The 57369-nt window shown below is 72.5% G+C and carries 52 protein-coding genes and 1 tRNA gene (1 of these 53 only partly in view); 32 read left to right on the top strand and 21 right to left on the bottom strand.

Annotated features, from left to right (window positions below; translation table 11 throughout):
• Both KZQ38_RS17045 and KZQ38_RS17040 read left to right on the top strand, forming a co-directional pair.
• Positions 1-249, top strand: partial view of a 6-phospho-beta-glucosidase gene (locus KZQ38_RS17045; protein ID WP_219443083.1) — the end only. Its footprint begins 1026 nt before the window's first position; only the last 249 of its 1275 coding nucleotides appear in the window; the start codon falls outside the window, past its left edge; it ends in the stop codon at positions 247-249.
• On the top strand, positions 249-1244 hold the full coding sequence (locus KZQ38_RS17040; RefSeq protein ID WP_219443082.1) for an N-acetylglucosamine kinase: 996 nt from the start codon (positions 249-251) through the stop codon (positions 1242-1244). Before KZQ38_RS17045 ends, KZQ38_RS17040 begins: the two co-directional genes overlap by 1 nt.
• Positions 1245-1363: 119 nt before the next feature.
• Here the strand turns inward: KZQ38_RS17040 and KZQ38_RS17035 are convergent, their stop codons facing one another.
• A complete protein-coding gene (locus KZQ38_RS17035; RefSeq protein WP_219443081.1) occupies positions 1364-1645 on the bottom strand; it encodes a calcium-binding protein in 282 nt (93 codons plus the stop codon).
• A gap of 1232 nt (positions 1646-2877) precedes the next feature.
• On the opposite strand from KZQ38_RS17035, the gene KZQ38_RS17030 reads away from it, so the two are divergent.
• Positions 2878-3648, top strand: coding sequence for an SGNH/GDSL hydrolase family protein (locus KZQ38_RS17030; protein ID WP_219443080.1), 771 nt, complete (start codon positions 2878-2880; stop codon positions 3646-3648).
• 176 nt (positions 3649-3824) lie between these two features.
• Here the strand turns inward: KZQ38_RS17030 and KZQ38_RS17025 are convergent, their stop codons facing one another.
• Complete coding sequence (locus tag KZQ38_RS17025) at positions 3825-6650, bottom strand: AfsR/SARP family transcriptional regulator (protein ID WP_219443079.1); 2826 nt, start codon at positions 6648-6650, stop codon at positions 3825-3827.
• A gap of 211 nt (positions 6651-6861) precedes the next feature.
• On the opposite strand from KZQ38_RS17025, the gene KZQ38_RS17020 reads away from it, so the two are divergent.
• From KZQ38_RS17020 to KZQ38_RS16985, 8 genes are all read left to right on the top strand, one after another.
• Positions 6862-7887 (top strand): ADP-ribosylglycohydrolase family protein, encoded by a 1026-nt coding sequence (locus KZQ38_RS17020; protein ID WP_257901633.1) that lies wholly within the window; start codon positions 6862-6864, stop codon positions 7885-7887.
• A 207-nt stretch (positions 7888-8094) separates the two neighbouring features.
• Positions 8095-8808, top strand: a complete 714-nt coding sequence (locus tag KZQ38_RS17015) for an NsdA family TPR-like regulatory protein (RefSeq protein ID WP_219443077.1) — start codon at positions 8095-8097, stop codon at positions 8806-8808.
• Between the two features lie 410 nt (positions 8809-9218).
• Complete coding sequence (locus tag KZQ38_RS17010; RefSeq protein ID WP_219443076.1) at positions 9219-9917, top strand: response regulator transcription factor; 699 nt, start codon at positions 9219-9221, stop codon at positions 9915-9917.
• A complete protein-coding gene (locus KZQ38_RS17005) occupies positions 9914-11320 on the top strand; it encodes a sensor histidine kinase (protein ID WP_219443075.1) in 1407 nt (468 codons plus the stop codon). Before KZQ38_RS17010 ends, KZQ38_RS17005 begins: the two co-directional genes overlap by 4 nt.
• Before the next feature lie 306 nt (positions 11321-11626).
• Positions 11627-13252, top strand: a complete 1626-nt coding sequence (locus KZQ38_RS17000; RefSeq protein WP_219443074.1) for a vWA domain-containing protein — start codon at positions 11627-11629, stop codon at positions 13250-13252.
• Positions 13253-13317: 65 nt separating this feature from the next.
• Entirely contained in the window at positions 13318-14136 is an 819-nt protein-coding gene (locus KZQ38_RS16995; RefSeq protein ID WP_219443073.1) for a DUF3592 domain-containing protein, read from the top strand.
• A gap of 219 nt (positions 14137-14355) precedes the next feature.
• A complete protein-coding gene (locus tag KZQ38_RS16990) occupies positions 14356-15276 on the top strand; it encodes a DNA-processing protein DprA (protein WP_308258445.1) in 921 nt (306 codons plus the stop codon).
• A gap of 152 nt (positions 15277-15428) precedes the next feature.
• The gene (locus KZQ38_RS16985) at positions 15429-16088 is read left to right on the top strand and encodes a phosphoribosyltransferase (protein WP_219443072.1); all 660 of its coding nucleotides are present in this window, start codon (positions 15429-15431) and stop codon (positions 16086-16088) included.
• 266 nt (positions 16089-16354) lie between these two features.
• Here the strand turns inward: KZQ38_RS16985 and KZQ38_RS16980 are convergent.
• A tRNA-Thr gene (locus KZQ38_RS16980) sits at positions 16355-16430 on the bottom strand.
• A 275-nt stretch (positions 16431-16705) separates the two neighbouring features.
• Here KZQ38_RS16980 and KZQ38_RS16975 point away from each other — a divergent pair.
• The 3 genes from KZQ38_RS16975 to otsB all read left to right on the top strand — a co-directional run bounded on the left by KZQ38_RS16975 (position 16706) and on the right by otsB (position 22276).
• Positions 16706-18106 (top strand): threonine/serine exporter family protein, encoded by a 1401-nt coding sequence (locus KZQ38_RS16975; RefSeq protein WP_257901632.1) that lies wholly within the window; start codon positions 16706-16708, stop codon positions 18104-18106.
• 134 nt (positions 18107-18240) lie between these two features.
• The gene (locus tag KZQ38_RS16970; protein ID WP_219443071.1) at positions 18241-19677 is read left to right on the top strand and encodes an alpha,alpha-trehalose-phosphate synthase (UDP-forming); all 1437 of its coding nucleotides are present in this window, start codon (positions 18241-18243) and stop codon (positions 19675-19677) included.
• Between the two features lie 67 nt (positions 19678-19744).
• The gene (otsB, locus tag KZQ38_RS16965) at positions 19745-22276 is read left to right on the top strand and encodes a trehalose-phosphatase (RefSeq protein ID WP_219443070.1); all 2532 of its coding nucleotides are present in this window, start codon (positions 19745-19747) and stop codon (positions 22274-22276) included.
• A 33-nt stretch (positions 22277-22309) separates the two neighbouring features.
• On the opposite strand, the gene radA is transcribed toward otsB, so the two are convergent.
• The gene (radA, locus tag KZQ38_RS16960; protein WP_219443069.1) at positions 22310-23680 is read right to left on the bottom strand and encodes a DNA repair protein RadA; all 1371 of its coding nucleotides are present in this window, start codon (positions 23678-23680) and stop codon (positions 22310-22312) included.
• 168 nt (positions 23681-23848) lie between these two features.
• Positions 23849-24547: a copper chaperone PCu(A)C domain-containing protein gene (locus KZQ38_RS16955; RefSeq protein ID WP_219443068.1), complete on the bottom strand. Its 699-nt coding sequence runs from the start codon at positions 24545-24547 to the stop codon at positions 23849-23851.
• Positions 24548-24885: 338 nt separating this feature from the next.
• Between KZQ38_RS16955 and KZQ38_RS16950 the strand changes: the two genes are divergently transcribed.
• From KZQ38_RS16950 to KZQ38_RS16905, 10 genes are all read left to right on the top strand, one after another.
• Positions 24886-25374, top strand: a complete 489-nt coding sequence (locus KZQ38_RS16950) for a CarD family transcriptional regulator (protein ID WP_065915127.1) — start codon at positions 24886-24888, stop codon at positions 25372-25374.
• Positions 25375-25401: 27 nt separating this feature from the next.
• Positions 25402-26094, top strand: coding sequence for a 2-C-methyl-D-erythritol 4-phosphate cytidylyltransferase (gene ispD / locus KZQ38_RS16945; RefSeq protein WP_219443067.1), 693 nt, complete (start codon positions 25402-25404; stop codon positions 26092-26094).
• Positions 26091-26558 carry a 2-C-methyl-D-erythritol 2,4-cyclodiphosphate synthase gene (gene ispF, locus KZQ38_RS16940; protein ID WP_219443066.1) on the top strand — a complete coding sequence of 156 codons (468 nt, stop codon included), beginning with the start codon at positions 26091-26093 and terminating at the stop codon, positions 26556-26558. Before ispD ends, ispF begins: the two co-directional genes overlap by 4 nt.
• Before the next feature lie 22 nt (positions 26559-26580).
• Positions 26581-26976 carry a PPOX class F420-dependent oxidoreductase gene (locus tag KZQ38_RS16935; protein WP_219443065.1) on the top strand — a complete coding sequence of 132 codons (396 nt, stop codon included), beginning with the start codon at positions 26581-26583 and terminating at the stop codon, positions 26974-26976.
• A 177-nt stretch (positions 26977-27153) separates the two neighbouring features.
• Positions 27154-27768, top strand: a complete 615-nt coding sequence (locus KZQ38_RS16930) for an HAD family hydrolase (RefSeq protein WP_219443064.1) — start codon at positions 27154-27156, stop codon at positions 27766-27768.
• Positions 27769-27839: 71 nt separating this feature from the next.
• Complete coding sequence (gene cysS, locus KZQ38_RS16925) at positions 27840-29228, top strand: cysteine--tRNA ligase (RefSeq protein ID WP_219443063.1); 1389 nt, start codon at positions 27840-27842, stop codon at positions 29226-29228.
• A 2-nt stretch (positions 29229-29230) separates the two neighbouring features.
• On the top strand, positions 29231-30193 hold the full coding sequence (gene rlmB / locus KZQ38_RS16920) for a 23S rRNA (guanosine(2251)-2'-O)-methyltransferase RlmB (protein ID WP_219443062.1): 963 nt from the start codon (positions 29231-29233) through the stop codon (positions 30191-30193).
• An 83-nt stretch (positions 30194-30276) separates the two neighbouring features.
• Positions 30277-31698: an MBOAT family O-acyltransferase gene (locus KZQ38_RS16915; RefSeq protein WP_219443061.1), complete on the top strand. Its 1422-nt coding sequence runs from the start codon at positions 30277-30279 to the stop codon at positions 31696-31698.
• A 359-nt stretch (positions 31699-32057) separates the two neighbouring features.
• Positions 32058-33284, top strand: a complete 1227-nt coding sequence (locus KZQ38_RS16910; RefSeq protein ID WP_219443060.1) for an MFS transporter — start codon at positions 32058-32060, stop codon at positions 33282-33284.
• A 355-nt stretch (positions 33285-33639) separates the two neighbouring features.
• On the top strand, positions 33640-34977 hold the full coding sequence (locus KZQ38_RS16905; protein WP_257901631.1) for a sensor domain-containing diguanylate cyclase: 1338 nt from the start codon (positions 33640-33642) through the stop codon (positions 34975-34977).
• A gap of 40 nt (positions 34978-35017) precedes the next feature.
• Here KZQ38_RS16905 and KZQ38_RS16900 read toward each other — a convergent pair whose 3' ends face one another.
• From KZQ38_RS16900 to KZQ38_RS16840, 13 genes are all read right to left on the bottom strand, one after another.
• Positions 35018-37645, bottom strand: coding sequence for a fumarate reductase/succinate dehydrogenase flavoprotein subunit (locus KZQ38_RS16900; protein ID WP_219443058.1), 2628 nt, complete (start codon positions 37643-37645; stop codon positions 35018-35020).
• Positions 37645-38310: an ABC transporter ATP-binding protein gene (locus KZQ38_RS16895; RefSeq protein ID WP_219443057.1), complete on the bottom strand. Its 666-nt coding sequence runs from the start codon at positions 38308-38310 to the stop codon at positions 37645-37647. Before KZQ38_RS16895 ends, KZQ38_RS16900 begins: the two co-directional genes overlap by 1 nt.
• Complete coding sequence (locus tag KZQ38_RS16890; RefSeq protein WP_257901630.1) at positions 38307-39077, bottom strand: ABC transporter permease; 771 nt, start codon at positions 39075-39077, stop codon at positions 38307-38309. The genes KZQ38_RS16895 and KZQ38_RS16890 overlap by 4 nt, the downstream gene beginning before the upstream one ends.
• The gene (locus KZQ38_RS16885; protein WP_219443055.1) at positions 39077-40408 is read right to left on the bottom strand and encodes an ABC transporter substrate-binding protein; all 1332 of its coding nucleotides are present in this window, start codon (positions 40406-40408) and stop codon (positions 39077-39079) included. Before KZQ38_RS16885 ends, KZQ38_RS16890 begins: the two co-directional genes overlap by 1 nt.
• A 14-nt stretch (positions 40409-40422) precedes the next feature.
• On the bottom strand, positions 40423-40650 hold the full coding sequence (locus KZQ38_RS16880) for a 4Fe-4S dicluster domain-containing protein (protein ID WP_219443054.1): 228 nt from the start codon (positions 40648-40650) through the stop codon (positions 40423-40425).
• A gap of 91 nt (positions 40651-40741) precedes the next feature.
• Entirely contained in the window at positions 40742-41479 is a 738-nt protein-coding gene (locus tag KZQ38_RS16875) for a GntR family transcriptional regulator (RefSeq protein WP_219443053.1), read from the bottom strand.
• 154 nt (positions 41480-41633) lie between these two features.
• Positions 41634-42473: a metal ABC transporter permease gene (locus tag KZQ38_RS16870; protein WP_219443052.1), complete on the bottom strand. Its 840-nt coding sequence runs from the start codon at positions 42471-42473 to the stop codon at positions 41634-41636.
• On the bottom strand, positions 42473-43291 hold the full coding sequence (locus KZQ38_RS16865) for a metal ABC transporter ATP-binding protein (protein WP_219443051.1): 819 nt from the start codon (positions 43289-43291) through the stop codon (positions 42473-42475). Before KZQ38_RS16865 ends, KZQ38_RS16870 begins: the two co-directional genes overlap by 1 nt.
• Positions 43288-44226 carry a metal ABC transporter solute-binding protein, Zn/Mn family gene (locus KZQ38_RS16860; RefSeq protein WP_219443050.1) on the bottom strand — a complete coding sequence of 313 codons (939 nt, stop codon included), beginning with the start codon at positions 44224-44226 and terminating at the stop codon, positions 43288-43290. Before KZQ38_RS16860 ends, KZQ38_RS16865 begins: the two co-directional genes overlap by 4 nt.
• A gap of 159 nt (positions 44227-44385) precedes the next feature.
• Positions 44386-45486 carry an ABC transporter ATP-binding protein gene (locus KZQ38_RS16855; protein WP_219443049.1) on the bottom strand — a complete coding sequence of 367 codons (1101 nt, stop codon included), beginning with the start codon at positions 45484-45486 and terminating at the stop codon, positions 44386-44388.
• A gap of 89 nt (positions 45487-45575) precedes the next feature.
• Complete coding sequence (locus tag KZQ38_RS16850) at positions 45576-46418, bottom strand: sugar ABC transporter permease (protein WP_219443048.1); 843 nt, start codon at positions 46416-46418, stop codon at positions 45576-45578.
• Positions 46418-47293, bottom strand: a complete 876-nt coding sequence (locus tag KZQ38_RS16845; RefSeq protein ID WP_219443528.1) for a carbohydrate ABC transporter permease — start codon at positions 47291-47293, stop codon at positions 46418-46420. The genes KZQ38_RS16850 and KZQ38_RS16845 overlap by 1 nt, the downstream gene beginning before the upstream one ends.
• Positions 47294-47342: 49 nt before the next feature.
• A complete protein-coding gene (locus tag KZQ38_RS16840) occupies positions 47343-48593 on the bottom strand; it encodes an extracellular solute-binding protein (RefSeq protein WP_308258444.1) in 1251 nt (416 codons plus the stop codon).
• A 232-nt stretch (positions 48594-48825) separates the two neighbouring features.
• Here KZQ38_RS16840 and KZQ38_RS16835 point away from each other — a divergent pair, with 232 nt between their 5' ends.
• Together KZQ38_RS16835 and KZQ38_RS16830 are read left to right on the top strand one after the other, a co-directional pair.
• Entirely contained in the window at positions 48826-49875 is a 1050-nt protein-coding gene (locus KZQ38_RS16835; protein ID WP_219443046.1) for a LacI family DNA-binding transcriptional regulator, read from the top strand.
• 116 nt (positions 49876-49991) lie between these two features.
• Positions 49992-51095, top strand: a complete 1104-nt coding sequence (locus KZQ38_RS16830) for a LacI family DNA-binding transcriptional regulator (protein WP_219443045.1) — start codon at positions 49992-49994, stop codon at positions 51093-51095.
• Positions 51096-51115: 20 nt separating this feature from the next.
• Here KZQ38_RS16830 and KZQ38_RS16825 read toward each other — a convergent pair whose 3' ends face one another.
• Positions 51116-51796, bottom strand: coding sequence for a hypothetical protein (locus tag KZQ38_RS16825; RefSeq protein ID WP_308258443.1), 681 nt, complete (start codon positions 51794-51796; stop codon positions 51116-51118).
• A 136-nt stretch (positions 51797-51932) separates the two neighbouring features.
• On the opposite strand from KZQ38_RS16825, the gene KZQ38_RS16820 reads away from it, so the two are divergent.
• The 3 genes from KZQ38_RS16820 to KZQ38_RS16810 all read left to right on the top strand — a co-directional run bounded on the left by KZQ38_RS16820 (position 51933) and on the right by KZQ38_RS16810 (position 53871).
• Positions 51933-52424, top strand: coding sequence for a beta-class carbonic anhydrase (locus KZQ38_RS16820; protein ID WP_219443043.1), 492 nt, complete (start codon positions 51933-51935; stop codon positions 52422-52424).
• Between the two features lie 68 nt (positions 52425-52492).
• Positions 52493-53362 (top strand): HhH-GPD family protein, encoded by an 870-nt coding sequence (locus KZQ38_RS16815; RefSeq protein WP_219443042.1) that lies wholly within the window; start codon positions 52493-52495, stop codon positions 53360-53362.
• Positions 53362-53871 carry a 2'-5' RNA ligase family protein gene (locus KZQ38_RS16810; protein ID WP_219443041.1) on the top strand — a complete coding sequence of 170 codons (510 nt, stop codon included), beginning with the start codon at positions 53362-53364 and terminating at the stop codon, positions 53869-53871. Before KZQ38_RS16815 ends, KZQ38_RS16810 begins: the two co-directional genes overlap by 1 nt.
• Here the strand turns inward: KZQ38_RS16810 and KZQ38_RS16805 are convergent.
• Positions 53820-54563 (bottom strand): alpha/beta fold hydrolase, encoded by a 744-nt coding sequence (locus KZQ38_RS16805; protein WP_219443040.1) that lies wholly within the window; start codon positions 54561-54563, stop codon positions 53820-53822. The genes KZQ38_RS16810 and KZQ38_RS16805 overlap by 52 nt on opposite strands.
• A gap of 17 nt (positions 54564-54580) precedes the next feature.
• Here KZQ38_RS16805 and KZQ38_RS16800 point away from each other — a divergent pair, with 17 nt between their 5' ends.
• From KZQ38_RS16800 to pcp, 3 genes are all read left to right on the top strand, one after another.
• Entirely contained in the window at positions 54581-56053 is a 1473-nt protein-coding gene (locus KZQ38_RS16800; protein ID WP_219443039.1) for a M1 family metallopeptidase, read from the top strand.
• Positions 56054-56073: 20 nt separating this feature from the next.
• The gene (locus KZQ38_RS16795; RefSeq protein WP_219443038.1) at positions 56074-56385 is read left to right on the top strand and encodes an antibiotic biosynthesis monooxygenase family protein; all 312 of its coding nucleotides are present in this window, start codon (positions 56074-56076) and stop codon (positions 56383-56385) included.
• A gap of 104 nt (positions 56386-56489) precedes the next feature.
• Positions 56490-57119 carry a pyroglutamyl-peptidase I gene (gene pcp / locus KZQ38_RS16790; protein WP_219443037.1) on the top strand — a complete coding sequence of 210 codons (630 nt, stop codon included), beginning with the start codon at positions 56490-56492 and terminating at the stop codon, positions 57117-57119.
• 60 nt (positions 57120-57179) lie between these two features.
• Here pcp and KZQ38_RS16785 read toward each other — a convergent pair.
• Positions 57180-57369: hypothetical protein (locus tag KZQ38_RS16785; RefSeq protein WP_219443036.1), on the bottom strand; the 190-nt coding region annotated here is incomplete at its 5' end.

Below are 57369 nucleotides of genomic sequence, written 5' to 3'. Positions count from 1 at the left end.
ACCCCGCAGGGTGCGCGCGCGTTGCCGGTCGAGCCGGTGGGTCCCGCGATCTCCGGGCTGATCTCGCACGTCACGGCGTACGAGCACCTGGCGCTGGACGCGGCGGTGCGCGGTGGCCGCGACCGCGTCGCGGACGCGTTGCTCGCGCACCCGCTGGTGGGTCAGCACGCCGTTGCCGAGAAGCTCGCCGACGAGCTGGTGTCGCGCAACCGCGACTTCCTGCCGTGGGCGACGGGCCGGGGTGCTTGATGGCGGACCGCGTGCTCGCCATCGACGGCGGCAACAGCAAGACCGCCGTGGCGCTGGTCGACGTGGAGGGGCGCGTGCTCGCCCAGGTCCGCGGGCCGGGCGCGTCACCGCAGAACGTCGGCCTGGCGCGCAGCCTGGAGGTGTTCGAGGAACTGGCCCGCGCGGCGGCCGGGCAGGCCGGGCTGGCCGCCGACGAGCCGATCGCCACGCACACCGCCGCGTACCTGGCGGGCGCGGACCTGCCCAAGGAGGAGGAGGACCTGCGTGCCGCGATCGAGCGGCACGGGTGGTCGAGGACGACCGTCGTCGGCAACGACACGTTCGCCCTGCTCCGCGCGGGCACGTCGGACGGCGTCGGGGTGGCCGTGGTGTGCGGTGCGGGCATCAACTGCGTCGCCGTGGCGCGGGACGGGCGGACCCACCGGTTCCCCGCGCTCGGCCGGATCTCCGGTGACTGGGGCGGCGGCGGGCACATCGGCAGCGAGGCCCTGTGGCTCGCGGTGCGGGCCGAGGACGGGCGCGGGCCGGCGACGGCGCTGCTGCCCGCGCTGGTCGAGCACTACGGCACGCGCACCCTCGCCGAGGCCGTGGAGCGGCTGCACTTCGAGGAGGTGGAGTTCGACCCGCACGTGCTGTGCCCCCTGCTGTTCCGGGTCGCCGCGGCGGGCGACGCCGTGGCGGGCGAGGTGGTGGCGCGGCTGGTCGAGGAGGTGACGCTGCTCGCGTCCGTGTCGTTGCGGCGGCTCGCGCTGCTGGACGAGGAGGTGGACGTGGTCCTCGGCGGCGGCGTGCTGACCAACACCGGCGGTGTCGTGGTGGACGCCGTGCGCGACCGGTTGAGCGACATCGCGCCGCACGCGCGGGTGCGCGTGGTCGACGTGCCGCCGGTCGTCGGCGCGGCGCTGCTCGGGCTGGACGCCCTCGGCGCCGCCCCGGCCGCGGAGCTGCGGCTGCGCACCGCGTACGAACCCCTGGACGTGGCTGCCGGGGGTTAGCGAGACCCCCGCTGCCCGGGGGATGTTCGGCGGCGGCTCCGCCGGGCAGCGGGCCCTGACCCCCGCGGCGACGTCATGCGCCCGACGTCGCCGCGGGGCCCTTCGCCGGCACGGGACCGTCAGCAGCCGGTGGTGGTGTCGCCGGCGTCAACGGTGCAGGTGTCGGTGCCGAGGCCGCCATGGGCGGTGTCGTTGCCGACGCCGCCGGTCAGCGTGTCGGTGCCGTCGTGGTCGATGAGGGTGTCGTTGCTGCCCAGGGCGCAGATCACGTCGTCGCCGTTGGTGCCGGTGATGGTCTCGCCCGCGTTGGTGCCGACGATGGTGCAGCCCAGGGCGTTGTCCACCGCGGGGCCGGCGTTGGCCACGGTGGCGGTGTAGGCGCAGCCACCGCCCAGCGACACCGGGTCAGGGAAGTCGGCGACCGACACGTCCGCCCCGGCCGGTCCGGTGACCCGGTCGCCGTTTGGTGGCGGGCCCGGTGTGGATCGAGGTCCGGCCGGCGCCTTCGGCGTTCACCACCACGAGGCCGGTGCTGTTCCCGAACCCGACCACCGTGCCGCCCGAGAACCGCCCGGAACTTTCAGGCAGGCTCCCTGAAAGTTTCCGAGGAGCGAGGGCTCGGCAGGGAACAGGCCGATGCCGTGTCACCGGAGCTGGTGCCGGAGAGGTTGGCCTGGCCGGTGCCGCCGGCGTCGATGACCGTGAGCGTGAGTCCGGGCTGTAGACGAGCCGGCCAGGGAACCCCGCGGGTGACAGGTCGACGCGGCACCCGGGACGCCTGATCGCCGCACGACCGCGGTCCTCGGCTCGTGGGAGTGGTGGTCGAGGCAACCTCGTTTCGACCGGGCGGGGCATCGGGTGCTCCCGTCGCCGCGGGTCGCGTCTCCCGTCGGGGACCACGGGCAGGGCGGGTCGGACGCCCGGGGCCGCCTGCACCTTCACGGCCGATCACTGGGGGCCCGGCACCGACCGGCCCTCATGCCCGCCCCGAAAGGACGCCGCAATGGGCCGGAACGCCCATACCGCCGGGAGGGCGCTCCGTCACAGATCCGACCGGCCCAGTGGCGAACGTCGGGGCGCGCCCGGGCCAAGCCGCTCAGGGACGGAAGCCCGGCCGCGACACCTCGACCGCGGGAATGCCCACGGTCGGTGTCGGGTCGGGTGCGGAGCGTGGGACCGGCACCGGTGGTGTGGGCGTGATTTGCACCGTATCCACCCGTGTCGGAACGGTAGCCGGGGTCGGGGTCGTCGCCTGGCTCGACACCGGGTCGGTCGGGGGCTCTCCCCCGCCGCGGTCCATCGGCGGGCCGTCGCCGGCGGGGGCGGGGGTCGAGCCCGGGACCGTGCCGACGCCCTGCTCGGGGCGTGGTTCCGGGCCACCGCCGAGCGGGGTGACGCCCGCGACCACGCCCGCCAGCATCGCCAGCGCGCCGAACGTCAGCAGCGAGAGGGGTACACGCGACACGGCTCGCCACGTTACGGCGGGTGAGGGAACGAAACGCCCTAAGCCGACACCACTCCCCACCATCGGGTGACGCACCGGACCCACCGGCGCTGGCGCGGGACGGACCTCGGGAGGCATCCTGATGGGCGCGGTCACGGGGGTGCCGCGAGTACGGAGGGGAGCAGTCGCATGGACGGCTTGGACAGTTACGTCGCACTGGGGGACAGCTTCACCGAGGGGATGGACGACCCCGGCCCGAACGGCACGTACCTCGGGTGGGCCGACCGCCTGGCGGCGATGATCTCCGCGCGCCAGCGGGGTTTCCGCTACGCGAACTTCGCGGTGCGCGGCAAGATGCTCCAGGAGATCGTGGACGAGCAGCTGCCGCTGGCGGTGGAGCTGAAGCCGCGGCTCGCCACGTTCTGCGGCGGCGGCAACGACCTGCTGGTGCCCGGTTCCGACCCGGACGCGCTGGCCGAGGTGTACGAGATCGCGGTGGCCGACCTGCGGGCCGCCGGGTCCGAGGTGGTCATCTTCACCGGGTTCGACCCGAAGCACACGCCGTTCCTGCGGTCGCTGCGCGGGAAGATCGCGATCTACAACAGCCACCTGTGGTCGGTGGCCGAGCGCTACCACTGCCGCGTGGTCGACCTGTGGTCCATGACGGTGCTGCACGACCGTCGCGCGTGGAGCGAGGACCGGCTGCACCTGTCGCCGGACGGCCACCGCCGGGTCGCGCTGCGCGCGGCCCAGGTGCTGGGCTTCCAGCCCGAGGAGGACTGGAGCACGCCGTGGCCGCCGCTGCACAGCGAGGACTGGATGACGCAGCGCCGCCACGACCTGAAGTGGGCCCGTGAGCACGTGGTGCCGTGGATCGCACGCCAGCTGCGTGGCGAGTCGATGGGTGACGGGGTGGCGCCGAAGCGGCCGGAGCTGCTGCCGGTGACCGCCGAGAACTGAGCCGGGACGGGCCGGCCGGCCGGCACTCTCCCCCGAATGCCGGCCGGCCGGCGGTCGGGTGGCTTCCCCCCTGGATTCCCCCCTCCAAGAGCCACCCTGCGCGCCGATCCGCAAGAGCGTTGATCAGCGCACGTCACCAAGTTCCCACGAACCGCCGATAACGTGCTAAACGTCCGCTAAACCCCGGTGGTCAACGCTTCAAGGGCCGTTCGGACCAACATCGCCCGCGGCGAGCCGAGCCGTTCGAACAACCGCAGCGATTCCGCCAGCTCCGCTTGCGCCGCAACGGTTTCTCCGCGCTTGGCGAGCACCGAGCCGAGCACGTGCCTGCCGCACGCCTCCTCCACCTGGAGCGATCCACCCCGCGCCAGCTCGACGCCCTGCCGCGCGTTCTCCTCCGCCTCGGCGAGCAACCCGAGTTCGGCGTACAGCTCGGCGAGGTTGTTCAACGCCAGCACGTACGCCCGCTCGTGCCCGTGCCGGTGGTGGATCTCCATGGCCTGGAACTGGTGCTGCACCGCCGTTTCCAGGTGCCCCACGCGTTGCTCCACCTGCGCCATGTTGTTCAGCACGGTCGCCTCGCCGAGCGCGTCGCCCTCGCGCCGCGCGATCTCCAGCGCCTCCCGGTAGCGGGCCAGGGCCTCCTCGTGGCGGTCCTCCGCCGACAACACGCACGCCACCTGGTCCAGCGTCATCACCAGGTACCTCGGGTCGCCCAGCGCCACGGCGATCCCGTGCGCCCGCTCGGCTTCCGGCAGCTTGCCGCGCACGTCGCCGACCCACAGGTCGATGGCGTGCATCGCGTGCAGCACCAGCATCTCACCGCGCCGGTCGCCGATCACGCGTGCCGACGCGAGGCCGAACTCGGCGGCGGCCTGCCACTCCCGCCCGACCAGCCGCACCACGCAGTACGGGTACACCAACCGGACCAACTGCCAGACCTGCTGGTGCAGACCGGCTTCCGCGCCCGCGTGCACCAGGGCGATCAGGTTCGGCCACTCCTTGTCGAACCAGGACAACGCCTGGCCGGGTGTCGCGGGGCGGGGCGCGGTGCTGTGCTCGGCGTGCTTGACGGAGGTGAAGTCCAACGCGTCGTCGGTCGGCCGGAGCAGCCGGCGGGCGTGGTCGCACGCCGCCAGGTAGTGGTCCATCAGGCGGCGCAGCGCGGCGGTGCGGCGTTCCGGCCGCTCCGCGCCCAGCACCTCCCGCGCGTACAGCCGGACCAGGTCGTGCAGCACGAACCCGCCACGCCACTGCTCCACCAGCAGGTGGGCGTCGGCGAGGTCGGCCAGGCGGCCGGCGGCGGTGCCGAGGTCGGTGCGGCACAGCGCGGCGACCGCGTGCGGGCTCACCCACCGGCCGGGCACCAGCCCGGCGGCGCGGAACGCCTCCGCCAGCTCCGGCGGCAGGTTGCGGTAGGACACCGCGAGCGCCCGCGCCACGCCCACCCCGCTGTCGGCGAGGTCCAGCGCGCGCAGCCGGGCGTCGTCGTCGGAGAGCTGCGCCACCAGCGCCTCGACCGTCCACTCGGGACTGAACACCAGCTTGGCCGCGGCGATCCGCAACGCCAGCGGCAGGTTGCCGCACAGCTCGGCGAGCATCCGGGTGGCCACCGGTTCCTGTTCGGACAGCGGTTTGCCGACCACCTCGTCCACCAGCCGCACCGACTCGTCCTCGTGCAGCGTGTCCAGCGTCAGCATCCGCGCGCCGTTGCTGACCACCAGCGACTCCAGCTTGCGGCGGCTGGTCACCAGCACCACCGAGCCCGCGCCCGGCGGCAGCAGCAACCGGACCTGCTCGGGGTCGCGCGCGTCGTCCAGCACCACCAGCACCCGCCGCTTCGCGAGCACCGACCGGTACAGGCCGACCCGGTCGTCCAGGTCGCGCGGCACGCCGTCGGCGGGCACGCCCAGCGCCAGCAGGAACCGCGCCAGCACCTCGGCGGGCCGCACCGGCTCCCGGTCGGGCGCGAACCCGTGCAGCGCCGCGAACAGCAGGCCGTCCGGGAACTGCTCGGCCCGGCGGTGCCCCCAGGTCACCGCCAGCTCCGACTTCCCGATGCCGGGCGCGCCGTTGACGACGGCGACGGTCGTGGTGGTCGGGTCGCGCCCGTCGCACAGGCGGTCCAGCCAGGCCAGCTCCTCGTCCCGCCCGATGAACCCGCTGGCCGCGGCGGGCAGCTGCGCGGGCACCACGACGCCGGGTCGCGGCGGCACCGGCACGGCGGGCTCCGCCAGGCCGGGCGAGCTGAGCGCCGGGTCGTCCCGCAGCACCTGCTCGTGCAGCACGCGCAGCTCGGGGCCGGGGTCGATGCCGAGTTCGTCCACGACCAGGCGGTGGAACCGCTGGTACGCCTCCAACGCGTCGGCCCGCTGCCCGGACCGGTACAGCGCGCGCATGATGTGGCCGACCAGCCGCTCCCGGAACGGGTGCTCGCCGACGAGCTGCCGCAGCTCGCCGACGAGTTCCAGGTGCCTGCCCAGCTCCAGCTCGGCCTCGATGCGCTCCTCCAGCGCGGCGAGCCGCAGCTCCTCCAGGTCGGTGGTGATGGGGTCGCCGGGCACGTCGGACAGCACCTGGCCGCGCCACAGGCCGAGCGACTCGCGCAGCAGCTGCGCCCGGATCGGCGCGGGTTTGCCGCGTGCGGACGACACCAGCCGGCGGGCCCGGTGGAAGTCCAGCCGCCACGGGTCGACGGCGAGCTGGTAGCCGGGTGGCGTGGTGAGGATGCGGGCGGAACCCGCCGGGTCGGCCTGGTCCAGCATCCGCCGCAGGCGCGACACGTAGCCGTGCACGATGGTCCGCGCGGTGGCGGGCGGGTCGTCGGCCCACAGGCTGTCCACGATCTCGTCGATGGGCACGACCCGGTTCGCGGCCAGCACCAGCATCGCGAGCAGGCCGCGCATCCCCTTGCGGCCGATGACGAGCCGGCGGCCGTCGGCGAGCACCTGCAACGGCCCGAGGACGCCGAACTCCAGTCCGTTCCTGCCCCGCTCGGCCATGCCCCTCCCCCGCTCCGGTACGTGCCCGCTCGGTCGCGTCCGGTCCACCGCGTCCGGCACTGGATCAGGTGCGCCGGGTGCACCCTGAGATACCTGCGAGTAGATGTTGCTTCCTCAACTAGGCGTGCTCCCATGACCGGACGGGCCCGCGACGGCTAGGGTTTTGGCCCCCGGACGACGCAGTGCAGGAGGGCAAGTGCCGCGCGAGCCGATGAGCGTGGTCGACCGTGGCGCCGCCTGCCTGCTGGGCGGCGCACTGGGCGATGCCCTTGGCGCGCCCGTCCAGTACCTGGGTTGGACCGATATCCAACGAGACCACGGCCCGGAAGGTGTGCTGGAACCGCCGCGACCCGCCCTGGTGACCGACGACACCCAGCTCACCCTGTTCACCGCCGAGGGCTACCTGCGGGCGTGGGTGCGTGGGCGCAACACCGGCGAGTGGGCGCCCGTGGAGACCGTGTGGCACAGCTACCGCCAGTGGCTGATGACGCAGCAGTTCGCGGCACCGGAGCCCGGCACGACCGGTCTGGCGGGTGACGAGCGCCTGTACTCCAGCCGCTCACCCGGCCTGACCTGCCTGCGCGCGCTGGCGTCGGACACCGCGCCGACCCCGGAGGCGCCGCAGAACGAGTCGTCCGGCTGCAACGGCGTGACCAGGACCGCGCCCGCGGGCTTCGCGCCGAGCGCCGAGATCGCCTACGACCTCGGGTGCCGGTTCGCGGCGCTCACCCACGGCGGCACCGGGGGTTGGGTGTCCGGTGGCGCGTTCGCCCTGCTCATCCACCTGCTCGCGGTGCGCGGCCGACCGCTGCGGGAAGCCGTGGACCAGGTGATCGGGCGGGTGCTGCGGGACGACCCGTACACGGCGAACACGCTGAACCGGGCCGTGGTGTTCGCCGAGGAGCACCGGGCGCTGGGCTTCGAGTCGGTGCGCGTGGACCGGCTGGGCAGCGGCTGGACGGGGCCGGAGGCGCTGGCGATCGCCGTGCACACCGTGCTGGTGCACCCGCGGCGTGCCGAGTTCGTGGACGCGGTGCGTGCCGCCGCCAACCACTCCGGCGGCAGTGACGCCACGGCCGCGCTCACCGGCAACATCCTGGGCGCGTTGCACGGCACGGCCGCGTTGCCCCGGGACTGGTTGGCCGGGCTGGAGCTGGTGGACCTGCTGACCCGGCTCGGCAGCGACCTGGGGCACTCCGTGGTGGGTGCGGAGTTCGACTACGCGCGGTACGGGTAGGGGTAGCAGACGGCCTCGGCCGCACGTTCCCGAAAGCGTGCGACCGAAGCCGGCTCTCCACGCGGCCGGCGCCGGAGCACGCCCCGAGCGCGAAACCCGGCTGACCTGCGTGGAGCGGGGAAACCCGTGCGCGAGACCGTAGCAGAGCGCGTGTGAGGCATCACGCCCGGCCCCGGGTCGGCGTGATCGTGGACGGGGGGTGGGCCGGTGCCGGCGGGCGTGCGGGCGGTGACGCGGCTGCTGGTCTCGCTCGACGGCCTGCCGGGGACCCGCGACCTGGGTCCGCTGGCCGTGCGGCTGTTCCGCGCCGCGCCCGCGGCGGACCGGGAGGCGTTGGCGGAGCTGGCCGAGGTGACCGCGTGGGTGTTGTTCGAGGAGGAGCACCAGCGGTTGGCGCACGCGCACAACCTGGCGGCGCTCGCCCTCGCCCGGCCCGGTGGGGACGTGCACGTGCTCACGCTGCTCAACGCGTCCATGCAGCGCGCCCACGTCGGTCGGCTCGCGGAGGCGTTGGCGTTGGCCGACCGCGGTGAGGCGATGGCGCGTTCACCGAAGGTGCGGGCCATGTTCGCGTTGCGGGCGGCTCGTGCGCACTCGCGGGCGGGCCGTGCACGGGAAGCCCTGGCCGCGCTCGACCGCGCTCGGGACGCCCCGGCACACGACCCCACCGCGCCGCCGTGGGCGTGGTGGGTGGACGAGACCGAGCTGGCGGCCCACCGGGCGGCGGTGCTCGCGAACCTCGGCCGGCTGGAGGAGGCGGCGGCCACGTTCCCGTCCGCCGACCAGCTCCGGTTCCGGGAGGTCGTGGGCGCGATGCGGTACCGCACGTTGCGCGCGCTGGGCGAGTGGCCCGGCCCGCCGCCGACCTTCACCAGCCCCCGCGCCACCCGCACCGCCACCGGCCTCCGGCTCCCGCGCTGACCCGGCCCCACGCGACCAGCCTCCGACTCCCGCGCCGACCCGGCCCCACGCGACCAGCCTCCGACTCCCGCGCCGACCCGGCCCCACGCCTCCCAACAGCTCCGCGCCGACCCGACCCCACGCCACCGGTCTCCAATTCCCGCGCCGACCCGACCCCACGCCTCCCGACAGCTCCGGGCCGACCCGCGATACCGCCGACACCCCAGGCATGGCCCGGCCCCCGGCACACGGCCACCTCGGTCCGGGACCCGGCGACATCCGCGCGCCGGTGCCCCGTCACGCGGCGTCCGCGACGGGGCGCCGGCGCGGCGAGTCCAGCTCACCGGGAAGACCTGTCGCCTCCCTGTTGGTTACCTGTGGATCAAGGGCGGGGTTTCCCTCGCACGCGCGTAGTACCGCACCATGGACCCGTGGACAACGCCAACGCCGTTCGACTCCTCGTCGTGGACGACGAACCGCACATCGCGGACCTGGTCGCGACGGTCGCGCGGTACGAGGGCTGGCAGGCCGCGACGGCGGGCAGCGGCGAGGCGGCGCTCACCGCCGCCGCCGAGTTCCACCCCGACATCGTGGTGCTCGACCTCATGCTGCCCGACCTGGACGGCTTCACCGTGCTGGACCGGCTGCGGTCGTCCGGCGCGATGGTGCCCGTGGTGTTCCTCACCGCGCGTGACGGCACCGCCGACCGGATCGCGGGCCTGACCCGCGGTGGTGACGACTACCTCGTCAAGCCGTTCTCGGTGGAGGAGCTGATGGCGCGGCTGCGGGCCGTGCTGCGCCGCTCCACGGGACCGCAGTGGAAGCGGTCCGTGCTGAAGGTCGCCGACCTCGCCCTGGACGAGGACACCCGCGAGGTGCGGCGGGCCGGTCGGCTGGTCACCCTCACGCCCACCGAGTACGAGCTGCTGCGCTACCTCATGCGCCGCTCGCCCGCGGTGCTGACCAAGGCGCAGATCCTGGACCACGTGTGGGAGTACGACTTCGGCGGCCGGTCGAACGTCGTGGAGCTGGTCGTGTCGCACCTGCGCCGCAAGCTGGACGACGGCGCGCAACCGCTGATCCACACCGTGCGCGGCGTCGGGTACGTGTTGCGCAAGGCGCCCGAGTGACCCGCCTGCCCGACCGGCGCAAACCGCGGCTGGGCACCCGGCTCGCCCTCGGCCTGGGCGCGCTGGCGCTGGGCGTGTTCGCGGCCGTCGGCTACGTGATGGTCAGCAGCATGGAGAACTACCTCGCCGGCAAGCTCGACGACCAGATGAAGCAGTCCCAGATCGCGCTGGAGAAGGACCTCGTCGCGTCCGGCAGGCTGAACAAGATCTACGGCTGGTACGCGGCGGTCTACGACGTGCGGGACGGCCGGGCGACGCCGCGGCTGCCCGCGCAGCTCCCCGCCGACGCGACCGAGCTGGCCGAGGTCGCGGCGGAGGTGACCGGGGACGAGCCGGTGTTCCGCACGGCGCAGCTGAACGGCTCGACCTACCGCCTGCGCGGCTGCCCGTCGGGTGACGGCACGGTCCTGGTGAGCGCCGCGCCGATGAACGACCTGAACACCACCGTGCGGCAGCTCGTGATGGTGGTCGTGGGCACGTTCGTGCTGGCGTTGATCGCGTTCGTGGTGATCGGGCGTGCGGTGCTGCGGCGCGGCCTCCAGCCGTTGAGCGACATGGCGAAGACCGCGCACGACATCACGTCGCACGACCTGACCGACTCGGCGCGGCTGGCGGTGCGCGCGGAGGGCCGCAACGGCGGCGTGGAGGTGGAGGAACTGCGCTCGGCGTTCAACAAGATGCTGGAGCACATCGACTCCTCGCTGGCCGCCCGGACGGCCGCCGAGCAACGCCTGCGCCGGTTCATCGCGGACGCCTCGCACGAGTTGCGCACGCCGCTGACGTCCATCCGCGGTTACGCGGACCTGTTCCGCTACGCCGCCGCGAACGCGCCGGAGGAACGCGAGGCGCACCTGGAGCGGCTGCGGTCGGAGGCGGCGCGGATGAGCGTGCTGCTGGACGACCTGCTGCTGCTGGCGCGGCTGGACTCGGCCGAGTCGGAGACGCCCCTGCGGCCCGCCGAGCACGACCTGTCGGAGCTGGTGCGCGAGGCCGCCGACGCGTTCCAGGCGGCCCGCCCCGACCACCCGCTGCGGGTCGCCGAAGTCGGTCAGCCGCTGCGCCTGCGCTTCGACGCCCTGCGCCTGCGCCAGGTGGTGGACAACCTGCTCACCAACGCGGCCCTGCACACGCCGCCGGGCACGACGGTGTCGCTGGACGTCGGCGTGGAGAACGGCCACGCGACCGTGCGCGTGAGCGACGCCGGTCCGGGCATCCCGCCCGCCGAGCAGGCCCGCGTCTTCGACCGGTTCTACCGCGTGGACGACTCGCGCACCCGCGACCGGGGCGGCAGCGGCCTCGGCCTGGCCGTGGCGCACTCGCTGGTCGCGGCGCACGGCGGTGCCATCGAGCTGGACAGCCGACCCGGCGCGACCACGTTCACCATCCGCATCCCGCGGCACTAGGGCCTGTCCTCGAGGCCGGTGTGCCGCCGGCGAAACTTTCAGGAAGCCTGCCTGATAATTACCGCCCCGCCCGACCGCCGCCTTCCCGCGCCGGCGGGGGTGGTCCGGGCCGGGCTTCGGCTCCGCGGCCGGCCCCCTAGCGCGGCCGGTGGTGTGGTGGCACCCGGTCGGCGCAGGGGTAATCAGGCCGAATCGAGCAGTACGCGTCGGGACGCGCGTGGTTCCGCCAGGTGTGGACCGGTTTCCGGTCCGCACCCGGACCGCGCCCGCCCACCCGGACGGGCGCCCGAGCGAGAAGAGTCCCTGATGCATCGCTTCCGGAGACCGGCGCTGGCGGCCCTGGCCGCGTTGGCGCTGGCCGCGTCCGTCGCCCAGGCGACCGGCCCCGCCGGCGCCGCGCCCCTGCCGCCCGCGCCGCGCAAGTGCGGCCCGATGGACGTCGCCTTCGTGGTGGACGACACGGGCAGCATGGGCGGCGCGATCACCAACCTGAAGACCGGCATCAACCAGATCGCGCAGGAGGTCGAGAACCTGACCGGTTCCGACTACCGGCTGAGCCTGGTCACGTTCAAGGACAACATCACCGTCGTCAACAACTTCGCGGCCAACAACAAGGCGGCCGTCGTGGCGAGCGTCAACGCGCTGACCGTGAGCGGTGGCGGCGGGGAGCCGGAGGCGTCGGACGAGGCGTTGAACACGGTGGTGAACAGCCTCCCGGCCGCGGGCCGCCCGCAGAACGCGGACTTCACCGCGGGCTGGCGCTCCAACGCGACCCGGCTCACCGTGCTGATCACCGACGCCCGCCCCGGCGGCTTCGACGACACCTACACCGCGGCCGACAACACCAACGCGGCGCTGCGCGCGAACCAGGCGCTGGGCAACGGCATCAAGATCTCGTCCGTCTACGTGCCGACGTCGGGCGCGTACACCACGCCGATCGTGCCGATCATGCAGAACTACGCCAACACCACCGGCGGCCTCTACACGCAGGCGCAGGCCGACGGCAACGGCGTCAGCACGGCGATCGTCGAGTTCCTGCGCGACTGCAAGCGCAGCGACGTCTTCATCCGCGACCAGGTGACCGACACGGGCGTCGAACCGAACCCCGGCAGCCTGTTCTGGAACAGCCCGGACATCAAGGTCTGCCCGACCACGGCGGACTGCGGTCCCGGCATCCAGCCGGTGGTGGGCCAGGCGAACTGGGTCCACGTGCGCCTGACCAACCCGGGCCCGAACGCGACGGCCGACGGCCACGGCACGCTCAAGGTCTACCGGACCACGCCGGGCGGGTCGACCAACTGGAACCCCGTCACCAACGGCGACTGGACGTACATCGGCGAGCAGACCCTGACCGTGCCCGCGGGTGGCGTGACGGTGGCGAAGGTGCTGTGGAACCCGGTGCCCGGCCCCGGCCACTTCTGCCTCCTCGCCCGGTGGGTGTCGGCGAGCGACCCGATGACGTACCCCGAGGTCTCCGACACCGCGCTGAACACCAAGCGCAACAACAACATCGCGTGGCGCAACTTCCAGACCGTCCGGGTGAAGCCCGGCACGCCGGGCAAGTCCTGGTTCGCGGTCGGCAACGCCACGGAGCGCGCGGTCAAGACGGACCTGGTCATCACCAGCCCCGAACGGCCGCTGGTGTCCAACGGTCGCGTGATCGTGGACCTGGGTCCGCGCCTGTTCGAGCTGTGGCGCTCCACGGGCGCCCAGGGCGAGGGCGTGAAGCAGGCGGGCGGCACGGCCGTCGAGATCGCGGACCCGAAGCACGCCACCCTGGCCGGGCTGCCGATCAAGCCGGGTGAGCGCTTCACCGCCGAGCTGACGTTCATCGGCGGCACGCCGGGCACCTACGTGCAGCACGTCGTCCAGACCGTCAACGGGCAGGACATCGGCGGCGTCGGTTATCAGGTGATCGTGGACAAGGAGTAGCCGTGTGACGCGGCTGCGCCCCGTGGGCGTAGCCGCGTCTACTCGTGCCGTGGTAGGCATCGCGCGTGGGAGCGGTCGGCTGGCTCGTGCTCGTCGTCGGGTGCGGGGCGCTCGTGTACGCCGTGCGCCGGGTTCGACGTCGTGCCGGCCGTGGTCTCGCCGTGGGCACGGTGCTGGCGCGGGACGTGCTGTCGTTGCCGGACGAGACGCTGGACCCGGGGCCGTTGCACGCGAAGATGCGACGGCGGCTGGGGTACTCGGTGCTGCTCTTGGGGTGCTGGGTGGCCTTCGGGGTGTTCAGCGCCATGCTGTTCGTGATGCAGGCACGGGACGCCCAGTGGCTGCTCGACCACGGTGCTCGGACGACTGCCACGGTCACCGCCGTGCACCACCCGTCTCGGGGTATGCCGAGCATCGAGGTGGAGTTCTCGCGGCGGACCGTGGTGATCCACGGGTACGAGCCGTACTCGGTCGGTGACGCGGTGGAGGTGTTCTACGACCCGGCCGACCCGGGACGGGTGCGCACCGCCGACATGGCCAACCGGGACCCGTTGACGATCGTCGGCTGCGTGCTCGTGGCGGTGGCGGCCGGCGCGGGCCTGCTGGCGCAGGGCAGGCGCGTGCTGGGGTGGCGGCGGTGGTTCCGGTCGGTGGCCGACGCGGGGTGGCGGCGGGCGGTGCTGAGCACGGCGGACGTGCCGGGTGCGCCGCCGAGCCTGCTCGTCACGTTCCCGAACGGGGCGGTGCTCAAGGCACGCGGGTCGCGGGTCGGTGAGCAACCCGTGGTGGCGGGCGGGCGTCCGCCGCACCTGGTGGTCGTGCCGGCGGAGGGTCGACTCCTGCGCCTCACCACGCGAGTGTCCCGCGTCGGGCGTTCGGGCTGAGCCCGGAGACGCCTGACCCCCGGCATCTGGGTTCCGGCTCGTCCACCACGGGGTGGCCCACATGACACGGCTTGTACCAGCAACATCAGCGACCTAACATCGACCATCGAACATGCGTTCGATCCACAGCCGCGAAGGGGGCGATGCGTGATTTCCGGCCAACACCGCACCTTGCTCGCGACCTGCACCCACATCTCGCCACGCCCTACGCTGTCGGGCGTGGACACCTGGGACGCCGAGGAACGAGCCGCGCTGGTCGCGCTGCTGCGAACGCGACCCGAAGGCATGACGTGGTCGCAGATCACCGCGCAGGTGACGGAGATCGGGAGCGCACGAAAGCTCTGGGAACAGCACCGCCCGCCCACGCTGTTCACCGAAATGCTCGCGGCCGAACTGGGCACCGATGCGCTCGTCGAAGCCGCACGCGAGATCGACACCTGGAGGGATGCCGACTTCCGGTTCCACACCTTCCGGGACGACCAGTACCCCGCTCAACTCCGCGATGTGCATCAGGTGCCGCCCGTGCTGTTCACCCGCGGCACGTTGCTGCCTGGCGAGAACGCTGTCTCGGTCGTCGGCTCCCGGCGAGCTTCCGAACGAGCACTTCGGATGGCCGTCAGCCTGGCGGAACGACTGGTGGACCGCGGGATCACGGTACTGTCCGGTCTGGCCGAGGGAATCGACACGGCCGCCCACGTGACCGCACTCGACCGCGGGGGGCGAACCGTGGCGGTGATTGGCACGGGAATTCAGAAATACTACCCGGCGGCCAACCGCTCACTGCAGGACAGAATCGCAGCCGAGGGGCTGGTCATGTCGCAGTTCTGGCCGGATTCCCCGCCCAGCAAGTCCTCTTTTCCCATGCGGAACGCAACAATGAGCGCATACGGCCGTGTCACGATCATCGTCGAAGCCGGCGAGTTGAGCGGCACTCGGATCCAGGCCCGGTCCGCCGTGGCCCATGGTCGCCCGGTGATCCTCATGGGCGCGGTTGTCCGCGGCACCAACTGGGGCCGCGCACTGGTGGGGAAGCCCGGGGTGTACCAGGCCGAGACGCCCGATGAGGCGATCGACCACGTAAAGCGGATTACGAGCAGCGACAACCCGGCAGCCGGGATCCTCGCCCTGGCCAAGGGATGACCGGTTCGCCGGATCCGCTCTTCTACGCAACCCGGCAAGAACTCGTCCAACGAGTGGGTGGGTTCTTCCGGAATGCACGCCACGTTGTGGGGAGAACTTGTCGCGTATGTCGCCAGCCCGAGACCGAGACGGCCGGCTTGTGCTCGAGGTGCTTGACGCATAAGTCCGAGTTCGGCGCACGCCTCGCCGATGTCGCCCTCATCCTGACATATGTCCGAGGGTGGTCGACGACGAAACGAGTCGACCAGTCCGCGCACACCATGCGGGCGTACAAGGCCACGCCGCCCGCACAGAAGTGCGCACAGGACTTGGCGTACATGGTGGCTGCCGCCAGCACCATCCATGAACACTGCATTCCGGCGGTCCTGGGCTCCCGTTGGGAGAGCATCACGTTCGTGCCATCGGCGAAAACTCCGGGCGCGAGCCACCCGGTCGCCGAATTGGCCAGAACGGTCCGCGGAGTTCCGAGATCAGGTCGCTTCCTCCTCTCCCTGGCCGACAACTTCCACGAGTTGCCGGACCGGGCGGTGCGAGCAGACCGCTTCACCGTCGAAGACCGGTACCGGGACCGGGTCGAAGGGAAGCACGTACTCCTCGTCGAAGACACTTGGGTGACGGGCTCGAAGGCTCAGTCAGCCGCCATCACGTTGCACGACGCCGGTGCTGCCAAGGTCACCATCTTGTGCGTTGCCCGATGGTGCCGGGACGACTGGACAGGCCACAAGGAGTTCCTGGATTCACTGGACACCCCTTACGACGCATATGTGTGCCCTGTAGCTGCGCCTAATTGCCCGTACGACCCCGGCCAGTAGCCCCCGGGCTGACAACAGGCGGACCGGCACCGGGATTCCCTGGGCGCTCCGCGACGAGCCGACTCGCAGTCGGCCTGCGCATCGGTCCCGGAACCAGTGCGCACGGCCGCAACCCGATCAATGGGCGGTCTCGGCGGCGGTCCGGTACCGCCACATGCCGGCGGCTCCCGAACAGACGACGCCCCGAACTCGGTGGGCGAAGGCGGGAAACCGACCCGCCCGGCACCCCTGGCTGGTGGCGACCCGGGCAGGGGTGGCGCTGCGCTTGGAGCCGGTGAGGGGACTTGAACCCCTAACCTTTCGCTTACAAGGCGAGTGCTCTGCCAATTGAGCTACACCGGCGCGGCCGTCGGACGGGAACATCGTAAGCGCCCGCACCGGGTGCTACCTGCGGCGAACGGTCTGCTCACGGTGTTCCGCCGTTGGTCCATCCGGAGGCGGGCTGCCCGTCCGAGTGGGTCAGGAGGAGCGTAAAGGCGCTGGCCAGGGGTTTCAACAGAGCTGAACTCAATGTGATCGACTCACTCGTTCCGGGTACCCCTACCAGGGGTGGCGCATGACACAGCGGCGAATGTGACACCGTCGGGCGTGGCGCTGGGACCGATCACCGAGGAGGGATGCACGTGTGGCTGCGGCGCAGGCGTTACCGCGACCCGAGGACCGCTCCCGGCCTGTGGCAACCGATCGAGGGACCGTCCCTCCCGGACGACTCGACCGTCCACCTGGTGATCGACCTCGCGCTGCGGGTGGGTGAGGTCCAGCTCGCGAGCGGCGCGGGGGCGGCTGATGTCACGGCCACCGTGATGGCCGTCGCGGACGCCTACGGGTTGCCGCGCACCGAGGTGGACGTGACGTACACCTCGATCACGATCTCGTGGCACCGCGGCCGGGAGGCGGCACCGATCACGTCGTTGCGCGTGGTGCGCTCCCGGAGCACCGACTACACGCGGCTGGCCGTGCTGGAGGACCTGATCCGCCGGATCGTGGCGGACGAGATCAAGGCGCCCGACGCGTACGCGGAGCTGGACCGCATCACCCGGCAGCCCCACCCCTACCGGCGGTGGGTGGCGACGTGCGCGTGGGCGGGCATGGCGGCGGCGGTGGCGTTCCTGGTGGGTGGTGGCCCGTTCATCGCCCTGTCGGCGGCCCTGGTGACGGCGGTGGTCGACCGGGTGGGCCGGATGCTCAACCGGCGCGAGGTCCCGTTCTTCTTCCAGCAGGTGGTCGGCGGCGCGCTGGCGGCGACCGCCGCGCTCGGGCTCTACGCGACGGACCTGCTGCCCGGCCTGCGACCGTCGCTGCTGGTGTCGACCGGCATCGTGGTGCTGCTGTCCGGGTTGTCCCTGGTCGGCGCGGTGCAGGACGCGATAACCGGCTACCACGTGACGGCCGCCGGCCGGTCCATCGAGATCGGCCTGCTGACGGCGGGCCTGATCACCGGCATCACGCTCACCCTGCGCGCGGGCGTGCAGCTGGGTGTGCAGACGACGATCGCGGACCCGCTGCCGCCGCTGATCTCGGTCGTGCCGATGCAGTTCGCGGCCGGCGGCGTGACCTCGCTGTTCTTCGCGCTGGCCAGCTACGCGCCGCTGCGGGCGCTGCCGATCGCCGCGGCGGCGGGCGCGGTGGGCACGGCCACCTACGGCCTGCTGGCGCTCACCGGCACGAACACCATCACGTGCGCGGCGGTCGCGGCGACGGTGGTGGGCTTCGGCGGCGCGGTGATGTCCCGGCGGCTGCGGACGCCGGCGCTCGTGGTGTCCGTGGCCGGGATGGTGCCGCTGCTGCCCGGTTGGACCACCTACCGCGGTCTTTACCAGCTCACCGTGGAGGGTGACGGCAGCGGCCTGTCGACCCTCGTGCTGGCCGCCGGCACGGCGTTGGCGCTGGCCAGCGGGGTGGTGCTGGGCGAGTTCCTGGGCAGGCCGGTCCGGTCGGGCCTCAGCAGGCTGGAGCGGAAGCTGGCAGGGTCGAGGTTGTCCGGCCTACCGCGTCCAGCCAGGCGCCGGGGGCACTGAGCACCCGGACGGCCGTGACGTACGTCCAACCTGGTTGAACGCGGTGTGACGGCGATGACGCCGGGGCATCCGGAACGAGCGTTCCCGTTAACCTCGGGTGCGGGCGAGACGAATCCCATAGGAGGCGTTACCCGGTGAGCAGCATTGGCGAGCACGGCGCGGACTTCCTGGTCGTGGCGAACCGCCTGCCGGTCGACCTGGAGCGCTTGGAGGACGGCACCCAGCGCTGGAAGCACAGCCCCGGCGGCCTGGTGAGCGCGCTGGAGCCGTTCCTGCGCTCGCACAGCGGCGCGTGGGTCGGGTGGCCGGGCATCGCGGACGCCGAGGTGGAGGCGTTCGAGGAGGACGGCCTCCAGCTGCACCCGGTGTCGCTCAGCTCGGCGGAGGTCCGGGACTACTACGAGGGCTTCTCCAACGGCACGCTGTGGCCGCTCTACCACGACGTGGTGGCGCCGCCCGCGTTCCACCGCCGCTGGTGGAACACCTACGTGCGGGTGAACCAGCGGTTCGCGGACGTGACGGCGAAGGTCGCGGCGCAGGGCGCGACGGTGTGGGTGCAGGACTACCAGCTCCAGCTGGTGCCCGCCATGCTGCGCGAGCTGCGGCCGGACCTGCGGATCGGCTTCTTCCTGCACATCCCGTTCCCGCCGGTCGAGCTGTTCATGCAGCTGCCGTGGCGGACGGAGATCATCCGCGGCCTGCTCGGCGCCGACCTGGTCGGCTTCCACCGGCCGGGTGGCGCGCAGAACTTCCTGTGGCTGGCCCGCCGCCTGGTGGGCCTGGAGCCGAGCCGGGGCGCGGTCGGCGTGCGCACGCGGCCCGGCGTGGTGCAGGTCGGCGACCGCACGGTGCGGGTGGGCGCGTTCCCGATCTCCATCGACTCGGCGGGCCTGGACGCGCTGGCCCGCAGCAAGGACGTCCAGCAGCACGCGCGGCAGATCCGCGAAGACCTCGGGAACCCGAAGAAGATCCTGCTCGGCGTGGACCGGCTGGACTACACCAAGGGCATCGACGTCCGGCTGCGCGCGCTGTACGAGCTGATCGCCGACGGCCGGGTGGACCCGACCGAGGTGACCATGGTGCAGCTCGCGACGCCGAGCCGCGAGCGCGTCGACCACTACAAGCAGATGCGTGGCGAGATCGAGCAGGCCGTCGGCCGGATCAACGGCGAGTTCTCCACCGTGGGCCACCCGGTCGTGCACTACCTGCACCAATCGGTCGACCGACGCGAGCTGACGGCGTTCATGTCGGCCGCCGACGTCATGGTCGTGACACCCGTCCGGGACGGCATGAACCTCGTCTGCAAGGAGTACGTGGCGTCCCGCTACGACCTGGGCGGCGCGCTGGTGCTGTCCGAGTTCGCGGGCGCGGCGGCGGAGCTGACGAGCGCTTTCCTGGTCAACCCGCACGACCTCGACGGCGTGAAGAACGCGCTGGAAGCGGCCCTCACGCTGGATCCGGCGGAAGGTCGCCGTAGGATGCGCGCGCTGCGCCGCCAAGTCCTCACGCACGACGTCGACCGATGGGCTCGCTCGTTCCTTGACGCCTTGGGTACGCAGACTGCGGTCTGACCGGGACTTTTCGGAATCGGTTCAGACCACGCACCCGACCTGTCCCACCGAGTCTTGAGGAGGGGCGTTGACCGCCGAGGCCCTCCCCGCCGAACTTCGCCGTGCGATCGTCCAGCTCGCGCGCACACCGCGCCTGCTGGTCGCCTGCGATTACGACGGGACACTGGCTCCGATCGTGGCCAACCCTGAGGACGCCCGCCCGCTGCCCGAGTCGGTGGGCGCGCTGCGCTCGCTGGCCGGGCTGCACGAGACGACCACCGCCGTGATCTCCGGGCGCGCGCTGCGCGACCTGGCGACCCTGTCCCGGCTGCCGTCCGAGGTGCACCTCGTCGGTTCGCACGGATCGGAGTTCGACGTCGGCTTCGTGCACGCGCTCGACGCGGAAGCGCGCGCGCTGCACCGCCGGCTGGAAGCCGAGCTGGAAGGGATCGTCGAGGGTCACGGGGGCGTGACCCTGGAGGTGAAGCCCGCGAGCATCGCGGTGCACGTGCGCCGTGCGGAACCCCCCGTGGGGGAGCGGGTTCTGGAGGCCGTGCGCGGTGGACCCTGCACCTGGGAAGGCGTGCAGGTGACCGAGGGCAAGGCCGTCGTGGAGCTGGCCGTCGTCCAGACCGACAAGGGCCACGCCCTCGACGTGCTGCGGCACCGCGTGTCGGCGACCGCCGCCGTGTTCGTCGGCGACGACGTGACCGACGAGAAGGCGTTCGCCCGGCTGACCGGCCCCGACGTGGGCATCAAGGTCGGCGACGGCGAGACGCTGGCCGGCTACCACATCGACGACACCGTGGACGTGGCGACCGTGCTGGCGTTCCTGCTGGAGGAGCGCCGGGCGTGGCTGCACGGCGACCAGGCGGTGCCGATCGAGCGCATGACGATGCTCGCCAACGAGCGCTCCGTCGCGCTGCTCACCCCGGACGCCCGGGTCAACTGGCTGTGCCACCCCGAGCCGGACTCGGCGGCCGTGTTCGCCGACCTGCTCGGCGGCCCGTCCGCGGGCCACTTCTCGATCAAGCCGGAGCACGGCTCGCTGCCGCTGGGCCAGCGCTACGTGCCGGGCACGATGATCGTGGAGACCCGCTGGTCGCGGCTGCTGGTCACGGACTACCTGGACCACGACCTGGCCTCGCACCGGACCGACCTGGTGCGGCGCGTGTCCGGTTCCACGAACGCCGTGATCACGTTCGCGCCGCGCCCCGAGTTCGGCCAGGTGCCGGTGCGCCTGCTGCGCGAGCGGGACGGCCTGCGGGTGGTCGGCACGTCCGACCCGATGGTGCTGCGCGCGCCGGGCGTCGACTGGGAGATCACCAGCGACGGCCTCCAGGAGACGGCCACCGCGGTGGTCCGGCCGCGTGAGGGCGCGCCCATCGTGCTGGAGCTGCGGTGCGGCACGGACGACCTGTCCGAGGCCACGCTGGGCGAGGCGGAGCGGCGGGCCCGCGCGGGCGCGTTCTGGTCGGACTGGGCGGCGACGCTGCGGCTGCCGCCCGTGGAGTCGGAGCTGGTGCTGCGCTCGGCGCTGACCCTCAAGGGCCTGGTGCACCACGAGACCGGCGCGATCATGGCGGCGGCCACCACGTCGCTGCCCGAGGAGATCGGCGGCATCCGCAACTGGGACTACCGGTACTGCTGGCTGCGTGACGCGGCGCTGACCGCGCAGGCGCTGGTGTCGGTGGGCTCGACGGGCGAGGCCGAGTCGTTCCTCGGCTGGGTGCACGGCGTGCTCGGCACGCTGCCCGGCCCGGAGCGGCTGCACCCGCTGTACACGCTCCAGGGCACCATGCTGGGCGCGGAGGCCGTCATCGACACCCTGCCGGGCTACGCGGGCTCACGCCCCGTGCGCGTCGGCAACCTGGCCAACCAGCAGGTCCAGCTCGACGTGTTCGGTCCGGTGGTGGACCTGGTGGTGCAGCTCGCGCACGCGCGCGGCTCGCTGACCGACCCGGACTGGGCCATGGTGCGCGCGATGGCCGAGGCGGTCGCCCGCCGCTGGCACGAGCCGGACCACGGCATCTGGGAGGAGCGTCACGCGCCTCGTCACCACGTGTACTCGAAGGTTATGTGCTGGGTGACGCTGGACCGGGCGGTCGCGTTGGCGGAGGCGTACGGGCGGGTCATCGACCCCTCGTGGCCGGTGCTGCGCGACACCATCGCCAACGACGTGCTCAAGCACGGCTGGAGCGAGGAGGCGCAGGCGTTCACCACGGCGTACGACGGCGACGACCTCGACGCCGCGTCCCTGCACGTGGGCCTGTCCGGGTTGATCGACCCGGCGGACGACCGGTTCCAGGCGACCGTGACGGCGATCGAGGCGGAGCTGCGCTCGGGCTCGACCGTCTACCGCTACCGGCGGGACGACGGCCTGCCCGGTGACGAGGGCGGCTTCCACCTGTGCGCGGCGTGGATGATCGAGGCGTACCTGCTGACCGGCCGCCGCACCGAGGCGGAGGAGCTGTTCGCCCAGATGGTGGACGCGGCCGGGCCGACGGGTCTGCTGCCCGAGGAGTACGACCCGATCGCGGAGCGCTCGCTGGGCAACCACCCGCAGGCGTACAGCCACCTGGGGCTGATCCGCTGCGCGCAGCTGCTCGCGGCGAAGTAGCCGGACGGGGCGCGGCAGCCGGCCGCGCCCCCGCTACTTGTGCAGCTTGAGGAGCTGGAGGGCTTCCAGCAGGTCGTGCGCGACGAGGGCCCGCGTGTCCGGCGGCAGCGGCCCGGCGTCCGGCGGCACCAGGGCCTTGGTGTAGCCGAGGCGGGCGGCCTCGGTGAGCCTGCGCCCGACCCCGTTCACGCGGCGCAGCTCGCCCGACAGGCCCACCTCGCCGACCACCACGAGGTCGTGCGGCAGGGGCTGGTCCACGGCCGCGGAGGCGACCGCCAGGGCCAGCGCCAGGTCCACGGCGGGTTCCACCAGCCTCATGCCGCCGACCGTGGCGGTGAACACGTCCTTGTTGTGCAGCGCCAGCCGGCCGCGCTTCTCCAGCACGGCGAGCGCCATCGCGACCCGCGCCGAGTCCAGGCCGCTGACCGCGCGGCGCGGCGACGGCAGGTTGGTCGGTGTCACCAGCGCCTGCACCTCGCCCAGCATCGGCCGCTTGCCCTCCACCACCACGGACACGGCCGTGCCGGTGACGTCCTGGTCGCGCCGGTTGAGGAACAGGCCGGACGGGTCCGGCACGCCCACGATGCCGTCGTCGCGCAGCTCGAAGCAGCCCACCTCGTCGGCGGGCCCGTACCGGTTCTTGATGCCGCGCACCAGGCGCAGGCTGGAGTGCCGGTCGCCCTCGAACTGGAGCACCACGTCCACCAGGTGCTCCAGCACCCGCGGCCCGGCCACCGAGCCGTCCTTGGTGACGTGGCCGACCAGCACGATCGGCAGCCCGCGCTCCTTGGCCAGCGCGACCAGGCTCGCCGTGACGGCACGCACCTGCGTGACGCCGCCCGGCGTGCCGTCGACCTCGGGCGAGAGCATGGTCTGCACCGAGTCCACGATCAGCACGCCCGGCCGCACGGCCTCCACGTGCCCGAGCACGGCGCCCAGGTCGCTCTCCGCGGCGAGGTACATCTGGCCGTGGATGTTGCCGGTGCGCTCGGCACGCAGCCGCACCTGGCCGGCCGACTCCTCGCCGGTGATGTACAGCGACGGGACGCCGCCCTTGGCCGCCCACTGGTAGGCGACCTCCAGCAGCAGGGTCGACTTGCCCACGCCGGGCTCGCCCGCGAGCAGCACCACCGCGCCCGGCACCAGGCCGCCGCCGAGCACGCGGTCCAGCTCGGACACGCCGGTGCGGCGGGCGCGGGCGGACTCCACGTCCACCTCGCCGATGGGGCGCGCGGGTGAACTCGGCGCGCCCGCCACCAGCCGGGTGCCTGCCGACCTGGGCACGCCGCGTTCCTCGACGGTGCCCCACGCCTGGCACTCGGGGCAGCGCCCCACCCACTTCGCCACCTCGTGCCCGCACTCCGCGCACCGGTACGCGACCACCGCCCGCCCGTTCTTCGCCACGGCACGCAGGCTAACGACCGGCACCGACAGCGGCGGCGGGCACCGGGCGGCCGGGAAACGCGAAGACCCGCCCCTGGCGGGACGGGTCTCACACATCCGGGGACAAGAGAACCCGAAAACGATCGAAGACCCGCCCCTGGCGGGACGGGTCTTCGATCAGAACCGGACTCAGTGCCCGGCTTCGGGCTCCGCGCGCGGCTCGGGCGACGCGCCGATCGGCACGTCCAGCACCAGCGGGCCGGCCTTCTCGAACAGGAACGTCATCCGCAGCGTCTGGCCGGGGCGCAGGTCCTGGGTGAGGCCCTTGAGGGTGATCTTCACCTTGCCCGGCTCGGTCGGCGCGGCCGACGCGGGGAGCTTGGTGGTCGTCGGCAGGGCCGAGGCGTCACCGGGCGGCACCGGGGAGCCGGTGGTCGTCGTCCCGCCGGACGTCGGCGTCACCGAACCGGTGGTCGCCGAGCCGGTGGTCGTCGCCGAGCCGGTCGTCGCCGAGGTCGTCGGGGCGGAGGAACCGGTCGGGTGGCTGCCCGCGTCGTCCTGGTCGGTGCCGCTCTGGATGGCCGTGAACGGCTCCAGCTCGACGTCACCCGACAACTCCCCACCACCGGCGATGTCCGCCGTCACGGAGAGCAGCTTGTCCGCCTGCTCGGCGGCGTTGTTGGCGATCAGCACCACCACGGGCGCGTCGTCGCCCTGCCGGTAGTAACCCTCCGCGACCGGGAACAGGAGCTGGGCGTCGCGGACGGCGATGTCGCCGACCGTGCCGCTCGCACCGTTCACCGCCGCGACCTGGGTGTCGGTCTGGGTGATCTGACCTGCGCTACAGCCTGCGACGGCCAGGCCGAGGCCCGCCGCGAGTGCGGCCACGACGGCCAGGCGGCGAGGCGCTGGGGACTTGTGCTGTGCGCGACCCACGGCTGCTCGGATCCTTCCGGTGTGCTGACCTGGCGGCGCCCTACCCCGGTAGTAGCGGGTCGGCCACCAGTCCAGGAGCCTAACCGGGCCGCCGATCAACGGCCTCACGTGGTGCCCCGCAGCACTCCGGGCCGTCCACTGTGGAGCAAGATCGACCTCGCCCGTTGCACGCGAACAGGTGGTTTGTCAACCCCCCGCGCGGCCCTGACCAGCGCGAACTGATCTCCGCACACCGAAGAGGGGATTGCTCGGCGTGTTAGGATGGGGTTAGCGAAAGGGGCAGAGGACACATGGTTTTCAAGGTCGGAGAGACCGTCGTCTACCCGCACCACGGTGCCGCTCTCATCGAAGCGATCGAGACCCGTGTGATCAAGGGCGAGGAGAAGAAGTACCTCGTCCTCAAGGTCGCCCAGGGCGACCTGACGGTCCGCGTCCCCGCCGACAACGCCGAGATCGTCGGCGTGCGCGACGTCGTCGGCCAGGAGGGTCTCGACCGGGTCTTCGAGGTCTTGCGCGCTCCTCACACGGAGGAGCCGACCAACTGGTCCCGGCGGTACAAGGCCAACCTGGAGAAGCTCGCGTCCGGTGACGTGAACAAGGTGGCCGAAGTGGTGCGCGACCTCTGGCGGCGCGAGAAGGACCGCGGACTGTCCGCTGGTGAGAAGCGGATGCTGGCGAAGGCTCGACAGATACTGGTCAGCGAACTGGCGCTCGCCGAGGGCACCGACGAGGACAAGGCCGAGGTCCTCCTCGACGAGGTTCTCGCCACCGCGTCCTGAGCACCGACACAAGAGAAGACCGCGAACATGGGTGTGGTCGCGCTCGTGCCCGCGGCGGGCCGGGGAGAGCGGCTGGGTTACGGGTTGCCCAAGGCACTCGTGCCCGTCGGCGGCGTTCCGCTGCTGGTGCGCGCGGTGCGCGGCCTGTTCGCCTCGGGCCGCGTGCGGCACGTGGTGATCGCCGCTCCGGTGTCCGATGTGGACGAAGTTCGTGCTGTCACCGCCCCGTTGGCCCCGGCCGGCGGGGCGGTGCTCGTGCTGGCGGGCGGTGCCGAGCGGTCCGATTCGGTCCGGTTGGCCCTGGTCCACGCGTTGCGCGAGCTGCCGGGCACCACGACGGTGCTGGTGCACGACGCGGCACGGGCGTTCACCCCGCCGGACGTGGTCGCGGCCGTGGTGGACGCCGTCGAAGCGGGTCACGAGGCCGTCGTGCCGGTGCTGCCGGTGGTGGACACCGTGAAGCAGGTCGACGCCGACGGCGTCGTGGTGGCGACACCGGACCGCGCCGCGCTGCGGGTCGTGCAGACGCCGCAGGGCTTCGCCGCGTCGGTGTTGCTGCGCGCGCACGAGTCGGGCCTGCTCGCCACGGACGACGCGGGCCTGGTGGAACGCCTCGGCGTGCGGGTCGCCACCGTGCCCGGCCACCAGGACGCCTTGAAGATCACCACCCCGTTCGACCTCGCGGTCGCGGAGGCGCTGCTCGTGGGAGGTCGCGCGTGAGGGTCGGCATCGGCACCGACGTCCACCAGGTCGAGCCGGGCCGGGACTGCTGGCTCGCCGGGTTGTTCTGGGAGGGCGTGGCGGGCTGCGCCGGCCACTCGGACGGCGACGTCGCGGCACACGCGTTGTGCGACGCCCTGCTGTCGGCGGGCGGGCTCGGCGACCTGGGCGCGGTGTTCGGCACCGGCGACCCGCGCTGGGCGGGCAGGCACGGCGTGGAGTTCCTGGCGGAGGTGCGCGTGCTGCTCGCCGCGGAGGGCCTGCGGGTGGGCAACGCGGCCGTCCAGGTGATCGGCAACGCGCCCAAGGTCGGCAAGCGCCGGGCGGAGGCGCAGCGGGTGCTGTCCGACGCCGTCGGCGGCCCCGTCTCGGTCAGCGGGACGACCACGGACGGCCTGGGCCTCACCGGCCGGGGTGAGGGCATCGCGGCCGTCGCGACCGCGCTCGTCGTGCCGCTGGGGTGATCACGGCGCTAGCCTGACCGCCATGGCGATCAACCTCAACGAGGTCACGCGGGCCCTGGTGGACGGGCGGAACTACGCCACGATCTCCACGCTGAACAAGGACGGCAGCCCGCACAGCTGCGTCATGTGGATCGCCCGCGACGGCGACGACCTGCTGTTCTCGACCGTGCGCGGCCGGGTGAAGGAGCGCAACCTCGCCCGCGACCCGCGGGCGAGCGTCACGTTGTGGGACAAGGAGAACCCGGAGACCTACGTGGAGTTCCGGGGCACCGTCGCCATCACCGACGACGAGGGGCGCGCCCTGGTGGAGTCGCTGGCGCTCAAGTACCTCGGCGAGCCGTACCCGCCGGAGGACCCGTCGGTGGAGCGCGTCGTGCTGCGGCTGACCCCGACGAAGATCACCGGCAACGCGGCCTGAGCGAGCGCGCGTACCGCGGCCGACCCCGACCAACATCATCGGCAAACGCGGCCTGAGCGAGCACGACGCGCCGCGACCGACCCTCACGAAGATCACCGGCAACGCGGCCCGAGGTGTGGCGTGCGTCGCGGCGCGGGGACCTTCAGCGGAGAGGTCCAGACCACGTAACGTGCGGATGTGACGATCCGCGCCGTCCTCTTCGACTTCTCCGGCACGCTCTTCCGCCTCGAGCACGACTCCCTCGTCGAGCACGCCGACCTGATGCGGGCGCTGACCGCGCCGGTCGGGATCGCCGCCGGCCTCGACATCGACCCGGACCAGTGGGAGCGCCGCGACCTCGACGGCGACCTCCACCGGGACCTGCACGTGAAGGCGCTCCGGGCGGCGGGCGCCGACGACCCGGACGACTTCTACACCCGCCTGGTGTCGCCGCCGTTCTGGCAGCCGTACCCGGACACGGCGGCGGCGCTGGGCACCGGGTTGCCGACCGCCGTGGTGAGCAACATCGCGTGGGACATCCGGGCCGTCTTCGAGCGGCACGGCGTGGTGGACCTGGTGGACGAGTACGTGCTGTCCTACGAGGTGGGCCACGTGAAGCCGGACCCGGAGATCTTCCGCATCGCCTGCGACCGGCTCGGCGTGCGGCCCGACGAGGTGCTGATGGTGGGCGACTCCGCGGAGGCGGACGGCGGCGCGGCGGCGGTGGGCTGCCGGGTCGCGATCGTGCCGCCCCTGGAGACCGCCGAACGGCCGGACGCGTTGCTCCGGGTGCTGCGCGAGCACGCCGGGTAGCTCCGGCACCCCGCACAGGCGACCGGGCGGGTGTGTCAACCCCGCCCGGCCCGCGCCCGTACCATTCTCACGTGAGCCTCCACTTGTACGACACCGCGAGCCGGTCCATGCGGGAGTTCGTCCCGCAGGTCTCCGGAACGGCGTCGATCTACGTGTGCGGGGCGACCGTGCAGGGCGTGCCGCACATCGGCCACGTGCGCAGCGGCCTGAACTTCGACGTGCTGCGCCGCTGGCTCCAGCGCACGTACGAGGACGTCCGGCTGGTGCGCAACGTCACGGACATCGACGACAAGATCCTCACCAAGGCCGCCGACCACGGCCGCCCGTGGTGGGAGTGGGCGTACGCGCACGAGCGCGCGTTCGAGGACGCGTACACGGCGCTGGGCTGCCTGCCGCCGTCCTACGCGCCCCGCGCGACCGGTCACGTGACGCAGATGGTCGACCTGATGCGGCGGCTGATCGACCGCGGCCACGCCTACGCGGCGAACGGCGACGTGTACTTCTCCGTCACCTCGTTCCCCGAGTACGGCGCGTTGTCCGGGCAGAAGCCGGACGAGGTGCACCAGGGCGAGTCGGCGGCCACCGGCAAGCGCGACCCGCGTGACTTCACGCTGTGGAAGGCCGCGAAACCCGGCGAGCCGTCGTGGCCGACGCCGTGGGGTCCGGGCCGGCCGGGCTGGCACCTGGAGTGCTCGGCCATGGCCACCGAGTACCTGGGCGGCACGTTCGACGTCCACGGCGGCGGCATCGACCTGATCTTCCCGCACCACGAGAACGAGCAGGCGCAGTCGCGCGCGGCGGGCGACGGGTTCGCGCGGTACTGGATGCACAACGCGTGGGTGACCCTCAGCGGCGAGAAGATGTCGAAGTCGCTGGGCAACACGGTCGCCATCCCGACCCTGCTGGAGCAGGTCCGCGCGGCCGAGCTGCGGTACTACCTGGTGGGGCCGCACTACCGGTCCACCATCGAGTTCTCCCGCGAGGCGCTGGACGAGGCGGTGTCGGCCTACCGCCGGATCGAGTCGTTCCTGCGCCGCGTCGTGGAGCGCACCGGTGCGGTCGGCGACCGGGGGGCGCTGCCCGACGCGTTCGTCGCGGCGCTGGACGACGACCTGGGCACGCCGGGCGCGCTGGCCGCGATCCACCGCCGGGTCCGCGAGGGCAACACGGCGCTGGAGGCGGCGGACGACCTGGCCGCCCGCGCGGCGGCCGAGTCGGTGCGCGCCATGGCCGACGTGCTCGGCGTGGACCCGCTCAAGTGGACGGACGCGCCGGCGGGCGGCTCGGGCAGCCGCAAGGCGCTCACCGCACTGGTCGAGCACGTGCTGGAAGAGCGCGTGAAAGCCCGCAAGGAGAAGGACTTCGCGCGTGCCGACGCGTTGCGCGACCGCCTCCTCCAGGCCGGGATCGCCGTCGAGGACACCCCCGACGGTCCGCAGTGGACGTTGAAGGACGACTAGCCGTGGCAGGCAACTCCAAGCGCCGGGGTGCGATGCGCAACCCGGGCTCCAAGAAGGGCGCGGTCGTCGGTTCCGGCGGGCAGAAGTCGAAGGGCTTGCAGGGCAAGGGCCCCACGCCGAAGGCCGCGGACCGGCCGAACCACCCCGCCTACAAGCGGGCGCAGGCGACGGCGCGCACCGAGCAGCAGCGCGCGCAACGCCGCAAGGCCGCCGAGAACGCGCCGGAGACGGTCGCGGGCCGCAACCCGGTGGTGGAGTGCCTGCGCGCGGGCATCCCGGCGACGGCGCTGTACGTGGCGCTGGGCATCGACGCGGACGACCGGGTGGCGGAGGCCGTGCAGCTCGCCGCCGACCGCGGCATCTCGGTGCTGGAGGTGCAGCGCGGCGAGCTGGACCGCATCACGGGTGGCGCGGTGCACCAGGGCCTCGGCCTCCAGGTGCCGCCGTACGAGTACACCGACCCGCGCGACCTGCTGCCGATCGCCCGCCGGTCCGGCCTGCCGCCGCTGCTGGTGGCGTTGGACGGCGTGACGGACCCGCGGAACCTGGGCGCCGTGGTGCGCTCGGCGGCGGCGTTCGGCGCGCACGGCGTCGTGCTGCCGCAGCGGCGTTCGGCGGGCATCACGGCCGTCGCGTGGCGCACCAGCGCGGGCACGGCGGCGCGGATGCCGATCGGGATCGCCACGAACCTCACCCGGCAGCTCCGGGAGTGGGCCGAAGAGGGCCTGATGGTGGTCGGGCTGGACGCGGACGGCACGGTCGACGTGGACGGGCTGGACCTCGCCACGGGGCCGCTGGTGGTCGTGGTGGGTTCCGAGGGGCGCGGGCTGTCGCGGCTCGTGCGGGAGACGTGCGACCAGACGGTGTCGATCCCGATGGCGGGCGGCGTGGAGTCGCTCAACGCGTCCGTGGCGGCGGGCGTGGTGCTCGCCGAGGTGGCGCGCAGGCGGCGGCTGGCGGTGTGACCGGGGCCGGTCGGGTGTGACGCAACGCTTTTTGTCACCCGATCGGCTGTTTCCCGGGCAGTCGCCGGATAAGGTTCCCGGCGATGTCCTTCGCCACACCACTCTTCCTGTGGTTCTTCCTGCCGGTCGTGCTCGCGGCCGTCCTCGTCGCGCCCAGGAACCGGCGCAACGTCGTGGTGGCCGTGGCGAGCCTGGCGTTCTACGCGACCGGTGCGGGCGGCACGACGTTCCTGCTGCTCGGCGCGATGCTGGTGAACTACCTGGCGGGGCGGCGGCTGGAGCCCGGGACACCCGGTGACCGGCGGCTGGTCCTGGTCGGCGCGATCTGCGTGAACCTGGGCGTGCTGCTGGTCTGGAAGTACCTGGGTTTCGCCACCGAGCAGCTGCACGCCATCGCGTCGTTGATCGGCGCGGACCTGCCGGTGGTCCACCTGGCGCTGCCGATCGGCATCTCGTTCTACACGTTCCACCACATCTCGTACGTGGTGGACGTGTACCGGGGCGAGCGGCCCGCGCTGCGCGAGCCGGTCGCGTTCATCACCTACATCGCGATGTTCCCGCAACTGGTGGCCGGGCCGATCGTCCGGTTCCGCGAGATCGCGGACCAGTTGCCGCAGCAGCGGATGCACCGGTGGGACGACGTCGCGGCGGGTTTCCCGCGGTTCGCGCTCGGCCTGTGCAAGAAGGTCGTCATCGCCGACTCGCTGGCCCCGATGGTGGACGCGTGCTTCGCGACGCCCGCCGACCAGATGACGTCCGCGATCGCGTGGCTCGGCGCCATTGGTTACACGCTGCAACTGTACTTCGACTTCTCCGGTTACTCGGACATGGCGATCGGACTGGGCCGGATGCTCGGCTTCCGGCTGCCGGAGAACTTCGCCCGCCCGTACTCGTCGGTGACCGTCACCGAGTTCTGGCGGCGCTGGCACATGTCGTTGTCCCGCTGGTTCCGGGACTACGTCTACATCCCGCTGGGCGGCAACCGGACCGGCGTGCTGCGCACGTACCGGAACCTGGGGATCGTTTTCGTGTTGACCGGTTTCTGGCACGGCGCGAACTGGACGTTCCTCGTGTGGGGTTTGTTCCACGGCGCGCTGTTGATCGTGGAACGGCGTTTCCACTGGGATTCCGCGCCCGCCGGCCGGTTCGCCCGAATTGGTCGCCGGGCGCTCACCGCGCTCCTCGTGGTAATCGGCTGGGTCTTCTTCCGCGCGGCCGATCTCGGTGCGGCGGGCACAATGATCGGCCATCTCCTGGTGCCCGATTTCGGCGGTCTCGGCGACACCGTCGCGGCGGCGGCCACCAATCAGCGGATCGTCCTGCTGCTGCTCGCCTCGCTGATCGTCCTGCTGCCCGCGCACCCGGTGAGCGGTCCCTACCTGGAGTCCTCGCGCGGGAAGGTCGCGGTAGCGGCTAGGGTGTCCCTGATGACGGTGGGCGTCCTCTACGCGGCGGTCCTGGTCGCGAGCGGCACGTTCAGCCCGTTCCTGTACTACCAGTTCTGATGATCGACGAACCGTCCCGGCGACAATTGCCGGACGCGTGGCGGGCGCGGGCCGGCGTGCTCGCGCGAACCGGCTCGACCGGTCGGCCCAGCCCCGCGCGGACCAATGGAGGTCGCCCTGACCCACAGTAGGCGGACTTTGCCCGCGGCGAGCCACCTACGGTCAACTGTCAAGAATAGGTGCCGGATTTTCCTACTGTGTAACTACTTTATGTAACCGACCTGCTCCGATCGGGTACACACTGTGGTAGGACAGAGATTGCCGAACCGGCAGCTTCTACCGTGCTAACCGAGCTAATTGTTACTTCGGGGTGGGGGTAACGTGACTCACTCATCGGGGCCGACGAACCTGGAGGAGCGGTGACTTCCGGGGGGACCGTGCGCGCGCTCGTGGGCAACCGCGAGTTCCGCGCCATGTGGCTCGGTTCGACCGTGTCCACCGTGGGCGACCAGCTCGCGGCCGTGGCGTTGTCACTCCTGGTGTTCGAGCGCACGAACTCCCCCGCCTGGACCGCTCTCACGTGGTCGCTGACGCTGCTCCCGTCGCTGGTGTCGGGACCGCTGCTGGGCTGGGTCGCCGACCGGTTCCCCCGACGCACCGTGATGGTCTGCTGCGCCTGGCTCCAAGCGGCGCTGGTCGGCCTGATGGCCGTGCCCGGCGTGCCGCTGTGGATCATGATAGTCCTCCTGGTCACCGTGCTGATGGTCGCCTCCCCGTTCCTCGCGGCCCAGGAGGCGAGCCTGCCGCACGTGCTGCCGGAGAAGCGTTACGACGACGGCGTGGCCCTGTTCGGGACGTCCGTGGACGTCGCGCAGATGGCCGGGCTGGCGGGCGCGGGCTTCCTGGTCACCACCGCCGGCGCCAACTGGGCGCTCGCGCTCGACGCCGCCACGTTCGTGCTGGTCGCGATCATGGTCCAGTTCTCCGTCCGGTTCCGCCCGGCCGCCGACCCGCTCGGCGCCCGGCATCGGGATGCCGAAGACCGCAAGGGAGCTTTCGCGCTGCTCGTCACGGATCCGCGTCTGCGCAGTCTCATGGGTATGCGGATGTTGGCGGGCATCGCGATGGTCCCCGAGGGCCTCGCCGTGCCACTGGCCGCGGACCTGGGCGCGGTGTGGGCCGTCGGGCTCATCCTCGCCATCGAACCGGCGGCGAACGTGTTGGGGGTGGCGGTGTTGTTCCGGGTGGTGCGCGACCCGGCGAAGCGGGAGCGGCTGATCGGGCCGCTGGCCGTGCTGTCGGTCGCGCCGCTGGTCATGTTCGCCTTCAACCCGAACCTGACCTGGACGATCGCGCTGCTCGTGCTGGCCGGCATGGCCGGGGCGTACCACACGCCGGCGCGGTCGGCGTGGATGCGCATCCTGCCCGACGAGTACCGCGGGCGGGCGTACGGGATCGCGCGCACGGCGCTGCGCTCCAGCCAGGGCGGCGGGATGGCCTTGGCGGGCGTCGTCGCACACGCCATCGGCTCGGTGACGGCGACCCTCGCGGGTGCGGGCGCCATCGGGCTGCTGCTCGCCGGGCAGGCGACCGTAGCCTGGAACCGGGCGCGGTCGAGGACCGACCCGAACGCGGTGACCACATGAAACGGACTCACCACGATTGGCGATTCTCATGATGAGGCGTTCGTGCGCACTCCGCGAGAAGACACGCACGTGGGGTGGGGCTTCCGGACCTGGCTCAAGGAGAGCGATGGGGTCACCACTCGCGGTTACGCATGGTAGACGCTCCTCTACTCGCGACTGGGGTACCGAGGGGGGCCGTGAGGCCGTCGCCGCGCCGGTGAGTGGCCGCGCGGCGGCGGCATGAGTGTAGGGGGACGTGGTGAAGAACAGTTTGCCTGACCACGAGCCGTCCGCGACAGTCACGTGGCGTCTGAGTCGGAACTGGGACCTTTGGTCGCTGCGCCGCACCGCGATCGCCTACATCCTCTCCGTCGAAATGGTCGTCACCGGTGCGGCCGTTTGGCTGCTGACCGCGCTCGGCTCCGCGGCGAGCACCGATTGGCTCCGGTTCGGTGCGCTGGTACTCGCCGTCACCGTCCACCTGACGACCGTGCGCCGGGCCGAGGAGTCCCGACGGGACGAATCCGCCGGGCCGTACTTCGACCTGACCTCCGTGTGGACGTTCGCGGCGGCCATCGTGCTGCCCGCCGGGATGGCCGTCCTGGTCGCCGTCTGGCTGCGGATCGTGCTGTGGCCGATCGCGCGGCGGCAGCCGTACCGGTTCGTCTTCACCTCCGCGCACATCGTGGCGAGCACGTTGCTCGCGAACGCGGCCGTCCACCTGTCGGGGTTCTCGCTCTCGGCGTCCGGGCGCGTGCTGACCGACCTGGCGCTGCTCGGGGTGCTGGTCCTGGTGGCCGGGCTGTACTGGTTCGTCCAGGTCATCCTGATGACCGTCGCGTTGAAGATCGTCAACCCGCAGACCCGGTTCGTGGACAGCCTGGGCACCCGCAACGACAACATGCTGGAGATGTCCACGCTGGGCGTCGGCGCGATGCTCGGGATGCTCACCGCGACGCACTGGGTCGCGCCGCTGCTGCTCGTCGTGCCGGTGATCCTGGTGAACGCGCTGCTGCACCGCGCGTCGGAGCGGCAGGCGCACCTGGAGCGGCTGGTCGCCGAGCAGCACAAGGCGCACCTGCAACTGACCAAGGACGCCCACACCGACTACCGGACGGGGCTGTTCAACACCAACGGGTTGAGCGAGCACGCCGGGCGGCTCACCGAGCGGTGCAAGCACGAGGGCAGGCCGGTGGCCGTGCTCGCGATCGACCTCGACCACTTCAAGCGGATCAACGACACGTGGGGCCACCCGGCGGGCAACGCCGTGCTGGCCGAGGTCGGGCGCATCCTGCGGGAGAAGCTGCGGCCCGGCGACGTGGCGGGGCGCGACGGCGGTGAGGAGTTCGTCGTCGTGCTCGCCGACACCGGTCTCGCGCAGGGCGCGGCCATCGCCGAGCGGGTGCGCGAGGCGATCGCGGAGATGTCGGTGGTGACGACCGACAAGCACCGCAACACGGTAACCCTGCGCGGGCGCAACCTGCCGCTCACCGAGGACGGTCCGGAGGTGCGGGCGATCTCCGCGTCCATCGGCGTGGCGGTCGTGCCGGACAACGGCGACTGCCTGCTGGCCGCGCAGCACAGCGCGGACTCGGCCCTCTACGCCGCCAAGGAGAACGGCCGCAACCAGGTCCGCGTGGCGGGCACGGACATCCACGCCCGCCGCCTCCCCGCGCCCCGCGTGGACGAACCGGAGATCACCCGCTCCGCCTGACCCCGCGCGGGGCCGAACCGCGTCGAACCCGCCCGCGCGATCACCGCTCCCCGGCGTCGCGAAGAGCCTGCCGTGCGTACGCCCGCACGTCGGCATCCGTGTCATCGAGCGCCCGTTCCAGCGCAGCCGCCACCTCGGGCCGGTCGACCCACCTGGCGAGTACCCGCGTGGCGGCCTTCCTAACGTCCAGGTTGGCGTCCGCGAGGCACCCGACCGCCGCGACGGGGTCGTCCGCCGCCCACACCGCGCCGACCCGCACCTGCCACGCCGGGTCCGCCAGCGCACGCGCCGCCACGTCCCGCAGCTCCGCGAAACCCGCACCCGACTCCAACGCCGCGGCGCGGACCAGCGGGTCCGGGTCGTGCGCCAGGGTCAGCAGCACGTCCGGCCGGGCCCGCAACGCGCCCAACCCCTCCGCCACCAGCACCCGCAGCTCGCGTGCCGGGTCGTCCGCCGCCGACGCCAGCAGGTCCGCCGACCGCAACGCGCGCAACCCGCGCACACCACTCGAACGGACCGCGACCGAACGGTCCGCCAGCGCCGCCGCGTACACCTCCGCCCGACCCAGCTTCAACGCCCACAGCACGTCCAGCGCGGCGACCCGCGAGGGCGAGCGCTCCAACGCCTCCCGCAACTCCTCGCTCGGCGGCACGACCTCCACCAGCTCGCGCAACCCCGCGCCGGCCGCCGCGCGCACGTCCGCGTCACCGTCGGCCATGGCCCGCACGAGCGCGAACTCGAAACCCGCCGGCACCGCCTCGGTCAGCAACGCCACGGCGGCCCGCCGCACCGCCGGGTCCGGGTCGGCCAGGTACGGGTCCACGGCCGCCAGGTCGGGCCGCGCGTCGGTGAGCGCCAACAGCTCCAGCAACCTCGGCGACCCACCGCCCACCGCCCGGTCCGCCACCGCACCCGGCGCGGCGGCCACCGCGACCGCGCGGCCGGCCAGCACCTCCACCTCGCCCGCCGGCGGCACGAGGCCGGCCACCGGCACCAGGTACGGCGCGACCGGCCGCTTCACGAACTCCGTCGCACCGGCCGCGTTCTTGCGCAGGTTCAGGTGGTGGAACCAGGTCTCGTCGTCGCGCTCCGGCAGGTCCACCCGGTCGTGGTACAGGCCCCAGCGGCTCTCGGTGCGGGTCAGCGACGCGTGCGCGGCCAGTTCCGCGCAGTCCCGGATGAACGTCACCTCCGCGCACCGCATCAGCTCGTGCGGCGTGCGCGCGCCCATCCCGGCCACCTCGGCGCTCATCCGGACGAACGCCTCCAGCGCCAGCTCCAGCCGGGTGCCGGACTTGGGCGGCGCGACGTAGTCGTTCACGAACCGCCGCAGCTTGTACTCGACCTGCGGCTGCGGCGGCCCGTCCGGGTTGCGCAGCGGGCGGTACACCAGCTCGTGCGCCTCGGCCACCTGGTCCTCGGGGAGGTCGGTCAGCGGTGCGGCGGTCCGCGCCGCGTCCGCGCCCGCCAGGTCGCCGAACACGAACGCGCCCAACATGTAGTTGTGCGGCACGCACGCCAGGTCGCCCGCCGCGTAGAGGCCGGGCACCGTGGTGCGACCGTGCTCGTCCACCCAGACCCCGGACGCCGAGTGGCCGCCGCACAGGCCGATCTCGGAGATGTGCATCTCCACGTCGTGCGTCCGGTAGTCGTGCCCGCGTCCACTGTGGAACGTGCCGCGCGTCGGGCGTTCCGTGGTGTGCAGGATGTTCTCCAGCGCCGCCACGGATTCCTCCGGCAGGTGCGTGGTGCGCAGGTACACCGGTCCCCGCTCGGAGGCGATCTCGGCCGCCACCTCGGCCATCATCTCGCCGGACCAGTAGTCGCAGTCCACGAACCGCTCGCCGAGCGCGTTGACCTGGTACGCGCCGAACGGGTTGCCGACGTACGCGCACGCCGGCCCGTTGTAGTCCTTGATGAGCGGGTTGATCTGGAAGCACTCCAACCCGGACAGCTCCGCGCCCGCGTGGTAGGCCATCGAGTAGCCGTCGCCCGCGTTGGTCGGGTTCTCGTACGTGCCGTAGAGGTAGCCGCTGGCGGGCAGCCCGAGCCGACCGCACGCGCCGGTCGCGAGGACCACCGCGCCCGCCGCGACCGTGACGAACCCGCCGGTGCGCGTGTCGAACCCGGCCGCGCCCACGGCCCGCCCGCCGGCGACCAGGACGCGGACGGGCATGACCCGGTTCTCGATGCGGATGCGCTCACGCATCGACCGCTCCCGCATCACCCGGTACAGCACCTTCTTGACGTCCTTGCCCTCGGGCATCGGCAGGACGTACGAGCCGGACCGGTGCACCTGGCGGACGTGGTACTCCCCCGCCGCGTCCTTCTCGAACTTGACGCCGTAGCCCTCCAAGCGGCGCACCATGTCGTAGCCGCGCGTGGCGGTCTGCAACACCGTGCGCTGGTTGACGATCCCGTCGTTGGCACGGGTGATCTCGGCGACGTAGTCCTCCGGCGACGCCTTGCCTGGGATGACGGCGTTGTTGACGCCGTCCATGCCCATGGCCAGCGCACCGGAGTGCCGCACGTGGGCCTTTTCCAGCAGCAGCACGGACTTCCCGTGCTCGGCGGCGGTGATCGCGGCCATCGAGCCGGCCGTGCCACCGCCGACCACCAGCACGTCGCACGACAGTTCGGTGCGCTCCGCCAGGGGTGGGACCTCCATCAGCCCATCACCGCCGCGAGGATCGCTTCCCGCCGCACGTCGACCTCACCCGCGCCGAGCACCACCACCCGGTCGCCCAACCGCACCGCCTCGTCCACGTCGTGCGTGACGAAGATCGTCGTCGTCCCGGTCTCCCGCAGCACCGCCATCACCAACTCCTGCATCGCCGACCGCGTCCGCGCGTCCAGCGCGCCGAACGGCTCGTCCATCAACACCAGTCGCGGCTCCTGCGCCAGGGTGCGGGCGAGCTGCACCCGCTGCCGCATGCCACCGGACAGCTCCCGCGGCAGGTGGCGCTCGAAACCCGCCAGCCCCACCCGGTCCAGCCAGCCGCGTGCCCGCACGCGGCGCTCCGCCCTCGGCACACCGCGCAACGCGAGCGGCAGCTCCACGTTCCGCAGCGCGTCACGCCACGGCAGCAGCCCGTCGTCCTGGAACACCAGGGCCCGGTCCCGCGACGTGCCGCGCACCGGGACGCCGTCCACCAGCACCCGCCCGGCGGTGCCGGGCAGCAGCCCGGCGACCACGCGCAGCAGCGTCGACTTGCCGCACCCGGACGGCCCGACCACCACCAGCAACTCGCCCTCCGCGACCACCAGGTCGAGGCCGCGCAGCACCGCCGACCGCCCGTACCCCGCGGTCAGGCCCTCGATCCGCACGCTCACGACCGCGCCTCCCCCGGCAGCCACCGGGTGGCGCGGCGGCCCAGCAGCTCGACCACGCCCGCCGTCACCCGGCCGAGCAGGCCGATGGTCACCATGCCGACGACCACGCCGGGGTAGTCGACCACCGTGTACGCCTGCCAGGTGCGGTAGCCGACGCCGTACCGGCCGGAGATCATCTCCGCGGAGATCACGCAGATCCAGGCCACGCCCATGCCGACGGACAGGCCGCCGAACACGCCGGGCAACGCGCCCGGCAGCACCACCCTCACCAGCACCTGCCGGCGGCTGCCGCCCATGGTGCGCAACGCGTCCTCCCAGGTCGTCGGCAGGGCGCGCACCGCGTGCCGGGTGCTGACCAGGATCGGGAAGAACGCCGCCACGAACGTGATGAACACGATCCCCTGCTCGTCGGTCGGGAACAGCAGGATCGCGATCGGCACCAGCGCGATCGCCGGTATCGGCCGCACCACCTCCAGCAGCGGCTGCACCAGGTCGCCGAGCACCCGCGACCGCGCCACCACCACGCCCAGCGCGGTCCCGACGACCGCCGCGAGCAGGAACCCCAGGCCGATGCGGGCCAGGCTGCTGCCCAGGTCGCCGTAGAACTCCGCCCGCGTGAGCTGCCGGGCGAACCGCTCGGCCACCTCCACCGCGGTCGGCAACTGGTCGAACCGCAGCCAGAGCCGCACCCCGGAGGCCGTCAGCACCTGCCACAGCAGCAGCCCCGCCGCCAGCGACACCACGCGCAACACCCACCGCCGCGCCATCACGCGCCCGCCAACGCCTGCGCGTAGGTCAGCACCGCGCCCCGCTTCGCCGCCTCCGCCTCGGTGGCGAACGGCAGGAACCGGTCGCCGTCCCGCACCCAGTGCGCGTGCTCGGCGAACCACCGGGTGCCGGTCGCCGCGTCCGGCACGTACGCGGCACGCACCTGCTTCCCGGCCTGCTTCACCTGCTTGAGCAGGCAGTCCGGGGTGGCGGCGGGCCGCGTGGCCGACTCGCCCGCGAACCACACCTCGCCCGCCGCGGCGGGATCGGCGACCGGGACACCGCAGACGGGGTCCTCACCGGTGATGCGGGCCGGGTTCGCCAGGTCCTCGGTGCCCTCGTACACCGCCTTGAGCGGACCGTCGTCGATGAACCGGTCGACGTCCAGCTCCGCGATGTCGCCGATGGACCGGAGGAGCGGCACGTCGTCCCGCAAAGCCTCGCGCAGCACCGACTTCAACGACAGGTCGAAGGTGGCGATCCCGTTCGGACCGTTGTAGAGGTACACCACCTCGGGCGGCAGGCCGGTCGCCGCCGCGACGGATTCCGCCGCCGCCAACGGGTTCGCGTGCAGGTACCGGGTCGCGTCGAGCTGGGCGCGCAGGAACTCCGCCAGCACCTCGGGCCGCGCGTCCGCGAACGGCTTGCGCACCACCACGCCGTGCAGCGTGGGGTGGTCCAGCGCCGCGCCGTCGTAGAGCAGCTTGGCCTGCCCGGCGAACACGAGCTGGCCGGGCCAGGCCACGAACTGCGACAACGCCGCCACCCCGCCGCCCTGGAGCGCGGACGCGCCGACGGAGGGCTGCTGGTTCTCCACGACCACCTCGGTGCCGTCGAGCGCGCGCACCAGCGTGCCGTGCCCGGCGGAGCCGACGCTCGTGGACACCTTCTGCCCCCGCAGGTCGGACAACGCCTTCGCGGTCGAGTCGGGTCGCACCACGACCATGTTCAACGCGCCGCGCGCGTTGTAGCCGGTGACCGACACCATCCGGGTGCCTTCGTCACCCATGTCCTGCGTGCGGGAACCGTTGATGAGCAACGGGAAATCACCCATCGAGCCGATGTCGACCCGGCCCGCGACCATCTGCGCGGTGATCGGCGCGCCGGTGTCGTAGTCCTGCCACGTGACCCGGTACCGCGTGCCGGTGCGCTGCCCGAGGGCGTCGAGCCGCCGCTCGAAGTAGCCCAGTTCCCGCAGCAGGGTGCCCGCGGTCACCGTGTTGATCGTCTTGGACTGGTAGCCGACCACCACCGCGACCTCGTCCGAGGCCGCGCCGCCGCACGCCGACAGCGTTCCCGCGGCCAGTGCCGCGACCAGGAGTGCGCGCATCGCCGGATGTCCTCTCACCGCAGCAGGTAGGGCATGTTGATCTCGACCGCGCCCGTGGGGCAGCGCGCCGCGCACGGGCCGCAGTACCAGCACTCGTCCACGTGCATGTGCGCCTTGTTGGTCTCCGGGTGGATGGCCAGCGAGTCCAGCGGGCACATGTCCACGCACAGGCGGCAGCCTTCGATGCACAGCGACTCGTCGATGGTCACCGGCACGTCGACGCGGTTGTGGACCAGGGGCATCGTCGGTCTCCTCCGGGGGTTTTTCGGCGGGGGTTTTTCGGGCGCGCGGCAGCGCACCCGGTGCTCTCGGGCGTGGTCGGGGCCGGTCGGTTCAGCGGTGGGTGCGGCGGCAGACCGCGCTCATGGTGAGGCGGTCGCCCCTCATGCGGATGAACTCCAGGTCGACGGGTCGGCCGTCGGTGAAGTGGCTCAGGCGTTCCACGACCAGCAGGGCCGCGCCCCTGGGCACTTCGAGCACGGTCGCCGAGTGCAGGTCGGCGTTCACCGCCTCCAACGCCACCGAGGCCGTGCCGAGCCGCCGGCCGGAGGTCTGCTCGATCAACGCGAAGATGTCGCGGTTGCGCAGGTCCTGGGTCAGCAGCGGCGCGCCGACGTCCGGCGCGAGGTAGGTCAGGTCGAGCGACAGCGGCAGGCCGTTGAGGCGGCGCAGGCGCTCGACGTAGAGCACGGGCTCGCCCTCGGCCAGCCCGAGCCGGCGGGCCACCGACGACGGCGCCTTGACGGGTCCGGCGGCGCGGACGTCGTTGGTGACCTCACCGTGCTCGTGCAGGGTTTCCGCGAGGCCCATCAGCTCCTCCAGGCCGTGCGGGTACTTCTCGGTGACCACCAGCGTGCCGACGCCGGGCACGCGTTCGATCAGGCCCTCCTCCCGCAACAGGTCGAGGGCCTCCCGGATGGTGTTGCGGGACGTGGCGAACTCGACGGCGAGGAAGTGCTCGTCGGGCAGGACGCCGTCCGGGTAGGCCCGGTCCACGACCTGCCGGCGGATCACGTCGGCCGCCTGGCGCGCCCGGTCGGCGCGCAGTCGCCGCTCCGGTGCGCTGCTCATGCGGCACAGTCTGGGACACGGACCGCGAACGGGTCGTTACGCGCGGGTTACGCCACTCGAACCGCCGGTGACGTGCGTGCTGACCTGCACGAGGGCGTGCGCGCGCAAGCCGTTCCGCCACCGGTGCCCCGTCCCATCTGGTGGACCCCGGTGGTCAGACCCCCGCGCGGCTCCGCGTGCCGCCGAAAGCTCTGCACACGAGGTATATCAGGAAGGACACCGCCGTGACGAACGCGCTCACCGGTACGCCCGGCGCGAGCGACAGCAGGATGCCCAGCAGCACCGCCACCTCGGCGAACACGACCGCCAGGACGGTCGCCTTCACCGGCGACGCGGTCACCCGGCTCGCCGCCGCCGCGGGTGTGATCATCAACGACAGCACCAGCAGCGCGCCGACGACCTGCACGCTCAAGGCGGTGGCCACGCCGACCAGCACGGCGAACACCACGGACAGCGTCCGCACCGGCACGCCGCGCGCGGTCGCCACCGCCACGTCCACGGACGCGAAGTGCAGCGGCCGGTAGATGAGCGCGAGCACCACCAGCACCGCGACCGACGACCCGATCAGCAGCCACAGGTCGGTCGAGCCGACGCTGACGATCTGGCCGGTCAGCAGGCCGAACTTGTTCGCCGAACGGCCTTTGTAGAGGTACAGGAACAACACGCCGAGACCGAGCCCGAACGCGAGGATCGCGCCGATCACCGAGTCGCGGTCGGCGTCCCGCCTGGACAGCAGCCCGAGCAGCAGCGCGGCCACCACGGAACCGGCCAGCGCGCCGTAACCGACGCTGACGCCGACCAGCAACGCCGCCGCGCCGCCGGTGAACGCCAGTTCCGCCGTGCCGTGCACGGCGAACGCCATCTTGCGGGTCACCACCAGCGGCCCGAGCAGGCCCGCCACCAGGCCGAGCACCGCGCCCGCGATCAGCATCTGCCGCACGAAGCCGTACCCGAGCAGGTCGAGCGTCAGCGACAGGTCGAAGAAGTTCTCCATCAGTCCTCATCCGCCACGTGGTGCGGCTCGTCCTCGCACACGTGCTGCGCGCCGACCACGTGGATCTGGTCGCGCACGCGGACCACCTCGACGTTCGTGCGGTACAGCGCGGACAGCGTGGCGGAGGTCATCACCTCGGCGGGCGTGCCGACCCGGAACCGACCGTCCACCAGGTACAGCACCCGGTCGACCAGCGGCAGGACCGGGTTGATCTCGTGGGTCACGAACAACACCGCGGTGCCCGCCGCGCGCCGCCGCCGGTCGATCAGGTCGCTGACCACCCGCTGGTGCGCGATGTCCAGCGACAGCAGCGGTTCGTCGCACAGCAGCACCCGCGGGTCGCCGACCAGCGCCTGCGCCACCCGCAGCCGCTGCTGCTCGCCGCCGGAGAGCAGGCCGACCGCCTCGTCCGCGTACCGGGTCGCGCCGACCGCGGCCAACGCCTCGTCCACCTTGGCCCGCCGGGCGCGGCGACCGCGCCAGCCGATGCCCCACTCGTGCCCGTCGAGCCCGAACCCGACGAGGTCGCGCCCGCGCAGGGTCAGCGACGAGTCCACCGCGCGCTGCTGCGGGATGTAGCCGATGCGCCGGTTGCCGCCCGCCACGTGCACGGTGCCCGCCGAGAGCGGCTGGAGGCCGAGCAGCACGCGCATCAGGCTGGTCTTGCCCGAACCGTTGGGGCCCAGCACGGCCACGAACTCGCCGGGCGCCACGTCCAGGTCGAGCCCGTCCCACAGCACGCGGTCGCCGTAGGACAGCCGTGCGCCACGCAGCGCCACCGCGCCGCGCACGGATTTGTCGCTCAGCTGTGCGGTCATCCGCGAAGCGCCCCCGCCAACGCGTCCACCTGCTTGGTCATCCAGTCAAGGTAACCCGTCACGCCTTCCGGCAACGTCTCGGTGACCTGCACGACGGGCACACCGGCCTGGCCCGCCTTGGTCACGACCTGCTTGACCGCGCTGTTCTCGGTCTGCACGTTGTCCACGATGGCCACGACCTGCTTCTCGTCCACCAGTCGGGTGACCTCCGCCAGTGCGGCGGCGGGGATGTCGGTCTCCGCCTCGACGGCGTTGCTGAACGACTCCGGCGTCGCGTTCTCCACGCCCGCGGCGTCCAGCAGGTAGTGCGCGACCGCCTCGGTCTCCAGCACCCGCTTGCCCCGGCCGACGCCGTCGACCCGCTTCGCCAGGTCGTCGAGCCGCCGGCCGAAGTCGGCGGCGTTCGCCTCGAACGCGGCCTTCTTGTCCGGCGCGATGCCGCCGAGGTCGGCGGCGGCCTGCTCGGCGACCTTGCGCACGGTCGGCAGGTCGTACCAGACGTGCTCGTTGACCTCGTGGTCGTGCGGCTCGGCGGAGTGCGGCTCCTCGGTCCCCCCGTGGCCGTCGGCCTTGCCGGACAACGGGAACGCCTCGATCTTGCGCGCGCCCTCGGTCTCCGCGGTGAGCAGCCCGGCGAAGAAGTCGTCGTAGCCGCCGCCGTTGAAGACCACCAGGCGCGCGTCCCGCACGGCCGCCACGTCGGAGGGCTTGCTCTCGTAGGAGTGCGGGTCGCCGGACGGGTCGTTGATGATCGCCGTGACGTCCACGTCGTCACCGCCGACGGCCTTCACGACGCTGCCCCACACGTTGGTGGAGGCGACGACCTTGATCCTGCCGTCGCCGCCGGCGTCGCCGCCCGGTGACCCGCCGCAGGCGGTGAGGGCGACGGCGGTCACGGCGGCCACCGCGCCGAGCATCGCGTTACGGACGGTCATGAGCTGACTCCTCGACAGGCTGATTCAGAGGTAATGGAAACCGTTGTCGAGTTCAGTTTAGAACGCTCCGCCGTCGCCGTGTCCACCGACCGGGTATTTGTGGCCCGGAACGCGTCGAGGGCCGCCCCAACCGGAGCGACCCTCGCGTCACCGCGTCGTTCAGCTGGAGAGGCGCACGCCCGACTCCGGGTGGAACAGGTGGACCTCGCCCGCGTCGCGCACGGCCACCTTCACCGTCTGACCCAGGCCGGGCGGGGTGCGGCCGTCCACGCGCACCACGAACCGCTCGGCCGCGCCGCCGATCCGCACCGCGCCGTGCACCAGCGCGTCCGCGCCCAGCTCCTCGACCAGCTCGACCACCATCTCCATGCCGACGCTCGACGAGCCGACCAGCGCGAGCGACTCCGGCCGCACGCCGAACGTCACCTCGGACAGGCCGTCCGCGCCCGCGCGGTCCAGCGCGCGGCGCTCCAGCGGCACCACCAGGCCGTCGAGCTTCGCGCCCTCCGCGGTCAGGGGGACCGTCTTGAGGTTCATCGCGGGCGAACCCATGAAGCCCGCCACGAACGCGTTGCCCGGCTTGTCGTAGAGGGCGCGCGGGGTGTCGCACTGCTGGAGCAGGCCGTCCTTGAGCACGGCGACCCGGTGACCCATCGTCATCGCCTCGACCTGGTCGTGCGTGACGTAGATGGTGGTCGTGCCGAGGCGCTGCTGGAGGGCCGCGATGTTCGCGCGGGTCTCCACGCGCAGCTTCGCGTCCAGGTTGGACAGCGGCTCGTCCATCAGGAACACCGCGGGCTCGCGCACGATCGCGCGCCCCATGGCGACGCGCTGCCGCTGGCCGCCCGACAACGCCTTCGGCTTGCGGTCGAGGTACTTGGTGAGGTCGAGCATCTTGGCCGCCTCGGCGACCTTCGCCTTGATCTCGCCCTTGGCCACGCCACGCAGCTTCAGCGCGAAGCCCATGTTCTCGGCGACCGTCATGTGCGGGTACAGCGCGTAGGACTGGAACACCATCGCGATGTCCCGGCCCTTCGGCGGCACGTTGGTGACGTCCTTGCCGCCGATCTTGATCGCGCCCTCGTCCACGTCCTCCAGGCCGGCGAGCATCCGCAGGGCCGTCGACTTGCCGGAACCGGACGGGCCGACGAGGACCAGGAACTCGCCGTCCGCCACGTCGAGCGACAACTCGTCGACCGCGCGGACCGGCGGGTTGCCGGAGAAGATCCGCGAAGCCTTGTCGTATGCGACCTCTGCCATGGGTAACGCACCTTTCACCACCGAGCTTTCCCGCCACGCTAGGCATCGCAAGCGCTTACGGGAACAGGGCGATTGGTCCAGTCCTCCGGTCAGCCCTTGACCGCGCCGGACGGCAGCCCGGCCACGAGGTACCGCTGCACCGGGTAGAACGCGGCGACCGCCGGCACGGCGACCAGGACCGAGGCCGCCGCCAGGTGGCCCCACTCGGTCCGGTTCTGCTGCACGAACACCTGCAACCCGACCGCGAGCGTCTTCGACCCGTCCGCCGCCGACAGGAACGCCGACGCGAACGCCACCTCGCCCCACGCGGTGAGGAAGGCGTAGAACGCGGTCACCGCGAGACCCGGCCGGGCCAGCGGCAGCACCAGCCGCCAGAACACGCCGAACGGCGACAGGCCGTCCACCCGGCCCGCCTCGTCGATGTCGGCGGGGATGGTGTCGAAGTAGCCCTTGAGCATGAAGGCGCAGAACGGCACGGCCGTCGTGCAGTACACCAGGACCAGGCCGAACCCGGTGCCCTGGAGGCCCAGCGCCAGCAGCACGTTGTACAGCGGCACGATCAGCACCGCGAACGGGAACATCTGCACCAGGAGGAACGACAGCAGCAGCGGTCGCCTGCCGGGGAACCGGAACCGCGACGCCGCGTAGCCCGCGGTGGCGGACAGGAACACCGCGAGCGCGGTCGTGCCCAGGGCGATCAGCACCGAGTTGCCGAACCAGGCCAGGAAGTCGCCCTTCTCCCCGGCCAGGACGCGTGCGTAGTTGTCCAGGCTGGACTCGTTGAGCAGGCGCGGCGTCGTCTCCACGGCCCGCGCGTCCGGTTTGAAGGACGTCACGAGCACCCAGAACACCGGGAACACCGCGATCACCGACGCGCCGACCAACGCGGCGTGCAGCCCGACGCTGGCGAGCCGCGACCGACGTGCCGCCATCACGCCGCCTCCTGCCCGCGCAACGCGCGTCGGTAGCCGGCCACGAACACGAGCAGCACGGACAGGATGAGCACCCCGTACGTGGAGGCGATCGCGTAGTCGCGCGACGCGCCGGAGAAGAACCGCTCGAACGCGTAGGTCACCAGGATGCGGGTGTTCGGGTTCGCCCCGGTGACCAGGTAGATGACGGCGAACATGTTGAACGTCCAGATGACGCCCAGCAGCACCACGGTGCCCGACACCGCCCGGAGACCGGGCAGGGTGATGTCGCGGAACCGCTGCCACGGCGACGCCCCGTCCACCTCGGCCGCCTCGTACAGGTCCGCGGGTATCGCCTGGAGCCCGCCCAGCAACGCCACCATCATGAACGGCACCCCCAGCCACACGTTCACGAGCATGACCGCCACCAGCGCCCAGTCCGACTGGCCGAGCCACACCGGGTCCGGCAGCCCGACCACGCGCAACGCCTGGTTGATGACCCCGTACTGCGCGTTGAACATGTACTTCCAGGCGAACGCGCTGATGAACGACGGCACCGCCCACGGCAGGATCAGCAGCGCCCGGTAGACCGCCCGCCCACGCACCCGGCGGTTGAGCAGCACCGCCAGCCCGAGGCCGATGGTGAAGTGGGCGAGCACGCAGCCGAACGTCCAGACCAGCGTGCGTGCCAGGGTCGACCAGAACGAGCCGTAGGCCGGGTCGCCGGACAGCACGTGGAGGTAGTTCACGAGGCCCACGCCGGAGAACGTCGCGGGCCGGTCCAGGACCGGGTTGGCGATGTTGCCCTCGTTGATGTCCGTGAAGGTGAAGAACACCCCTTGGGCGAGCGGGATCAGCACCAGCACGCCGGTGACCAGCACCACCGGCAACACCATCGCGTACGCGTACCAGTACCGGTCGAGGAACCTGCGCACGGCCACCTCCTCAGCCGAGCGCGTAGTCGGTGACCACCTGGTCCTTGTACGCCCTGGCGACCTCGCGCAGCGCCTCCTCGGCGTCCTTCGCGCCCGCCAGCACGTCCGCGTAGGCGGTCTTCAGCGGGTCGAACAGCCGGCCGCCCTCGGGGATCCAGGGCCGCGGGTGCGCGTCCCGCGCCACCTCCCGGAACGCCGACACCACCGGGTGCGCCCGCACGGCCGGGTCCTCGTAGGCCGACGCGCGGGTGGGCAGCAGGCCGAGTTCCCGGGCGACCCGGACCTGCGCGTCGACCCCGCTCATGCAGGCGACCAGCGCGACCGCCGGGTCCTTGGCCCTGGTGCCCTGCCGGACCACGTAGTCGTGCCCGCCGACGGGTGCCGCGCCCTTGCCCGCCGTCTCACCCGGGACCGGCGCGATGCCCAGGTTGGCGGGGTCGGTGAACGCGGCGCCCTTGAGGTAGTCGGCGACCGACCACGGCCCGTTGACGACCATCGCGACCTCACCGGACGAGAACGCGGCCTGCATGTTGTTGTACGAGTTGGCCGGGTCGAGGGCGGTCGTCGCGGCCTTCGCGTCGAGCAGGCCCTTGGCCGTGCGCAGTGCTTTCACGTTCTGCGGCGAGTCGACCACGATCTTCTTCGCCTCGGCGTCCACGAGGTCGCCGCCCGCGCCGTAGATGAAGGGCAACGCGTAGTAGGCGTCGTTGTTGACGAAGAACGCCTTCTCCCCTCCGAGCTTGGTCGACGCGGCCTTGACCTCGTCCCACGTCCTCGGCGGCTCGACGCCCGCGTCGGCCAGCGCCTTCTTGTTGTAGAACAACGCCAGCGAGTCGGTCACCTGCGGCACGCCGTAGAGCCGGCCGTCGTACTTGGCGGAACCCAGCGGTGTGGCCAGGAAGTCCGCCGTGTCCCCGCCCGCGGCCGTGCCGCCGAGGTCCACCAGGTAACCCAGCTTCGCCAGCTGCGCCACCCACGCGACCTCCGCGCGGAACACGTCCGGCCCTTGGCCGCCCTGCGCGGCGGTCTTGAAGTTGTTCAACGCGGCGTCGAAGGCGACGGTCTCGACCCGCACCCGGAAACCACCCCGGTCGGCGCACTCCCGCGCGACCGCGGCGAACACCGGCGCCTCGTTGGGCCCGCTGGTGTCCCAGAAGACCACCTCGCCGGTGCCGCCCGTCGAACCGCCACCGCACGCGGTGAGGGCGAGCAGGCCGGCGGCGGCGACCGCCACCGCGGTCCTGAGGAGTTCGCGTCGCACCGTCGTCCCTCCATCGGCAAGGAGTTGCGAACCGGGTGACGCGGATTTCATACCCCGACCAGGGCCGGGTCAAGGTTTCGCGTGGAATTCGGCCCCAAGGGTGGCGGCCGTTCGGGCGGTCACCGCAAAACCTTGCCGGCGTGACGGGGCCGACCGGCGGCGCGCCGCGTGTCACACCCGACCGCTCGGCGACGATGACAGGCAAGATCGGCGTCGAACGAGAGGAGGCGCGGTGTCCGGGCTCGCCGAGATCGCCAGGGCCGCCGGGGTGAGCATCTCGACGGTGAGCCGGGTGCTCAACCGCCGGGCGGGTGTGAACGAGGAGACGCGCCAACGCGTGCTGTCCGTCCTCAGCGAGATGCCCTACACCCCGCGCGGCCTGGGCGCGCTGCAACGGACCGGCGTGATCGGGTTGCTGGTGCCCGAGCTGTCCAACCCGGTGTTCCCGGCGTTCGCCGAGGCGCTGGAGGTGCGTGCCGCGCGCCTGGGCTACTCGTCGCTGCTGTGCAACACCCGCGCCACCGGCTCGGCCGCGATGGGCGAGGAGGAGTACGTCCGGATGCTGCTGGCGCGTGGCGTGGAGGGGATGGTCTTCGTGTCACCGGAGATCACCAACGTCGAGGTGCCGCTCGGCCGGGCGCCGCGCCCCAGCTACTACGCCAAGCTCCTCGCGGACGGGGTGCGGATGGTGTTCGTCAACGGCGCGACGCCGTCGCTGGACGTGCCGGACGTGACGGTGGACGAGCAGCACGCCGGGTACGCGGCGACGCGGCACCTGGTGGAGCTGGGGCACCGCCGGATCGGCTTCGTGTCGGGACCGGCGCGGTCGCTGCCGTCGCGGCTCAAGCGCGCCGGCTGGTCGGCGGCGCTGGAGGAGGACGGGCTGCCGGCCGGCTCGGAGTACGTGGCGCACGCGCCGTTCGGGCCGGAGGGCGGCGCGGCGGCGGTGGCCGCGTTGCTGGACGCGGTCCGGCCGACCGCGGTGATCTGCTCGTCGGACCACATGGCGATCGGCGTGCTGCGGGAGGCGCACCGCCGGGGTCTCGCCGTGCCGCGCGACCTGTCGGTGGTGGGTTTCGACGACATACCGCTGGCGTCGTACTGCTCGCCGGCGCTGACCACCCTGGCGCAGCCGATCGAGGAGATGGCCACCGCCGCGGTGGACGAGTTGGCGCACCGCCTGGACCCCGATCGGCGGCGTCGGCCGGCGGGCAACTACACGCGCGTGTTCCGCCCTCGGCTGGTCGTCCGGGAGTCCACCGCGCCGCCACCACCCTCCTGATTGGTCTGGACCATGTTCCACGCATGTAACGTAGTCCTACCTGCGGCGATGTCTTTTTTACGGGACGCCGGTCACCCCCACTTCAGTAATTGGTTCTGAACCGTTACGGTCACTTCATGGCGCGGTCGATGCATGTGCGACGCCCCGCGACGCTGGCCTCATTGGCCGCGGAGCTGGGTGTTTCCCGGACAACGGTGTCCAACGCGTACAACCGTCCCGACCAGCTCTCGCCGGAGCTGCGACGCCGGGTGTTGGAGACAGCGAGACGACTCGGCTACCCGGGCCCCGACCCGGTCGCGCGGTCGCTGCGCACGCGGAAGGCGGGTGCGGTGGGGCTGCTCCTCACCGAGAACCTGTCCTACGCGTTCCGCGACCCCGCCGCGATCGGGTTCCTGGAGGGCCTGGCCCTGGCGTGCGAGGACGCCGGGACCGGGCTGCTGCTGGTGCCGGCGAACCCCGAGCGCGAGGACGTGGCGGCCGTGCACCGCGCGGGCGTGGACGGTTTCGTCGTGTACTCGGTGCCCGACGACGACCCGCACCTGGCGGCGGTGCTGGAGCGGCCGGTGCCCACCGTGGTGTGCGACCAGCCGGACCTGGGCAACGTCGACCGGGTCGGCATCGACGACCAGGCCGCGATGAACTCGCTGGCCCGCCACCTCATCGCGTTGGGGCACCGGCGGATCGGCGTGGTGTGCATGCGCCTCGCCCGCGACCGCAACGACGGCTACGTGACCCGGGAGCGGCAGCGCTCGGCGCACTTCCACGTGCAGCGGGCGCGGCTCGCGGGCCTCGCGGAGGCGTTCGCGGAGGTCGGCGTGGAGTGGTCGGCGGTGCCGGTGGTGGAGCGGTTCGACCACACCATCGCGTCCGGCGCGTCGGCGGCGGCCCAGGTGCTCGACCGCGACCCGCAGATCACGGCGCTCATCTGCACCTCGGACATCCTCGCGCTCGGCGCGCTCGGCGAGGCGCGCAAGCGCGGCCTCAACGTGCCGCACGACCTGACGATCACCGGGTTCGACGGCATCCGCGAGGCCGAGCAGGCGGGGCTCACCACGGTCCGCCAGCCCGTCCTGGAGAAGGGCCGCGCCGCGGGCAAGCTGCTGCTCGACCCGGCGGAGCGCACCCGGCCGCGGTCGGTCACGCTGTCCACCGAACTGGTCGTCGGCGCGACCGCCGCCGCGCCGCGCGGCGCGGTCGAGGAGCGCTGGTTCGGCCCGTGACGCCGTGCGGTGGCCGGGCGTCAGGTCATCCGGAACACGACCGGGTCACCCGCCTTCCCGGCCACCCGCGCGATCAGCAGGTAGTCGCCCGGCCCGAGCCGGCTCGGGCTCGCGCAGCCCGGTTCCGACGTGCTCCCGAGCCACTTGACGCCGTACTCGAAGACCTCGCCCGGCTGGATGATCCGGACCTCCGAGCCCTCGGCGGGCGTGCAGTCGTTGCTCGACCACAGCCGCGTGCCGTCCGCGCCGGTCACCACCAGCTCGCGCACGGCGCGGCCGATCTCCCGCGTGCACGGCAGCGGTCCCGCGTTCGACACCGCGATCCGGAACCGCACGGGCTGCCCGGCCGGGAACTCGGCCCGCTCCACCTCCGCCCGCACCACCAGGTGCGCGTCCTCGCACGGCGGCGGCGGGCCCGGCGGCGGCGCCGGTGACGGCGGCGCGGCGGCCGTGGGCCGCGGCGGGTCGGGCGCCGGCGGCGGGGGCGACGTGGTCGCCGACGACGAGGCCACCACGGGCCGCTCCGGCGGTGGCGGCGGGGCGGACGAGGCGGCGGCCGACGTGGTCGACGGGTCGCCCCGCCCGATCAACGCGCCCACCAGCCAGACCGCGAGCACGAGCGACACCACCGCGCCCGCGGCGGCCAGCACGCGCCGCCGCCGGTACACCGCCGGCGGGAGCGGGCCTGTGGGCTCGATCACCCGACCGAAGGTAGCCAAGCCGCCCCCGGAAGCGGGTGAGGCGTGGGTAATCCGATGTGATGAACGTGATCCGCGTCCGTTTGACTTGCCGCCATTCGGGGCGCGGGTTCCAATCCGAAGGAAAGGGAGGTGTCCCATGACGTCTATCGACGAGCTGCTGCGCCGCAACCACGAGTTGGGCAACATCGTGCCCGGTGACCGGTCCTCGCCCAAGCCGTCCATGCAGGTGGCGATCCTGACCTGCATGGATTCCCGGATCCGCGTGTTCGAGATCTTCGGGTTGCAACAGGGTGAGGCGCACGTGCTCCGCAACGCGGGCGGCGTGGTGACCGACGACATGCTCCGCTCGCTGGCGCTGAGCCAGCGCAAGCTCGGCACCCGCGAGGTGCTGCTCGTGCACCACACCAACTGCGGTCTGGAGCTGGTGACCGAGGACGACTTCAAGGACGAGCTGGAGCGGGAGGCGGGTATGCGCCCCACGTGGTCGGTGGAGGCGTTCCGCGAGGTCAAGGACAGCGTGCGGAACTCGATGAACCGCCTGCGGCACAGCCCGTTCGTGCCGCACCGCGACAACGTGCGCGGGTTCGTCTACGACGTCCACACCGGTGAGCTGACCGAGGTCGTCTAGCGCGGGGTCGGGGACGGCCGGGCCGGCGGTCCGGTCGTCCCCGCGTTTCTGGGACACTGTGCGGCGATATGAGCGTGGACGCGCAGACCCTCATCGACTGGTTCGCCGAGACCGCACGCGACCTGCCGTGGCGACGGCCCGAGTGCACCGCCTGGGGCGTGCTGGTCAGCGAGATCATGTTGCAGCAGACACCCGTGGCCCGCGTGGAGCCGGTGTGGCGCGACTGGCTGGAGCGGTGGCCGAAGCCGTCCGCGATGGCCCGTGCCACGCAGGGCGAGGTGCTGCGCGCGTGGGGCAAGCTCGGCTACCCGCGACGCGCGCTGCGGCTGCACGCCGCCGCCCAGGCCATCGCGAACGACCACGGCGACGTGGTGCCGCACGACGTGGACACGCTCCTGGCGTTGCCGGGCATCGGCGCGTACACGGCGCGTGCGGTGGCGGCGTTCGCCTACGGGCAGCGGTGCCCCGTCGTGGACACCAACGTGCGGCGAGTCGTCGCACGGGCCGTGCACGGCGCCGGTGACGCCGGGCCGCCGTCGACCACGCGCGACATGAACGACGTGGTCGTCCTGCTGCCCGACGAGAACGCCGCCGTGTTCTCGGCCGCGCTGATGGAGCTGGGCGCGGTCGTCTGCACGGCACGCGCCCCCAAGTGCGCCGACTGCCCCGTGTTCGCCACGTGCGCGTGGCAGCTCAACGGGCGACCCGCGTACGACGGTCCGGCGAAGGCCGTGCAGAAGTTCGCGGGCACGGACCGGCAGGTGCGCGGACGGCTGTTGGACGTCCTGCGCGGCACGTCCGAGCCGGTCGACAAGGCCCGGTTGGACACCGCGTGGTCGGACGCGGGCCAGCGGGACCGGTGCCTGCACTCGCTGCTGGTGGACGGGTTGGTCGAGCAGACCGCCGACGGCCGGTTCGCGTTGCCGGGCGAGCACTGATGCACGCGTTGGTGGCCTTCTTCGACGAGGACGCCGACGCGCGCATCCGGGAGCTGTGGCGGCGCGTCGGCGCGAGCTTCCCGTTCCCGCCGCACCTGACGTACGCGGCGGCGGGCGTGATCGGCCCGAAGGTCCGGGCCGAGCTGCGGACCGACCTGGCCCGGCTGTGGCTGCCCGACCTGTGGCTGCACACCCTCGGCGCGTCGGCCCGCGCGGAGGGTGTGCTCCAGCTCGGCGCGGTCGTGGACGCCGAGCTGCTGGCCGTGCACTCGGCCGTCCACGACGTGTTGGCCGGCCGGGTGAAGCACCCCAACGCCCACCACCTGCCCGGTAGCTGGGTGCCGCACTGCGTGTTGCTGCCCGGTGCGGACGCCGCGGCCACCACGCGCGCGTTCGCCGAGCTGCACCCGGTGGAGCCGATCCGGGCCGAGGTCCGCGAGGTGGCCGTGATCGACACTCAGACCGGCGGGATCGACCCGCTGAGGAACGCCTCCACCGCGCCCCGGTAGACGTCCGGCGCCTCGTCGTGCACGACGTGCCCCGACTCGGGCACCAGCAGGTGGTGGCCGCCGGTGCGGCGCGCCACCTCGGCCATCTGCCCCGGCCGCAACCCGCCCCGGCCGGCCTCGATGGTGAGCGTGGGGCAGCGGATGGCGTCCACGTAGTCCCAGTAGGACCGCTCGCCCCACTCCGCGGCGATCTCGTACAGGTCCTCCAGCCGCGCGATCAGGTGCCAGCCGTCGGCGCGTTCCTCGAACATCTCCTCCACCCGCGGCACCGGCACCACCGACCGCACGTGCGCGAGGGATTCGAACACCGGCCACGAGTCGAAGTACCAGCGCCACTCGTCCACCGAGCGGCCCCGGTTGTCCGGCACCACGTCCTCCGCCACCACGGCACGCACCAGGTCCGGGCGGGACGCGGCGAGCGCCCACGCGTGCAGGCCGCCCATGGAGTGCCCGATGACGACGGCGGGCGCGAGGTCGAACCGCTCCAGCACCTCGGCCGCGTCCGCGACGAAGTCCTCCGTCCGGAACGGCCCGCGCCGCGGGTTGCGGCCGTGGCCGCGCGCGTCGGGCGCGACGACCCGGCCGTGAGCCCGCAGCCACCGCGCCGCGGTCCACCAGGTGGAGGCGCGGCTCATCAGGCCGTGCAGCAGCAGGATGCCCGGCCCCTCTCCCCCGAACTCCACGACGGTCATGCGTGCATCATGTCCGCATGGCACTCAGCCCCAAGGCCCGCCCCTACCTGGCCATCGCCGCCGTCGTGCTGGTGATCGCCGGCGTGCTGGTCGCCAAGCTGCCGGGTGCGCCCGAGCCGCGGCCCGTGGCGGACCCGAGCGCGACCACACCGGCGGTGGTGGACGCGCGGGGCGCGGACGGCGCGGGCGACCCGTACTACCCGCAGGACGGCAACTCCGGGTACGACGTGCGTGAGTACGACATCTCCGTCAGCTACGACCCGGCGACCCGCCGCCTGGACGGCAAGGCGTTGGTCACCGCCGTCGCGACCGACGACCTGGGCCGCTTCAACCTGGACCTGTACCAGCTCGCGGTGTCCGAGGTGGCGGTGGGCGACCGGCGTGCCGAGTTCCGGCAGGAGGGCGAGCACGAGCTGGTCGTGACGCCCGCCGAGCCGTTGCGCGCCGGGCGGGAGTTCACCGTCGCGGTGACCTACGGCGGCGAGCCGACGTTGTTCGAGGACCGCGCGCTGGGCCGCAGCGGGTGGCAGGTGTCGGCGTCCGGCGGCGCGTTCGCGGCGGGCCAGCCGCACTCCGCGACCACCTGGTTCCCGGCCAACGACACCCCGCGCGACAAGGCGGCGTTCAAGCTCGCCGCGCGGGTGCCGGACGGCTGGTCGGTGGTGTCGAACGGGGTGGAGGGCGCCACCACTCACGCGGACGGGTGGTCCACGTACCGGTGGCAGGCGGCCAAGCCGATGGCCACCTACCTGACCACGATCGCGATCGACAGGTGGAGCGTCGACCGCTCCGCGCTCGCCGACGGCACACCCGTCGTGGACGCCTACGCGCCGGGCGCCGAACGGGCCCGGGAGCACCAGCGGCGGCTGCCGGAGATCCTGGACTTCCTGGCCGGGCGGTTCGGGCCGTACCCGTTCCAGGCGGCGGGCGGCATCTTCCTGGCCGACGACATCGGCTTCTCGCTGGAGACCCAGACGCGGCCCGTGTACGCCGGTTGGGCCGACCTGGAGACGTTGGTGCACGAGAACGCGCACCAGTGGTTCGGTGATTCGGTTTCCCTCCGGTCGTGGGCCGACATCTGCCTGAACGAGTGCTTCGCCAGTTACGCGCAGTGGCTCTGGGCAGAGGCGAAGGACGGCGAGAACCTGGACGACCGGTACCGCGCGGAGGTGGCCCGCACCGAGAAGTCCGGCGGCTACTGGAAGCGCCCCCTGTACGACATGGGCCGCGGCAACGAGTTCCGCGGTGTCTACGACAAGGGGCAGCTCGCGGTGCACGCGTTGCGCCGCCAGATCGGTGACGACGCGTTCGACCGGGCGCTGCGCACGTGGCTCGAGCAGCACCGGGACGGCAACGCGGCGTGGCCCGAGTTCGAGGCCCACGTGGAGCAGGTGTCCGGCCAGGACCTCGACGGTTTCTTCGCCGCGTGGTTCCGCGGCGCGGAGCGGCCGTCCGACGAGCACCTCTGGCCCGGGTCGCTGCGGCGCTGAGCGCTGCTAACGTCGGTGGCATGGCGGTTGTGAAGATCAACGCGATCCACGTGCCCGACGGTTCCGGTCCGGAGCTGGAGAAGCGGTTCGCCGCGCGCCTCGGCGCGGTGGACTCGTCACCCGGTTTCCTGGGCTTCCAGCTCCTGCGCCCGGTCGCCGGCGACGACCGGTACTTCGTGGTGACCCAGTGGCAGACCGACGAGGACTTCAAGAACTGGCTGGAGGGCAGCGGGCGCGCCGCGCACGCGGGTGAGCGGGCCAAGCCCGTGGGCACCGGCTCGGACCTGCTGGAGTTCGAGGTGGTGCTCAGCTCCGAGCCGAAGCACGACTGACCCGGCCGACCACCGGGGGGACCGGCCCGCGCCGCCGACCGAACCGACCGGCTCCGGTCCGGCTCCGCCGGTTCGGCGCGAGGTCGCCCTCTAGTCTCACTCTCGTGAGAGTCGTGCTTACGGGCTTCGCGCCGTTCGGTGGCGAGGCGACCAACCCCTCCTGGGACGCGGTGCGCCGGGTCGTGCCGGACGGGTACGAGTTGGTGACGGCGGAGTTGCCGTGTGAGTTCGGGGCGTCGCTGGACGCGTTGCGGGGTCTGCTCGCCGAGCACGCGCCGGACGCCGTCGTCTGCGTCGGCCAGGCGGGCGGGCGGACCGGGGTGACACCCGAACGGGTCGCGGTGAACCTGGACGACGCCCGCATCCCGGACAACGCGGGCCGCCGGCCGATCGACGAACCCGTCGTGCCGGGCGGTCCCGCGGCCTACTTCAGCAGCCTCCCGGTGAAGGCGTGCGTGGCGGCGCTGCACGACGCGGGCATCCCCGCGTCCGTGTCCCACACCGCCGGGACGTTCGTCTGCAACCACGTCTTCTACGGGCTCATGCACCTCATCGCCACGGAGCACCCCACGGTCCGCGGTGGCTTCGTGCACGTGCCGTACGCCCCCGAACAGGGCCACGACGACATGCCCAGCCTCGACCTGGACACCACGGCCCGCGCCCTGGACCTCGTCATCCGCACGACGCTGACCCGCACCACCGACCTGCACGTCACCGCCGGCTCCCTGCACTGACACGCGAAAGCGCCCCCCGGAAACCCGGGGGGCGCTTTCGCTACCGCTCAGTCACCGCTCTCAGGCGGACTCGGAGTCCGACTCGCCGGCGTCACCGCCGGACGAGGCGGCCAGGTCGACCGGCGGGGCGTCCGGCACGTTCAGCGGCTTGGTCTCGCCGCGGAACACGAACCGGGCCTTGTCGTCGGCCTCGGACTCGCCGTCCCAGCCCTCGACGTCGGTGATGATGATCTGCCCCGGCTGGATCTCG

Source organism: Saccharothrix obliqua, assembly GCF_019375475.1.
Lineage (GTDB): Bacteria > Actinomycetota > Actinomycetes > Mycobacteriales > Pseudonocardiaceae > Actinosynnema > Actinosynnema obliqua.
This window is presented reverse-complemented; position numbering and strand designations above follow the sequence as displayed.

What these genes read in the sequence shown, in the direction of transcription:
- KZQ38_RS17040 (WP_219443082.1), top strand. Translation starts at nt 249, where the DNA reads ATGGCGGACCGCGTGCTCGCCATCGACGGCGGCAACAGCAAGACCGCC.
- KZQ38_RS17030 (WP_219443080.1), top strand. Translation starts at nt 2,878, where the DNA reads ATGGACGGCTTGGACAGTTACGTCGCACTGGGGGACAGCTTCACCGAG.
- KZQ38_RS17025 (WP_219443079.1), bottom strand. Translation starts at nt 6,650, where the DNA reads ATGGCCGAGCGGGGCAGGAACGGACTGGAGTTCGGCGTCCTCGGGCCG.
- KZQ38_RS17020 (WP_257901633.1), top strand. Translation starts at nt 6,862, where the DNA reads ATGAGCGTGGTCGACCGTGGCGCCGCCTGCCTGCTGGGCGGCGCACTG.
- KZQ38_RS17000 (WP_219443074.1), top strand. Translation starts at nt 11,627, where the DNA reads ATGCATCGCTTCCGGAGACCGGCGCTGGCGGCCCTGGCCGCGTTGGCG.
- KZQ38_RS16975 (WP_257901632.1), top strand. Translation starts at nt 16,706, where the DNA reads ATGCACGTGTGGCTGCGGCGCAGGCGTTACCGCGACCCGAGGACCGCT.
- KZQ38_RS16950 (WP_065915127.1), top strand. Translation starts at nt 24,886, where the DNA reads ATGGTTTTCAAGGTCGGAGAGACCGTCGTCTACCCGCACCACGGTGCC.
- ispD (WP_219443067.1), top strand. Translation starts at nt 25,402, where the DNA reads ATGGGTGTGGTCGCGCTCGTGCCCGCGGCGGGCCGGGGAGAGCGGCTG.
- KZQ38_RS16935 (WP_219443065.1), top strand. Translation starts at nt 26,581, where the DNA reads ATGGCGATCAACCTCAACGAGGTCACGCGGGCCCTGGTGGACGGGCGG.
- KZQ38_RS16915 (WP_219443061.1), top strand. Translation starts at nt 30,277, where the DNA reads ATGTCCTTCGCCACACCACTCTTCCTGTGGTTCTTCCTGCCGGTCGTG.
- KZQ38_RS16905 (WP_257901631.1), top strand. Translation starts at nt 33,640, where the DNA reads ATGGTCGTCACCGGTGCGGCCGTTTGGCTGCTGACCGCGCTCGGCTCC.
- KZQ38_RS16900 (WP_219443058.1), bottom strand. Translation starts at nt 37,645, where the DNA reads ATGGAGGTCCCACCCCTGGCGGAGCGCACCGAACTGTCGTGCGACGTG.
- KZQ38_RS16890 (WP_257901630.1), bottom strand. Translation starts at nt 39,077, where the DNA reads ATGGCGCGGCGGTGGGTGTTGCGCGTGGTGTCGCTGGCGGCGGGGCTG.
- KZQ38_RS16885 (WP_219443055.1), bottom strand. Translation starts at nt 40,408, where the DNA reads ATGCGCGCACTCCTGGTCGCGGCACTGGCCGCGGGAACGCTGTCGGCG.
- KZQ38_RS16880 (WP_219443054.1), bottom strand. Translation starts at nt 40,650, where the DNA reads ATGCCCCTGGTCCACAACCGCGTCGACGTGCCGGTGACCATCGACGAG.
- KZQ38_RS16875 (WP_219443053.1), bottom strand. Translation starts at nt 41,479, where the DNA reads ATGAGCAGCGCACCGGAGCGGCGACTGCGCGCCGACCGGGCGCGCCAG.
- KZQ38_RS16870 (WP_219443052.1), bottom strand. Translation starts at nt 42,473, where the DNA reads ATGGAGAACTTCTTCGACCTGTCGCTGACGCTCGACCTGCTCGGGTAC.
- KZQ38_RS16865 (WP_219443051.1), bottom strand. Translation starts at nt 43,291, where the DNA reads ATGACCGCACAGCTGAGCGACAAATCCGTGCGCGGCGCGGTGGCGCTG.
- KZQ38_RS16860 (WP_219443050.1), bottom strand. Translation starts at nt 44,226, where the DNA reads ATGACCGTCCGTAACGCGATGCTCGGCGCGGTGGCCGCCGTGACCGCC.
- KZQ38_RS16855 (WP_219443049.1), bottom strand. Translation starts at nt 45,486, where the DNA reads ATGGCAGAGGTCGCATACGACAAGGCTTCGCGGATCTTCTCCGGCAAC.
- KZQ38_RS16850 (WP_219443048.1), bottom strand. Translation starts at nt 46,418, where the DNA reads ATGGCGGCACGTCGGTCGCGGCTCGCCAGCGTCGGGCTGCACGCCGCG.
- KZQ38_RS16845 (WP_219443528.1), bottom strand. Translation starts at nt 47,293, where the DNA reads ATGGTGTTGCCGGTGGTGCTGGTCACCGGCGTGCTGGTGCTGATCCCG.
- KZQ38_RS16830 (WP_219443045.1), top strand. Translation starts at nt 49,992, where the DNA reads ATGGCGCGGTCGATGCATGTGCGACGCCCCGCGACGCTGGCCTCATTG.
- KZQ38_RS16820 (WP_219443043.1), top strand. Translation starts at nt 51,933, where the DNA reads ATGACGTCTATCGACGAGCTGCTGCGCCGCAACCACGAGTTGGGCAAC.
- KZQ38_RS16815 (WP_219443042.1), top strand. Translation starts at nt 52,493, where the DNA reads ATGAGCGTGGACGCGCAGACCCTCATCGACTGGTTCGCCGAGACCGCA.
- KZQ38_RS16810 (WP_219443041.1), top strand. Translation starts at nt 53,362, where the DNA reads ATGCACGCGTTGGTGGCCTTCTTCGACGAGGACGCCGACGCGCGCATC.
- KZQ38_RS16805 (WP_219443040.1), bottom strand. Translation starts at nt 54,563, where the DNA reads ATGACCGTCGTGGAGTTCGGGGGAGAGGGGCCGGGCATCCTGCTGCTG.
- KZQ38_RS16800 (WP_219443039.1), top strand. Translation starts at nt 54,581, where the DNA reads ATGGCACTCAGCCCCAAGGCCCGCCCCTACCTGGCCATCGCCGCCGTC.
- KZQ38_RS16795 (WP_219443038.1), top strand. Translation starts at nt 56,074, where the DNA reads ATGGCGGTTGTGAAGATCAACGCGATCCACGTGCCCGACGGTTCCGGT.